Here is a 57671-nt window from a genome sequence, read left to right as displayed (position 1 = left end):
GCTCCACACCGAACTGGGCGGCCGGGTCCGGCGCGGCGAGGTCGTCTGCGACCACACCCTCCATCACGGCTTCGACCGCATCCCGGCCGCGTACGGGAGCCTCTACCACGACCGCGAGGCCAACCTCGGCAAGGTGCTGGTCGAGCTGTGACCGCTGCCACGCCGCGGTCACGGCGTTCCCTGCCTTCCCTGCCCTCCCCGCGCTGGCCGGACTCGCCGCGCTCGCCGCGTTCTCCGCAGGCCGGCCGGCCGTGCCCGGCCCCGAACGATCCGTCACCGACCCGTCCCGGTCGGCACCGCAGGAACAGCCAGGAGGAACCGTGACCGCCCCAGCCGTCGACGGCGCAGCCCCGGAGTCACCGCTGGCCCCGCTGCATCGCATGACGTTCGACACGCCCGGCCCGCCCTGCCCGGTCACCCTGCCCGACGGCTCACCCGCCTGGCTGGTGAGCCGGTACGCCGACGTACGGCAGGTCCTCGGCGACAGCGGGATCGGCCGCGCCGAGCTGTACGCGGCGGACGGACCACCCATGTCGGAGGTGCCCGGACTGGTCAACGACCCCGACCTGATGTTCAACCAGGACGGACCCGCCCATCTGGCCCTGCGCCGCACCATGCGCCGTGCGTTCACCCCGAGGGCCGTGGCCCGCTGGCGGCCGTGGGTGGCGTCCATGGTGACGGAACTGCTGGACGAACTCGCCCGCCGCCGGGGCACGGTGGACATCGTCGCCCACTTCACCCGCCCGCTGCCGGTGAACGTGATCAGCCGGCTGATGGGCCTCGACGACTCCGCGCGCGAGCGGCTGCGCCACTGGAGCACGCACGCCTTCTCGGACGGCTCGGGGCCGGCCGACGAAGTGAAGGCGGCCCTGGCCGAGTTCTCCGCGTTCGGCGCCGAACTGCTGGCGGTACGGCGCCGGGCCCCGGGGGACGACCTGGTCAGCGGCCTGGTCGCCGCCGCCGACGAGGAGGGTGGCATTCCCGAACCCCAACTTGTCAGTCTGGTCTGCGGGTTGGTGGTAGGTGGTCACGACAGCACCATGACGATGCTCGGCAACTCGCTGCTCTACCTGCTCGGCGAGCGACCGGAGTGCTGGCCGGGCCTCGCGGCCGGCGAGGAAGCGGCGGGCGCGCTCGCGGACCGGCTGTTGCACCTGATCCCGCTCGGCGACGACCGGGGGAGCACCCGGCGCGCCTCCCGGGACGTGGAGGTGGGCGGCGTGGTGATTCCGTCGGGCGCGGTGATCGTCGCCGACTGCGGCATGGCCAACCGCGACCCGGCGGTCTTCCGGGCCCACCAGGACGCCGACCTGTTCGCCCCCCTGGAGGCCCCCACCCTGTCGTTCGGCGCCGGTCCCCACTACTGCCTGGGCGCCTGGCTGGCCCGGCTCGAACTGACCCTGGCGCTCCACCATCTGGCGGCCCGGTTCCCCCGCCTCCGCCTGGCGACACCCCCCGAGGAGGTCCCCTGGCGCCTGGGCACCACGTCCCGCAGCCCGGCCCGGCTGCCGGTGACCTGGTAACGGCCCCGGACGCCGCGCGACCCGCCGTACCGGCCCGATCGACGCCTGCCCGATGGATGCCTGCCCGATCGATGCCGTCCGGTGTCTTCGCCCGTCGGCGAAGGCACCGGACGGCGATCCGGAACGGCGCGCGTGGCGCGCCGAACCCGTGGGCAGCCTTCCCCCGACGGGCGCGAAGCCGCGCCGTCCCGGTTTCCGCCACCCGGAGCACTCCCCAGCGGCACGGCGCGTGCACGGGCGCGTGCTCCGGCGCGTGTGCCCCCGGCGTATGCGACGGCGCCGCCGGTGGTCCGTACCTGGCCCTTGCCCGCGCTCCCGACCGCCCTTCAAGCTCGTTTCATGGAGCTGGAGTTGCGGCATCTCAAGACCATTCGTGCCATTGCCGACGCGGGCAGCCTCACCAAGGCCGCGTCGGCTCTCGGCGTCGCCCAGCCGGCCCTCAGCGCACAGCTGAAACGGATCGAGAACGCCCTGGGCGGGAGGCTGTTCGACCGGGGACAGCGGGGCGTCCGTACGACACCGCTCGGCGAACTCGTCCTCGCCCGCGCCCGGAACGTGCTGCCCGCGGTGAGCGAACTCCAGCGGGACGCCGTCCGGTTCGCCCGCACCCTGGAGGAGACCGACCGGCTGAGACTCGGCGGTACCCACGGCCCGCTGCTGGGCGGACTCGTCGAACGGCTCGGCGCCTCCCACCCCGCCATGCCCGTCACCACCTACACCTCCTGGTCCGAGGGGGAGATCGCCGACTCCGTCACCGAGGGCCGGATCGACTACGCCCTGATCGGATGCTGCGGAGCAGCCCGCCCGCCGGCCGGTGAACGGCTGGAGTGGCGCGAGATCGCCAGCGACCCGGTCTTCGTCATGCTCACGGCCGACCACCCCCTGGCCGACCGTACGGAGATCGGCCTCGCCGAGCTCGCCAACGAGTCGTGGACCGACGTACCCGGCGACGGCTGCTTCCACGACTGCTTCACCACCGCCTGCGCCCACGCCGGTTTCACCCCCGCGAGGGTGTACGAGACGGACACCGCCTCCAGCGTCCATCTCGTCCAGGCGGGCCGCGCGGTCGGACTCTGCCGCGCGACCTTCCCCAACACCGCCGGACTGGTGACCCGCCCACTGGCCGGCACCCCGCTCCGCTGGCGGCATCTGCTCGGCTGGCACTCGGCGGCCCGCACCGCCGACGGCGCGCCCGCCTTCTTCGAACTGGCCCGCGCCGCCCACGCCGAGGCGGCGGAGGGCAACGACAGCTACGCCGACTGGCTGCACGGCGGGAGCGGCCCCCTCGCCGCCCTGCCGCCGGGCGACTTCCACCACCACTCCGTACGCGTCTCCTGACCTCCGGCACCCGCCGGGACCGGCCACGACACCGGCACCGGGCACGGACATCCACCTGCCGGCCGGCACTCCGCTGTTTCGGGCCGTGCCGAGCGGCAACACGCATCCCATGAATGAGGAGAGCGAAGCCAACAGGAACGTGAACGGCACGGCGGCGAGCGTCGGCGCGCACATCGAGTCCGCGGCCGCGAAGGGGCGGCAGACCACGGGCGGCGCCGTGACCCGTGTCCGGACGAACTCGGTGCTCGCAGCCTCGAAGGCCAAGGACTCCGCGCGGGCGGCCGAGAAGTCCGCCGAGGCGGGCGTACGGTCGGCCGGCGAGGCGACCAAGCGCGTCGCGACCGCCGGCTGGGCGAACGGCCGTCAGGCCGTCGCCTCGACGGCGGGCAAGGCGGCCACCAAGGCCGGTGTCGTCTGGACCGTCGTCAAGCACCGCAAGGCCGTCGCGGCGGGAGCCGCCGCCGGCGTCGGCGCCCTGACCGGGGGCGCCTTCGCCCTCGGCCGACGGGCGGCCAGGCCGCGCGGCCCCCTGTCCCGCCTGACCAAGGGCCGCATCTGACGGCACCGCACCAACCAGCCCCACCCCTGAGGGCCGACGGACACCCGTCGGCCCTCAGGGCGTTCCGGGCGGGGGAGCCCGGCCGGCCCGTGCCCGCCGCGCGCTGCCGCCCTTGCGGCGCGTCCGGGACCGGTCCGCTCGTGCGGCCCGTCCCGTCGCGTGCGGGGCCGGTCCGCCCGCCGGAGCGCACGTACCGGTCGGTGCGGGTCCCCGCCGGGCACGGGCCGTACGTGACGGCGTCGGCTGTGCGGGGCACACACCCCACCGGCTCCGCCGGACCTGCCCGGAACGCAAACGCACTTGGTGCCACGTATCCTGCCGGGGTGCACCTTCCGCTCGACGCGGACCCCCGGCCTGCGCGCACCGCAGTCGGCGGCGTCGGCGCTGTGCGGGGCACACACTCATGCCCGGCGCCGCGCGACCAGCAGGAGCGCACCTACGTTCGCCGCTGGTCCACACTCGGCGCGCACCGCAGTCGGCGGCGTCGGCCCCGCCGGGCACGCACCGGCACCGCCGGGCGCGCACCGTCTCGGCGCCGAGGCGTTCCGCCGGGGCGCACCATACCGGCTCTGCGGCGCTCGCCGGAGCGCACCTACTGTTCGCCGCAGGTACCCGCCGGGCGCGCACCGTTCGCTGCGAGTCCCACCCGGCGCGCACGGTACTTGGCGACGCCGGCCCCGCCGGGCACGCACCGGCACCGCCGGAAGGCACACCCGCACCCGCACTCGCCCCCGGCGTCCCGCGTCCCGCCCGGACGCCCCTCGGGGCCGTAGCATCGGGACCGCTCTGCGGTGATCACGTACTCACCGTCCCTCCCGGTCCCAGGATGACGCGATGTGCTGGAGCGCGACCGCCGACCTTGCCGCGGGTGTCTGTGTCGGCGCGATCGGGGTGGTGTGTGTCGCCCGCGTGGGCCGTACCGGGGCCGCCCGGGATCTGCCGCTCGCCGCTCTGCCCCTGCTCCTCGGCGCCCACCAGATCGTCGAGTCCGTCGTCTGGGACGCGGGTGGTGGCGCGGGGCCCGCCACCATCGTGTGGGCCGTCATCGCGTTGCCGCTGCTGGCTCTCTGGGTGCCCCTGGCCGTGCTGTCGGCCGCGCCGGCCGGCCCGCGCCGAAGGGTGCTCGTCCTGCCCGTCGCCCTCGGTGTCGCGGTCGCCGCCGTGCTCGCCCACTCCCTCGCCACCCGGACCGTGACGGCCGACATCCGGGGGCACACCATCGGCTACGCCGTCCACCTGCCGTCGCCCGCCCTCGTCGTGGCCGGGTACCTGCTGGCGACCGTCGGGGCGCTGCTGCTCTCCGGCGACCGTACGGTGCGGCTGCTGGGCGTCCTGGTCGCGGTCGGGGCGGTCGTCTGCGCGGTGATCTGGCGGCTGGCGTTCGTCTCGACCTGGTGCGCCTTCGCCGCGCTCGCCTCGGTCGTCGTCCTCGGCTGGGCCTGGCGGCGTACCCCGGCGCCCCGGCCGGCCGCCTGACGACCCGGCGGCCACGGCTCACGGCCTGCGCGCGACCACCATGCGGCAGCGCGGCCCGCCGTCCGGCAGCCGCCCCAGGCCGTCGAGCGCGACGAGCTCCACCTCGAAGCCCGCACGCGTCAGGTCGTCCACCACGTCGCCGAGCCGGAACGTGCGGTAGTACATGACGAAGGGCGGGCGCCGCACGGCGTTGCGCGCCCGCATCACCGCGTCGAAGCCCCAGAGCGTCCAGTAGAGCCGCGATCCGACGCGCGGCGGCGCGGGCACCGGGAAGGCGAAGACACCGCCGGGCCGCAGGACTTGACGCACCTGGGTGAAGAGTCCCGGCCGTTCCGACGGCAGGAAGTGCCCGAACGCCCCGAAGCTCACGGCCACGTCGAAGGCGGCCCGGAACGGCAGGGCGCGGGCGTCGGCCCGCACGAGATCGACCGCCGGTCCTCCCGTAGGGCCCTCGCCGGGACCGCGACCGGTCCAACCGTCCCCGCCCGCCGACTCCTTCGGCAGCACGGCGGACCTGGCGGTGGCGAGCATGCCCGCGCTGAAGTCGACACCGGTGACCCGCTCGGCACACACCTCGCGCAGCACGTCCAGACCGGCGCCGGTGCCGCAGCAGATGTCCAGCCCCGCGCGGAACGGGCCGAGCGGACCGAGGGCGTCCGTCACCGCGTCCAGCACCGGGTCCGGGGTACGGAACGGGGTCAGGTCGAACTTGGGGGCGAGCAGATCGTAGCCGCGCTCGGTCGACGAGAGCGCCTGGGCGGTCAGTTCGCGAAAGGTGGGGCCCTGTGGGGTGAACATCACCGTCAGCCTACCGACCGTTCCGACACCTGCGGCGGGGAGGGGACATTCGCGGACGCTTCCCTCTCACGGGGGACATAACGCGGCGCGCGAGGCCGTGTCACTGCACTGTGCGGGTGTTGTCGTGCGTCACGCGTGATCGTTTCTGTGGTCTGGAGGCGAGGAGACGTGTAGCGTCAGCCGCAGCTGTCGTGGTTCCGAAGTACTCAGTCGCCCGTGATCACAGTCGCGGGCGATTCGGCTGTTCAACGTCTCTGAGGGCCAGGGCGATCACCTCCGGTTTCCCGCACGGTGCGGGGACCGTAATGAGTCCTTTGGAGGACACATGGCCAGCGGTACCGTCAAGTGGTTCAACTCGGAAAAAGGCTTCGGATTCATCGAGCAGGACGGCGGCGGCCCCGACGTCTTCGCCCACTACTCCAACATCGCCACCCAGGGCTTCCGTGAGCTCACGGAGGGCCAGAAGGTGACCTTCGAGGTCACCCAGGGTCAGAAGGGCCCCCAGGCGGAGAACATCGTCCCCGCCTGAGGACGCCCCACCCGGCGGCACCACGTGTCGACCGCACCCGCGCCCCGGCAGCGTCCTGCCGGGGCGCCGGTGTGTCCGACGGCGTGTCAGGAAGTCGTGACCAGCGAGGTGTAGTACGTGCTCAGGGCGCCCAGGTAGGCGGGGTCCCGCGTGTCGTGATCACGCTCGAACACCGGAGCGCCCTTGACGGTCGACTTCGTACAGCCGACCTGGATCAGCCGCCCGGCCGGATCGATCGAGGTCACCAGCCCGGCGGGAATGACCAGACTCTTCCCGAAGACCCACATCCCGGTGTCCACCACCAGGTGTTCGAACGGCGAGCCCTCGGACTGTCTGTCCACGCTGCCCACCGTTCCGTCGGTCGCATGCACGCTGTAGCCGGTGAGGTCCATACCCGGTACGTGGCCCGACTCGACCGCGAATACCCACATGTCACCCATCCCGGCCCTCACTCCCGTTCGACTGTCGCGACGAGATCGCCGCTCACCGTGCACTTGCCCCCTGGGCCCACCCAGCAACCACGCCGGGTTCAGCAAGGTGTTACCCGCCGGCCCGGCGACGGGGCTTGCGTCCGGGCGGACGTGACGGCGCGTCGGGCCGGGCGCCGGCCCGGGGAAATGGCCCGGGAATCGGCGTGTTCGGGCGGGGCGATGTTTGGCCGCCGTGTCGAGGGTCACACGCATGGCGTCCACCGAAAGCCGGACCGAAGGATGTGAGCGACATGACCGACAAGAAGAACCCGAAGACCGAGGCGCGGATCGAACACGCCAAGGGCAAGGCCAAGGAGACGGCCGGACGCGCCGTGGGCAACGAGCAGTTGGAGGCCGAGGGCCGCGTCGAGCAGGCCAAGAGCGATGCCCGTATGGCCAAGGAGAAGGCCAAGGACACCTTCAGGCACTGACGTCCGAGGAGCCGACGGCCCGAGGACCTGGTGACCTGGTGACGGCTCCGGGCTCGGGCCGCCCGGCGCGGGCGCCTCGACCATCGGCCGCCCGCAGAGGTCCGCCCACCCACCGGCCGCCCCGGCGGCCCACCCGCCGACCCCTTGGAGGCGATTCGACCGTGAGTCCGCAGACCGAGAAGTCCGCGGCCGAGCTGGTTCAGCAGACCTCGGAGCAACTCTCCGCACTCGTCAGGGAGGAGCTCCGGCTCGCGACCGCCGAGATGAAGGAGAAGGGCAGAAGAGCCGGCCGGGGCGGCGGGCTCTTCGGAGGCGCGGCGCTCGTCGGCGCCCTCGCCCTCCAGGCGCTGGTGGTGACCGTGATCGCGGCCCTCGCCCTGGTCGTGCCGGTCTGGGTCTCGGCGCTGATCGTGACGGCCGTGCTGGCCCTGATCGCCGCCGTACTCGCGGGGCGGGGACGGCGGGAGACCCGGCAGGCCACACCGCTGGCGCCGGAACAGACGGCGGAGAGCGTCAAGGCCGACATCGAGGAAATCAAGGAGAGGGCGCACCGATGAACGAGAAGCCGCACGAACCTGACCGGGCCGAGGCCGACACGGTCGCCGGTGCCAGGCACCGGGTCGAGGAAGCGCGCGAACGGCTCGGCGACACGGTCGGGCAGCTCGCCGAGAAGGCCGACGTCAAGAGCCGTACGCAGGAGAAGGCCGCCGAGGTGCGCGGCCAGGTCGTGGTGGCCGGCCGGCAGATCCGCGACCAGGTCAGGGAGCACACGCCGGACCGGGTGCGGGACGCCGCGGCGAAGGCGGCGGTGGCCGGCAAGGACGTGGCCACGAAGGCGGCCGGGACCGGCCGGAGCCATCCCCGGCCGCTGCTGGTCGCCGGGGGAGTGGCGGGGGCGGCCTTCCTCGTCATGCGGGCCCGCCGGCGCCGGAAGTCCTGACCGCCCCGCGTCGAGGGGCCCCGCGCCCCGTGCCGAAGAGTCCCGCCCGGACACCGTCCGGGCGGGACTCTTCGGTGTGTACGGGTCGGTGCGTACGGGGGTGGGTGCGGCGCTCCGGCGGTGCTGTACGGCTCCGCCCGGCGAGGGCGCGGCGGCGGCCCCGGACCCGTCCGGAGCACGCCGCCCCCGACGGTGTCAGAGAACCGCCGCCTCACGCTCGGCCATCCGCCGGAACTCCTCGAGGTCGTACGTGGCCAGCGCCGAGTCCAGATTGGTCAGCGCGCCCAGACGTTCCACGAACCCCTGCGGGTCGTACTCGATCTGGAGCGTCACCCGGCTCTCCGTCGCGCTGATCCGGTGAAAGGTGACCACCCCCGCGTGGTGGACCCCCTCGGTGGTCCGCCACGCGATGCGGTTCTCGGGCACGACCTCCGTGAGTTCCGCCACAAAGCTCTTGTCGGCGCCCGGCAGCGAGACCTGCCAGGCGAACAGCGCGCTGTCGATGCGCTCCACGTGCTTGACGTGACTGAGGAAGGAAGGCCAGCGCTCGACGTCCTGCCACAGGGCCCAGCTCACCGCCACCGGGGCCTTGATGTCGACGGCTTCGATCAGTGAGGACGTCATGGAATTCTCCTCCTGCGGTGGGGGACGACTGCGTCTGTCCTCCGCTACCCGCCCGGCGGCCTTTCACCGCCCGCGCTCCCGCCGCAGCCCCGGCCCCCCGGTCCCGGCGGCCCCTCCCGCACCGCCGAGCGGCCGGTTCACGGACCGGAGCCGGACGATGGCAGGGTTGTCCCCCGTATGACGCACCATGGGTCGAACGGAACACTCGCGGCACTCGCGACCCACCCGCCACCCGCACGACCGACCGAAGCTCAGCACGAGAGGCACCCGTGATCCCGAACATCCCCGACACCCCCCACCCCCACCTGTCACGGCCCGCCTCCGACTGGTGGCGTGAGGCCGTCGTCTACCAGGTGTACGTCCCGAGCTTCGCCGACGCGGACGGCGACGGCATCGGCGACCTCCGGGGGATCACGGACCGGCTCGACCACCTCGCCGGTCTCGGCGTCGACGCGTTGTGGCTCACCCCCTTCTACCCCTCGCCCTGGACCGACGCCGGCTACGACGTCTCCGACTACCGGGGCGTCGACCCCCGCCACGGCACCCTGGACGACTTCCGCGGTCTCGTGGACCGCGCCCACGGCCTCGGCCTCAAGGTCATCGTGGACGTCGTGCCCAACCACTGCTCCGACCGGCACCCCTGGTTCGTGGAGGCCCTCGCCGCCCCGCCCGGCTCCCCGGCCAGGGACCGCTTCCTCTTCCGCGAGGGGCGGGGCCCGGACGGGGAGCTGCCGCCCGCCGACTGGAAGTCGAAGTTCGGCGGCGGCGCCTGGACCCGGGTGCCGGACGGCCAGTGGTACATGCACATATTCTCGGCCGAGCAGCCCGACCTGAACTGGGAGAACTCGGACGTCCTGGCCGACTTCGAGGGAATCCTGCGCTTCTGGCTCGACCTGGGGGCGGACGGCTTCCGCGTCGACGTCGCCCACGGCCTGCGCAAGGACCTCGTCGAACCGCTGCGGGACACCGGCGGACGCGACTCGGCCTCCCTCAACTCCCCGCCCGAGGGGGAGGACCACCCCTTCTGGGACCGCGACGAGGTCCATGACATCTACCGGGCCTGGCGGAAGATCATCGACTCCTACGCGCCTCCCCGGATCGCCGTTGCCGAGGCGGGCGTCAGCTCGGCCCGGCTGCCCCTCTACACCCGGCCCGACGAACTCCACCAGGCGTTCAACTTCTTCCATCTGCGCTGTCCCTGGGACGCCGAGGAATTCCGCCAGGTCATCGACACCTCCCTCGACGGAGCCCGCGCGGTCGGCACCCTCCCCACCTGGGTGCTCTCCAACCACGACGTCGTACGCCACCGCACCCGCTACGCCCTGCCCCAGGGCATCGACTACCGGGCCTGGCTCTCCGGCGGCGGCACCGACCCCGCGCCGGACGAGGCCCTCGGCCACCGGCGGGCCCGCGCCGCCGCGCTCCTGACGCTCGCCCTGCCCGGCAGCGCCTACCTCTACCAGGGCGAGGAACTCGGGCTCCCCGAGGTCTCCGACCTGCCCGACGACGCGCTGCGCGACCCCATGTGGGAGCGGACCGGACGCACCACCAAGGGCCGCGACGGCTGCCGCGTCCCGCTGCCGTGGACCCGCGCGGGCGCCAGCCACGGCTTCGGACCGGGCGGCAGCTGGCTCCCCCAGCCGGAGGGCTGGGGCGCTCACGCGGTGGAGGTCCAGACCGGCCGGCCGGACTCCTTCCTGGAGCTGTACCGCACCGCCCTGGCCGTGCGCACCCGCTTCCGGGGCGACGAGTCCTTCTCCTGGCTGCCCGCCCGCGAGGGTGAACTGGCCTTCCGCAAGGGCCGGTTCGAATGCCGGCTCAATCTGTCCGGGCGCTCCCTGCCGCTGCCGGACGGTGAGCTGCTGCTCGCCAGCGACAGCCCGGAGGGCGGTCTGATCGCCCCCGACACCGCCGTGTGGACAGCGGTGACCGGCGGCTGACCGGCTCGGCAGCGGGCGCCCCCTTCCGTCGTGGCGGGCCTTCCGCCCTGCGGTCGTACGACCCCGGTGGTACCTTCCGTGTCCACGCCCCTACAACGCGTGACCGTCGGCTGGTGCTCCCGTGGGCGGGTCACCCGAATGGGTGAATCAGCTCGCCGATTCGCGGGAAGCCCAGCAGAGCGCGTGCGGCGCCCCTTTGTCCCCCGGACGGGTCAAAGGGGCGCTTTTCCTGGTTGCCGCCTCCCGTCAGCAGGTGCCGCATGGAATTACGCGAGTCAGACGACGCGCGGGGATACCGGACCCCGCCGGCTCGCCGCCAAGGAGTGATCACTGATGGCAGCCGATGATGTCTTCCACCACGTGGGCGAGCTCACGGGTCTGACCGCCTACGACGCCGCCGGGGAGAAGATAGGCAGTGTCGAGCAGGCGTACCTGGACAACGAGACGGGCCGCGCGGAGTGGGTGACGGTCAAGACCGGCATGTTCGGCATGAAGGAGTCCTTCGTCCCGCTGGACGGGGCCACCAAGGACGACAACGGTGTGCACATCCCGCACACCAAGGAAATGGTCAAGGGCGCCCCCCGCATGGACGCCGACGAGCACCTCGACGTCGGCCAGGAGCAGGAGCTGTACGACCACTACGGCCTCACCCGCCCCAGTGGGCGCAGCGGGTCCCCCGGCATGAGCCCGGCTCCCGGCACACCGGCGGCCAAGGGCTCCACCGACGGCCGTGAGGGCATGACCGGACGGGAAGGCATGAGCGGCGACGGCGCGCGCGGCCGGGCCGACGCCATGGACCCGGCGGCCACCACCGGCCGGGCCGGCATGGCCAAGGACACCCCGGCCACCGGTCGCGCCGACGACGACATGGTGCGTTCCGAGGAGCGGCTGCGGGTCGGGACCGAGGAGCACGAGTCGGGCCGGGCGCGGCTGCGGAAGGTCGTGGTGACGGAGAACGTCACGACCACGGTGCCGATCACCCACGAGGAGGTCCGCATCGTGCGCGAGCCCATCAAGCCGGGGGAGAGCACCACCGGCCGGTCCCCGATGGGCAACGCCGAGACCGAGGTGATCCTGCACGCCGAGGAGGCGGTCATCCGCAAGGAGCCCGTCGCGGTGGAGCGGGTGCGGATGGAGACCGAGAAGGTCACCGAACAGAAGGAGGTCTCGGCCGACGTCCGCAAGGAGCGGGTCGAGTTCGTCGCCCCCGGCCAGGAGGACAAGGGCCGGGGCGACCGGGGACACGGCGGCGGCCGCGGCCCCAGCCACTGAGCGGTCCCCCGGAACGGCGTTCCGGGGCGGTACGGGCACGGCGTGGGCCCACCGGCCGAACCGGTGGGCCCACGCCGTGCCCGGACTCCCTCCCCACGAGCGCGATCACCCCAGCCCCACCCGTTCCGCCGCCGCCGACCACGCGCGGGCGTCGCCCCCCGGCTCGTACCGGCGCAGCGGCTGCGTGGCGGCGATCAGCCGGCGCAGGGCGGCACGGTCGCCCACGAGGCCCTGGGCGCGGGCCTGCACCAGGATGTTGCCGAGCGCCGTGGCCTCCGCCGGGCCCGCCACCACCGGCAGGCCCGTGGCGTCCGCCGTCAGCCGGCAGAGCAGTTCGTTGCGGCTGCCGCCGCCCACCAGGTGCACCACCCGGATGTCGGTGCCGGACAGCTCCGCCGCCGTCCGCAGCGCGGCCCGGTGCGCCAGCGCCAGACTCTCCAGGACACAGCGGACCGTCGCCGCCCGGTCGACGGGCGGTCGCTGGCCGGTGCGCGCGCAGTACGCCGCGATACGGGCCGGCATGTCGCCCGGCGCCAGGAACGACGGGTCGTCCGGGTCGACCAGCGCGGCGAACGGCCGTGATCCGTCCGCCTGTTCCAGCAGCGGCCCCAGCTCGGCGGGCTGCCCCCGGTCCGCCCACGTCCGCAGGCTCTCCGACAGCAGCCAGAGCCCCATCACATTGCGCAGGAAGCGGTAACTGCCGTCCAGCCCCAGCTCGTTGGTGAAGTTCGCGGCCCGTGACGCCTCGGTGATCACCGGCGCGGCCAGCTCCAGCCCGGCCAGCGACCAGGTACCGCACGAGACGTACGCGAAGCCCGGCCCCGTCGCCGGCACGCCCGCCACCGCAGACGCCGTGTCGTGCGAGGCCACGGCGGTGACCGGTGTCGACTCCGGCAGCCCGGTCTCGGCCGCCACGTACGGCAGCAGCGTCCCCGCCGCGTCCCCCGGCCGCCGGAGCGGCGGGAACAGACCCCGGTCGATGCCCAGCCGGTCCATCAGCGCCCCCGACCACTCACCCGCCCGCGCGTCGAAGAGACCCGTGGTGGACGCGTTGGTGGCTTCCGCGCCGACGCTGCCGGTGAGCCAGTGCGTCAGCAGATCCGGGATCATCAACAGCGTTCTCGCCACGCCCAGTTGGGCACTTCCGGCAGCCGCCGTGAGCTGGAGGACCGTGTTGAACGGCAGATGCTGCAACCCGGTGATCCGGTACAGCTCGTCGGCCGGGACCCTCGACCGGACCCGCTCGGCCATCCCCTCGGTCCGGCCGTCCCGGTAGTGGTGCGGATTGCCCAGCAGCTGCCCGTCCGCGTCCAGCAGCCCGTAGTCGACCGCCCAGCTGTCGATCCCGATCGACGCCACGTCGTACGCGCGGGCCGCCCGGCCCAGTCCGTCGAGCACGCCCCGGTGGAGCCCCAGCACGTCCCACCGCAGGCTTCCCGGCAGCCGCACCGGCCGGTTCGCGAAGCGGTGCACCTCGGTCAGCTCCAGCGTCCGGCCACCGTCCCGGCCACGCCGACCGGTCCCGTCCGCCCGTCCCGAACCGCCCACGCGCCCCGCCATCACCCGCCCGCTGGACGCGCCCAGATCCACGGCGAGGAAGACCGCGTCGGCGCCCGCGCGCCGCTCCCCGGAACCGGCTGTTCCGATGCCGTACGACACCACGGACCCCGCCCTCCCGGCTCAGCGCAGGAACGCCGCGGCCACACCCGCGTCGACGGGAACGAGCAGACCGGTCGTGTGCGTGAGGTCCCCGCCGGTCAGGGCGAACACCGCGTTCGCCACATGCTCCGGCAGCACCTCCCGCCCCAGCAGGGTCCGCCGGGCGTAGAACGCGCCCAGCTCCTCCTCCGGCACCCCGTACACCGCCGCCCGCTTCGCCCCCCACCCGGCCGCGAAGATCCCCGAACCGCGCACCACGCCGTCCGGGTTGACACCGTTGACCCGGATCCCGTGCTCGCCCAACTCGGCCGCCAGCAGCCGCACCTGGTGCGCCTGGTCCGCCTTCGTCGCCGCGTAGGCGATGTTGTGGGGACCCGCGACCACCGCGTTCTTCGACGCGATGTACACGATGTCGCCCCCCAGACCCTGAGCCGACATCACCCGCGCCGCCTCCCGCGACACCAGGAACGAGCCGCGCGCCATGATGTCGTGCTGGAGGTCCCAGTCCCGCGCCGTCGTCTCCAGCAGTGGCTTCGAGATCGAGATGCCCGCGTTGTTGACGACCAGGTCCACCCCGCCGAAGGCGAGCACCGCCGCGCGGAAAGCGGCGGTGATCGCCTCCTCGTCCGTCACGTCGACCGTGACCGCCGACGCCCGGTCCGGGCCGCCCAGTTCGTCCGCGACCCGCGCCGCGCTCTCCGCGTCGACATCCGCGACGACCACGCACGCGCCCTCGGCCGCCAGCCGGTGCGCGATCGCCCGCCCGATGCCCGACCCGCCGCCGGTCACCAGTGCCACCCGCGCGGCCAGCGGACGCGGCGCCGGCATCCGCCGGAGCTTCGCCTCCTCCAGCGCCCAGTACTCGATGCGGAACTTCTCCGACTCGCCGATCGGCGCGTACGAGGACACGGCCTCCGCGCCCCGCATCACCTGGATCGCGTTGAGGTAGAACTCGCCCGCCACCCGCGCCGTCTGCTTGTCCGCCCCGTAGGAGAACATGCCCACGCCGGGCACCAGCACGATCGCCGGGTCCGCCCCGCGCATCGCCGGGGAGTCCGCGTCGGCGTGCCGCTCGTAGTACGCGGCGTACTGGGCGCGGTACTCCTCGTGCAGCCGCGCCAGCCGCTCCGTCACCTCGTCGAGCGGCGCGGACGCGGGCAGGTCGAGGACCATCGGCCGTACCTTCGTACGGAGGAAGTGGTCCGGGCACGAGGTGCCGAGGGCCGCGAGGCGCGGGTGTTCGGCGCGGGCCAGGAAGTCCAGCACGGGCGCGCTGTCCGTGAAGTGACCCACCCGCCGCTGGTCCGCGGAGGCCAGCCCGCGCAGGACGGGGCCCAACGCGGCGGCGCGCGCCCGCCGTTCGGCCTCGGGCAGCGGGCCGTACCCGTCCAGGAGCGGGCCGAACGGGTCGGGCCTGCCGCGCTTCGCCAGGAACGCCTCGGCCTCGCGGATGATGCTCAGCGAGTTCTCCTCGCACTCCCGCGAGGTCTCGCCCCAGGCGGTGATGCCGTGGCCGCCCAGCACACAGCCGATCGCCCGCGGGTGGTTCCTGCGCACCGCGGCGATGTCCAGGCCGAGCTGGAAGCCGGGACGGCGCCAGTCCACCCACGCCACGCGCTCGCCGAAGCACTCCGCGGTCAGTGCCTCGCCGTCGGCCGCGCAGGCGAGCGCGATGCCGGAGTCCGGATGCAGATGATCGACGTGTGCGGCGTCCACCAGGCCGTGCATGGCGGTGTCGATGGAGGGCGCCGCGCCGCCCCTGCCGTGCAGACAGTGGTCGAACGCGGCCACCATCTCGTCCTCGCGTTCCACGCCCGGATACACCTCGGCGAGGGCCCGCAGCCGGTCCAGCCGGAGCACGGCCAGACCCGGCTCGGTGAGCGTGCCCAGATCCCCGCCGGACCCCTTCACCCACATCAGTTCGGTGTCCGCGCCGCTCACCGGATCGGGAGCAAGTCCCTTGGCGGAGGTGTTGCCGCCCGCGTAGTTGGTGTTGCGCGGGTCCGCCCCCAACCGGTTTGAGCGCGCGAGGAGTTCGTCGGCCGGCGAGGTCGCGGAGGTGTCGGGGGAGGGCGTCATCAAGCGGCTTCCTTCGCTCCCAGATCGATGAATGAATCGATTCATCGAGACGGTAGGCGGCGCCCCGGACGCGTGTCAAGGCCGGGTGGGCCGCCGGACGGGGGACCCGGCGACGGGCCCCGCGCCGGTCCGCGTACCACCGCGCCGCACCGGGTCAGCGGCTCCGCGCGGTCAGCAACTCGGCGATCTCGTCGTGCAGTCGGTACGGCAGCCGGGTGCCCCAGCGCTCCGCCGCCTCGGCGGCCAGCTCCCGGCTCCACCGCCAGCCCTCCCGCGCCGCCGCGCGAAGCTCCTCCGGCCCCGCCCCGCCGGTCGTCGCCAGATGACGGGCCACATCGGCCGCCGGAAGGTCCCGCTCCAGCGCGCGGCTCGGGGTGAGCCAGTGGGCCGTGGAGCCGCGCAGCAGCCGGCACAGCTTCAGCTGGAGCGGCGACACGACCGCGTGCAGCAGGTTGTGGGCACGCGCGTTCTCACCCCGCGCCCGCACATGCGCCAGCATCAGCGTCCAGTTGGCGAGCTCGTCGCACAACTCCTGTGCCGTGGCGACCGGTTCGGGCGGCCGGAAGGTGGCGAGCCGCCGCGCGACGGCGGTCAGCCGCCCGCTGCGGTCCAGCAGCACGGCGGAGCCGGGGTCGGGCAGATGGACCTTCCCCTGCCAGGACGCGACGAGGTCGATGCCCGTCCCCGCCGGATCGACATGGAACTCCCCGCGCATCAGGTCGTCGAAGACGACGGCGAGGACGCCGTGGGTGTTGAGGTGGGCGAGCCTGAGCGGCGCCAGCCGGGCCACGAACTCCGGCCCGTCGAAGCGGTCGGCGTCCGCGTCCCGTACGAACAGGCAGGCGTCGATGTCGGAGTGCTCGTCCGACTCGCCCAGGGTCCACGACCCGTACAACAGGACGCCCTCCAGCCGTGGTTCGGCCTCGGCGATCTCACGCAGCCGCTCCACGCGGCGGTTCAGGACGGGGGACGGCGATACGTACGACACGGGGCTTGTTCTCCCTGGGAGTTGACGGCACACGAACGCGGCCCGGCGGCTGCCGGGCGGCAGGTGGTGGTCACGGACCACGCTCGTGTGCTCAGCTCATTCCCATGCCGTGGATCCTACGGGAGGGCCCGCCGCGCTACCGGGTCAGCGACTCCAGCGGGTCCAGCGGGACGATGGGGTCCAGCGGGTCGAACGGGCTCGGGTCCAGCGGGCTCGTCTCGACCACGTAACTGCAGTACGTGTACGAGTACCCGGGATCGATCGACATGCCGTCGGCGGTGCTGGTGACCTCGTCGGCCGCCGTCCCGGAGTGCTTGAGGAGGAAGTGGTAGTCGCCCACGGGCAGCCGCAGCGTCTTCTTCGGGAAGTTCTTGCCGGAGCCCTTGCAGGCGCGGTCGGCGGCGTCGTAACTGGTGTAGTTCTCGCAGCCCCCGCACGCCTTGATCTTGACGGTGCCCGTCACGGGCCCGGTGTAGAGGATCTCGACCGCGTCCGACGAGTCATTGCTGATCACCACCTCAAGCCGGGCGCCGCCGGGCGCGCTCGCGGGCGGGAGCCGCTTGCCGGCCGCCGCCCGCTCCGTGGCGATCTCGGCGGCGATCGCGATGTCCCGCGCGCGGTCCTTGCGGGCGCTGTCCTTGTAGGTGGACCCGAACGAGGTCAGGGTCTCCAGGGCCTCGTCGAACTGCTTGTCCTTGAACTGGTCCACCCCGCAGGAGTAGGTCCCCGACTCGACGGCCGACGCCGCGCTCTTCTTCAGCGCCACGGTGTCCGTCTCGAAGGAGTCGACCAGGACGGCGATGCTCCGCAACTGCGCGGTGGTGGCGCAGGGATCGGTTCCGCCCAGTTCACCGGTGCGCTGCTCGATGGCGGCGGAGACGGCCGGCCCGACCTCGGCCGCCTGCGCCGAGTCCGGGAAGGTGGCGAGGAGTTCGGCCAGATCGGTGCCGTTCGTGCCCGCTTGGCCCGGGGCCAGCCCCAGCTTCCCGCACTCCAGGAGGGAGGTGGCCAACGGCGTGTCGGGCCAGGTGGTCAGCTTGCCGAGCAGCTTCCTGTCGACCGTGTCGGGCACGTCACGCAGATAGGCCAGGGCGTCGACGGCGTCGCAGTACTCCTTCTCTGCGTACGGGACGGAGACCGCGTCGTAGAACGCCTCCAGCCGCTCGGGCACGAGCCTGCCCGCCCTCGAATCCCCCTCCTTCTCGCCGAGTTCACGGTAGACGCCGAGGGCGGAGGTGAACCCCACCCTCTTGGCGTTGTTCGTTCCCCCGCTCGCGCGTGTCGCCTCGACCTTCCGGTCGGCCTCGGCGAGCCGGCCGAGCAGCATCCGCTCGACGGCCTCCTGGCGCGCGGCCTCGTAGGCGACGGCCCCGCCCACCGGCAGGGCGAGCAGGACCAGTGCCAGGGCGACGGCCACGGCGGGCGGCAGGGCCGGGAGCAGCAGCGGCGGTCGCGGCGCCGGGACCCGGGCGCGTCGCGCCCCGTCGACGGCGGCGCCGACCAGCACCAGGAGGTACAGCAGGACCAGCGGGCCGGGCGCGCCGTCGGTGTCGGCGGGCAGCAGGAGGAACAGGAACAGCCCGGTCACGGCCAGGGCGAGGACGAGCCGCAGCCGGTCGCGGAGCAGGGCGTAACCGAGCCCGAGACCCGTGAGGTTGAGCAGCGCGACGGCGGCCACCCGGGCGGGCGCGGTCGGCGGCCCGACGGGCGTCGGGGGTGCGGCCGGCCGGGGCGGTTCCCCGGGCGGGGGAGGTCCGAGGGCGAACGGCCCGCCGGGCGGCGGCGGGGCGACCGGCGGCCGGGCCGGCGGTACGACGGGCGGTAAGGCGGGCGACTGCGGGGCCGGGGGTCCGGCCGGCCTCGGCGGCGGTACGGCGTCACGGGGTTCCCCGGGTCCCGTGTCCGCGCTCGTCACGTCCTGCGGGGCGGAGTCGCCCGCTTCCGGCCCCGTCCCCTTCTCGTCACTGTCTCTCCCCATCGCCCTGCTCCCCCTGGTGTCCGATTCCGCAGCGTTTCGCTGCTACTTCACAGAGTGAACGTCAAGGTCGTCGCGGTGCAAGGCGGTCGGTGGACATCCCCCGGGCGGGCCGGGGCCGCGCGGGGGATGTCCCGGGGACCGACATTCTGCCGGGAGAAGGATTAACACCGTGAAAGTCTGGCCAGAATGATGCCGTGACAGTGCGTCGGCGAACCAGATAATAAAACGTCGGGGCGCTCCCGGACGATCATTCATTCCTTGCTCCGGAATCGCCCCGTCCCGCGCACTCGAACACTCGGCATTATGTTCCGGGCCACCCACCCGGTCTCCGCTGAACGGCGCGAGGAGAGCGGCCGTGCACGACGAATTCCTGTGCCATGTCACCGCCTACGGAGTCAGTGGCGGTCAGCGTATAGGCGTCCCCCTGGGAACGTATCGCGCACCCACTCTGTCACTTGCACTGTGGTGGTTACGGGACCGGGCGACCTGGATTGCGGAACGCCTCGATCCGAGCCCCGACAACAGCGCCTTTCCCGCGCGGGCGCTGGCCCCACTGGCCGACAACGTGCCCGATGTTCCCCAGATGCTGCGCGCCTGGCGTGACAATCGGGACCATCAGGACCGGGTCGCGGAACATCTGGCGGCGGGTCATCTCATTCGGGTCGCCACCCACGACGAAACCACGGAATACGAACTTCTCGCGGAATCCGTGGACGCCCTGCGGATGGACCGGGCCAGCCCCTCGCTGCTCGACGAGGTGGATATCAACGACGGATACGCCGACGGCGGCCTGCGTCCGCCGGCCCGTGTCGCGTCCGGGCATGCCTACGAGGACGCATACGGTTCCCCGTACGCATATGTGAAGTCGCCGGAAGTCGTCGGCAAATGGCATACCTGGGACGGCGCCGTCGCCGACACGTTACAACTCGGAAGATTTCCTTATTGACCACGGAATCACCACATCGGAATACCCAATTCCGGGTCCGGCGCCGACTTCTGTCGTACCGGGCGAACCCGCGCCGGTCGCGCGGCGCGCGGCGTCCGCCGTACAACCGCCCCCGGGGCCAAGGACGTTGCTACGGTCGGACGCGCACAGGTCCGGGCGGATCCCCGTGGGGGGACGCGACGGGCGGAGCGTGAACCGGAAAGGGGACGGCACATGCTGTTCGGCAAAGAGCACGTCGAGCGCTACCAGGAGACCGACGGCGAGGTGGGCCACGAGTGGGAGAACGGCACGACCACGCTGATCCTCACCACCACCGGCCGTAAGAGCGGCGAACAGCGCAGCACCCCGCTCATCTACCTGACCCACGGCGACGGCCTGCTCGTCGTGGCCTCCAAGGGCGGCGCGGACGCGCCCCCGCTCTGGTATCTCAACATCCAGGCGGACCCCGAGGTCCATGTCCAGGTGAAGGGCGACCGCTTCACCGCCCGCGCGCGCACCGCGACCCCGGAGGAGAAGCCGGAGATGTGGCGGCGGATGGCCGAGGTCTGGCCCGCGTACGACGAGTACCAGACCAAGACGGACCGGGAGATCCCCGTCGTCGTGCTGGAGCGCGTCTGACCGCTCTCCGCGTACCGCGCGCCGGCCGCCCACGGCAGCCGGCGCGTTCCTCTTCTCACGGAGCGGTACGGGCCCGTTCGCTTACGTGAAGCCGCCCGCACCCGCCATGTCCGTTTGCGGGCGGCGTCGGTGACGGTCCGTCAGCCGCGCGGGGCCAGCTCCAGCGCCGACGCCAGCGTGCGCCACTCGGCGAGCGGCAGACGGTCGCCCCGGTCGCCCGTCAGCACCTGGAGCGCCACATGATCGGCGCCCGCCTCCAGGTACCGGCCGACCCGGTCACGCACCGTCCCGGCGTCCCCCAGCGCGAAGAGCGCGTCCAGCAGCCGGTCACTGCCGCCGTCCGCGAAGTCGCCCTCACGGAAGCCGAGCCGCAGCAGATTGTCGGTGTAGTTGGGCAGCCCGAGGTACATCGCCAGCCCGTCGCGCGCGACGGCGCGCGCCCGGTCGAGGTCCGTGTCGAGCACGACGCCGAGCTCCGGGGCGAGCAGCGCGTCCGGACCGAGTGCCGCGCGGGCCTCGGCGGTGTGCTCCACGGTGACGAGATACGGATGCGCGCCCACCGCGCGCCCGGCGGCGAGCTTCAGCATCCTCGGGCCGAGCGCGGCGAGGACCCGCTGCCCGCCGGGCACCGGGTCGGGCGCGGCGTCCAGGGCGTCGAGGTACTCGACCATGGCGGAGTACGGCCGGGCGTAGCGCGGGGTGAACCCGGCGTGGCTGACGCCCAGCCCGAGGACGAAACGGCCGCCCGTGTCCCGCTGGATCCGCGCCGTCCGCTCGGCGACCTCCGGAGCCGTGTGCTCCCAGATGCTGAGAATGCCGGTCGCGACCGTGAGGCGGCTGCTCGCCGCGAGGACGGGGAGGACCTGGTCGAGCGAGGGGCTGCCGCCGATCCAGACCGTGCCGTAGCCGAGCGCGTCGAGCTCGGCGACCGCCGCCGAGGCCGCCGCGAGACCGGCGGGATCCGAGGGGTGCAGGGCGGAACTCCAGATACCGATCCTGCCGAACCGTGCGTGGGTGTCGTTGGCCATGGGGGGACGCTAACCCGCGCCCCGGGCCGTCACCCCGTCTTTCCGTCGGCGCGCCCGGGGAGCGGCCCGGCCGGGACGGGATGGTTCGCTCCCCGTTCATCACCTCAACACTCCGTGCTCACCCGATGTCGACAGCATCGCCCTACCCCTGGTCGCCCGCACATCCAAGGAGCCCCGTGAAGATCCTCCGCAAGATCTCGTCAAGCGTGAGTCCCGGGAAGGCAGGGCCGGGCCGGCCGGACGCCGCGCGTGCCGGCACCCGGATCCGCGATCTCGACGAGACGAACCGGCGGACGGAGCGGGAGGCGGCGCGGGTCAGGCCCGTCAGCACGTCCGACATCCTCACCAAGCACCGCAAGGGCTTTCCGTACTTCGGCTGGACCGAGATCGAGTCCGAGCACTGCCCGCCGTTCGTCATGTTCTGCGCGAACGACGAGGCCGTCGCGCTCGACACCGTGTGGAACGGCCGCTTCGGTTACGAGTCGGCCAGCCTGGGGCACTGGAGCCGGCTGGCCGCCGGCAGCCGTACGGTCGTCGACGTCGGCGCGCACGTCGGCTACTACGCGATGATCGCGGCCCTCGCGGCGCCCGGGGCGAAGGTGCACGCCTTCGAGCCGGTGCCGCCGATCCACGCCCGGCTGGCCGTCAACCACCGGGCCAACGGTCTGAAGAACCTCGAACTGCACCAGAACGGGGTGTCGGACCACATGGGCATCGCCGACATCAACATCCGCTTCCCGCTGTCGAACCTGCTGTCCACCGGCTCCTCGCTGGAGGAGTTCACCAAGCCGGTGGCGAGCGCGTTCACGACCCGGGTCCGGCTCGTCACCGTCGACGGGGTCATGGGGGACACCCCCGTGGACCTGATCAAGATCGATGTCGAGGGGCATGAGCCGAGCGTCCTGGCCGGGGCCCGGCGCGTCATCGAGCGCGACCGGCCCGTCATCATTCTCGAAGCCCTGCACAAGTCCCTGCTGAGCAAGCTCACCGAACCCTTCGAAGGGCTCGACTACACCTTCCGCTGGATCTCCGAGTCGAACGGCGATCTGGTGCCGATCACGGGCGACCGCCCCCACAAGAGCCGCAACCTGATCTTCACACCGAACGAGCGGGAGTACGCCTGACCCCCGGGCCCGCCCCCGGCACGGTGGTGACATGGCGCCGCCCCGGCACGGGCGTGTCGCTCGTGGCGGGGCGGCTGTCGACGGGGTCCGCACGGCTCGGCCGCGGGGACCCCGCCGGTCCTGGGTCCGGCGGGTCAGCCGGTCAGCTGAAGACGACCGAACGGACCTTCAGCCGCTCGGAGGCGTGGCCCCCGTTGGGCCGGAGGCTGAAGTGCGGGCCCTCGCAGTCGACGCCCGCGAACACGGTCGCCGTGGCGTTCGTGTGGTTGCGGGGGCTGTGTGCCGGTGCCCCGTCCCTGACCTCGGGCAGCGTGATGCACTCGCGGCTCTGCGGGTCCATCAGGCCCGCGATCCGCTCCATGCCGGCCTGGTTGAGGTGCTGGTAGGTGAAGGCACCCTCGGCCGCGCCGGCCGAGGACGGCAGGGTGATGACGAGGGCGAGAGCGCCGACGGTGGCAGCGACACTGGTACGAAGTCGCACAGAACACTCCTATGGTGCGGGTGGGGTGGAACAGGTCGCCGAAAGACTGTCCCGCCCCGCGCGCATGTTCTCCGGGCGGGGCTGTCGATCCCTCGAACAGCGGCTGCTGAATCGCTTCTTCATGGGCCGTGCGGGTGCCGCCCGCATCTGCCGCCCGTGGTTCCCGCCGCCCCCGGCCGTACCGCCCGGCCGGCGGCGCCGTCCCGTCAGAGCCCGTCGGTGAACAGCAGCCGGTTCGGCGAACCCTCGGTGACGGAGGACAGCCGGTCCTCGACGGCCGCGGCGTCGAGCCGGCGGGCCAGCTCCTCGGCGGTGGCGTCCGGGTGCTCGGCCTTGTGGAGCGCGGCCACGCCCGCGACATGGGGAGAGGCCATCGACGTGCCGTCGAGCGGGGTGCTGCCGCCGCCCAGCCTGGCCGACACGATGGCGGCGCCCGGCGCGTACAGCGACAGGCACTCGCCGTGGTTGGAGAAGCTCGTCTGCCTGTCCGTCCGGTCGGTCGCGCCGACCGTCACGACCCCCTTGGCCGAGGCCGGCGAGACCGTACAGGCGTCGACCCCGTCGTTGCCTGCGGCCAGCACCGGCAGCACACCCTTCCTCGCCAGCGCGGTCGCCGCGGTGTTCACGGCGACGGACTTCGGGCCGCCGAGCGAGCCGTTGAGGACCGCGGGCTGCTTCGCGTGGCCGGCGATCCAGTCGAAGCCCGCCAGGATGCCGGACCACGCGCCCCTGCCCTTGCAGTCCAGGACGCGGACGCTCACCAGGTCGGCCTCGGGGGCCACGCCGTACGTTCGGCCGGCCACGGTGCCCGCCACATGGGTGCCGTGCCCCTGGCAGTCCGCGCCGTCACGGCCGTCCCCGACGGCGTCGTAACCCGGCTTCGCCCGCCCGCCGAACTCCTCGTGGCCGTACTCGATGCCCGTGTCGACGATGTACGCGGTGACGCCCTTGCCGGTGCCCTTCGCGGTGTACCGGCCGTCCAGCGGCAGCGCCTCCTGGTCGATCCGGTCCAGACCCCAGGACGAGGCCGGGACGCGGCTGTTCGACGGGGCGCTCTCCAGCGCCTTGATCTCGGAGTCCTCCTCGACGGCGGTCACGCCGGGCGTCGCCCGGACGGTGCGGAGCTGGAGGGCGCTGAGGTCGGCGGCGAAACCGCGCAGCACGCTCGTGTACGTGAACAGGGGCTTCACCCCCGCGCGGTTGAGCAGCGTGTTCGCGTCGAACGCGGCGTCGATGGAGACGATGTAGCGGTCGCCCAGCGGGGCCGCCGAGCGGTGCAGGGGCGCGAGGTGGGGCTGTGCCGAGGCGGGTCCCGCCGTGCTGGGCAGCGGACCGGCCGCCATCACCAACGCGCTCGTCGTGACCAGGAACGTGCTGAGTTTCAGGCGATTTTTCATGAAAGATACTCAAACATGATCGGATTATCTTGATCGGCAGGCTGGGCGGTGGTTCACCCGACCAGATCGCCCGATCGATCGCCCCGGCCCGCCGACCGCCGCCCCCGACCGCCCACCCGTCGCCGGAACGGCCCGCCCGGACGGAACCCGCCCGTCACCCCCGTGCCGACGAGGCCCCGCCCGCCGCCGTACCGCCCCACCCGCTCAGAGCCGCCCCAGCAACTCCTCCACCAGTGCGCCGACCTGCCCCGTCTCGATCAGGAAACCGTCGTGCCCGTACGGCGACCCGACGATCCGCAGCCCGTCGGCCCCGGGTATCGCCGCCGCCAACTCGGCCTGCTGCGACGGCGGATAGAGCCGGTCCGAGTCGACCCCGGCGACGATCGCCGGCATCCGGACCCGGCTCAGCGCCGCGCGCGTCCCGCCGCGCCCCCGCCCCACGTCGTGCCCGTTCATCGCCTCGGTGAGCACCACATAGCTGCCCGCGTCGAACCGGCGCACCAGTTTGTCCGCGTGATGGTCCAGATACGACTGCACCTGATAGCGCCCGCCCCGCCGGGGATCCTCGCCCGACTGCGCCCCGCCGCCGAACCGGGCCGCCAGTTCCGGCTCGCTGCGGTACGTCACATGGGCGATCCGGCGCGCCACCCCGAGCCCGTGGTGCGGACCGCCGCCCGGCCCGGCACGGTGGTAACGACCGCCCCGCCAGTCCGGATCGGAGCGGATCGCCTCGATCTGTACGGTGCCCCAGGCGATCTGCTCCGCCGACGCCGCCGCCGGGCACGCCAGGACCAGCAGCGATCCCGTACGCTCCGGTCTGCCCACCGCCCATTCCAGCGCCCGCATCCCGCCCATGGAGCCGCCGACGACCGCGGCCCAGCGCCCGACGCCGAGCGCGTCGGCCAGCCGGGCCTCGGCGGCGACCTGGTCACGCTGGGTCAGGTACGGGAACGACGGCCCCCACGGCGCCCCGTCCGGCCCGGCGGACGAGGGCCCCGTCGTGCCCTGGCAGCCGCCCAGCACATTGGGCGCGACCACGAACCACCGCCGGGTGTCGAACGGCCTGCCGGGGCCGACCAGCTCGTCCCACCAGCCGGCCGTCGGATGCCCCGGACCGGCGGGACCGGCGACATGGCTGTCCCCGGTCAGCGCGTGCAGCACCAGCACGGCGTTCGACCCGTCGGCCGCGAGCCGCCCCCACGTCTCGTACGCGATCCGTACCCCGGGCAGCGACCCGCCGCCCTCCAGCGGCAGCGGCTCCGCCGACGTCAGCCAGGCGCGGCGACCCGGCGGATCCCCCTCCCGCCAGGCCCCGGTGGCCGGCGGGAGGGGGAGCTCGGTCGCCCTCGTGGTGCTCAGGACGCGGCCTTGGCGGCGCGGAACCCCGTCTCCAGGTCGGCCTTCAGATCGTCCACGTACTCCAGCCCGACCGAGAGCCGCACCAGGCCGGGCGAGGTGCCCGTGGCGGCCAGTTGCTCCTCGTCCAGCTGGCTGTGGGTGGTCGACGCCGGGTGGATGATCAGGCTCCGTACGTCACCGATGTTCGCCAGATGGCTGAACAGCTCCACCGCGTCCACGAACCGCTTGCCCGCCTCGACACCGTCGCGCAGTTCGAAGGAGAGGACCGCGCCGGCGCCGCGCGGCAGATAGCGCCCGGCCGCCGAGTGCCAGCGGCTGGACTCCAGACCCGGGTAGTGCACCGCGGCGACCTCGTCGCGCCGCTCCAGCCAGCGCGCCAGCTCCAGGGCGTTGGAGGTGTGGCGCTCGACCCGCAGGCTCAGCGTCTCGACACCCTGGAGCAGCAGGAAGGCGGAGTGCGGCGAGAGCGCCGGGCCGAGGTCGCGCAGCAGCTGCACCCGCAGCTTGACGGCGAAGGCGCCCGGCCCGAGGTCCGGCCAGTAACGCAGCCCGTGGTAGCTCGGGTCCGGGGTGTGGAAGTCCGCGAACCGCTCGCTGTGCGCGCCGAAGTCGAAGGTCCCGGCGTCGACCACCACACCCCCGATGGTGGTGCCGTGGCCGCCGAGGAACTTGGTCGCCGAGTGCACGACGATGTCCGCGCCGTGCTCGATCGGGCGCAGAAGATACGGCGTGGGCACCGTGTTGTCCACGATGAGCGGCACCCCGGCCCCGTGGGCCGCGTCGGCGACCGCCCGGACGTCGAGGACGTTGCCGCGCGGGTTGCCGAGGGTCTCGGCGAACAGCGCCTTGGTGTTCGGGCGTACGGCGGCGCTCCAGGCGTCGATGTCGTCCGGGTCGTCGACGAAGGACACCTCGATCCCGAAGCGGGGGAGGGTGTGGCGCAGCAGGTTGTAGGTCCCGCCGTACAGAGAGGTGCTGGAGACGATGTGGTCGCCGGCGCGGGCCAGGTTGAGGATCGCGAGGGTCTCGGCGGCCTGGCCGGAGGCCAGTGCCACGGCGGCGACGCCGCCCTCCAGCGCGGCGATCCGCTGCTCGAAGACGTCCTGCGTGGGGTTGTGGATACGGGTGTAGATGTTGCCGGGCTCGGCCAGCGAGAAGAGGTCCGCGGCGTGCTGGGTGTCCCGGAAGACGAAGGACGTCGTCTGGTAGATCGGCACGGCGCGGGCGCCGGTCGCCGGATCGGGCCCGGCACCCGCGTGGATCTGCTTGGTCTCGAAGGACCAGGCGGCGCCGGGGTCCTGTCGGGAGACGTCGTCGGGCGTGTGTCCGGCGGTGACGGAGTCGACGGGCTGGCTCATGGGTGACGGCCTCGCACGGAAGAGGGGGCTGATGGGGCGCCGCGGCGGGCGGACCGACGCGTTCTCCTGGACGGTAAAGGCGTTCCGGCGGGACGGGAAGCGCGCCGCGTGAATGGCCACGAAGCTGAAATGCTCCGGCAACACACGCCCTTTGTTGCCGGAGTATTGCGAAACGGTGGAGAGCCGGTCCGACGCTTCCCATGTTCGAATTTCAGCCCTTTACCGTCATTCCGTCATCGACTGTGAAAGTGGGTTTGTCATGTCCGTAACCGACGAGATTCTCGCCGGCAACGCGCGCTACGCCGAGGCGTTCACGGGACCGCTCCCGGCGGCTCCGTCCCGTGGTCTGGCCGTGGTGGCCTGCATGGACGCGCGGCTGGACGTCTACCGCATTCTCGGGCTCAGGAAGGGTGAGGCGCATGTCATCAGGAACGCCGGGGGAGCGGTCACCGACGACACGATCCGCTCCCTGGCGGTCAGCCAGCGGGAGCTGATGACGCGGAGAATCATCCTGATCCATCACACCGAGTGCGGAATGATGACGATCACCGACGATCATTTCAAACGTGAGATCGAAAATGAGACGGGAATCCGTCCCGAATGGGCGGTGGAGGCCTTCACGGATCTGGAGCAGGAGGTGCGCCAGTCCATTCGTCGGATCACCGCCAATCCTTTCATTCCGCACACCGACGCGATTCGCGGATTTGTTTTCGACGTGCGGACGGGTTGTCTCAACGAAGTGAAGTAGTCCGAACCCCGTCCGCGTGAAGGAGGCCCGGGATCACGTCCGGGTGAAGTGATCCGGGGTCATGTCCGGTCGGTGTGCGCGAGGATCGCGGGGATCGCGGTGTCCCACACCCGGGCCGGCGGGGGCTCGTGACCGGCCCCGTCCAGCACGACCAGCCGGGCACCGGGAATCCCCTCGGCCAGCGCCCGCCCGTGGCCGAGGGGGAAGAACGGATCGTCGGTGCCGTGCAGCACCAGCGTCGGCGCGGCCACGTCGGCCAGCCGGACCGTGACCGGGTCCTCGGCCTCCGGGAGGATCCAGTGGTTCTTCATCGCCGCCTCGATGTCCGTGCTGCGGTCGACGATCCGGCCCGCCCGCTCCCGCGCCGCCTCCTCGTCGAGCGGCGCCGCCCCGCCGAGCAGCCGCTCCCCCTCGACCAGGTACGCGATCACGGCCGCGCGGTCCGACCAGTCCGGATCGGGCGCCGGATCGGTGAACACCGCGCGCACGCGCTCGGCCGGGGGCGGCAGTTCGGCCTCGGTGGGACCCGCCGGGCTGGTGGCCACGAGGGTGAGCGACGCGACGCGCTCGGGACGCGCCACGGCCAGACACTGCGCGAGACCCCCGCCCATGGAGACGCCCACCAGATGGGCCCGGCCCACCTCCAGCGCGTCGAGCAGACCGGTCACGTCCGCCATCAGGTCGGCGAAGGTGTAGTCGGGGGCGCCCGCCGGGCAGGTGACCGAGCGGCCGGTGTCGCGCTGGTCGTAGCGGACGACATACCGGCCGCCCGCCGCGATCCGGGCACAGAACTCCTCGTCCCAGCCGTCCATCGAACTCGTCGCGCCGCCGATCAGCAGGACGGCCGGGTCGGCGGGGTCGCCGAAGGTCTGGACGCACAGCTGTACGCCGTTGGCCTCGACCGGACGGGGCGCGGTACGGGGCACGTCGGCCGGGGGGACGGTGGCGTCGGGGGTCATCGGTGGCTCCTGTGGGTGCGGAGATCGGTCGCTGCGGTACGCCTGTACGACCGCCCGGCGCCCCGTAACTCATCGGTCGCACGCCGGCGCGCCCGTTGTCCCTGTTCGCGGCAGGTCGTGCGCCGGTCGCCGGTCAGTGCTCGAAGGACTCCGCGAGGTCCGCCGGGGCCGCCTGCTTCCACGAGTCGACCAGGATGTCGTACAGCTCGCTCTCGTCCTCCAGCGCGCCCAGCCGGGCCCGTACCCAGGAGGAGCCCGCCTCGTGCGGCGGCACCCAGAACTTGTGGGGCTCCGCCGCGATCAGTTCCGTACGCTCCAGCCTCGGGCAGCGGACCGCGAACGACGTCCCCTCGTCGGGCACCGTGACGAACATCCTTCCCGCCACGTGGAACGTCGGTATGGACCACAGTTCCCGCTCCACCGTTCGCGGCAGGGACAGGGCGATACGGCGGACGTCGCCGGCGTCGAGACCCGGGCCGGCCGCCGGGTCGGGTGGGGCGTCAAGCATGGTCGTTGCCTTCGGATCGGTGAACGCGACGGCTCCCATGATCCGGCATCGCACGCCCCGGCGTACCCCCTTCCACCTGGCGAAGTGTCCGGCCGGTCCGTACCGAGCGGGCCCGGCGCGGGTCGGGGGTGGCGCGTGCGCCGCGCGTACTGCCCGTCCCGGTCCGCTTCACCAGCAGCCACGCCTCCTCGGACGACCCGTCCCCGCCGCCGCGGAACCGGGTGAGCGCGAACGCGCCGCGCAGCTTGTGCCCGTCCAGCCGGAACGAGGCGTGCCCCCGGGCCAGGGCGGCGGCGAAGGCAGCGGGGCCCTCGGCCCCGAGCGGCCGGTAGGTCCCCTCGTCCCAGACGATGACCGGGCCCGCCCCGTACTCCCCGGCGGCGATGACGCCCTCGTACTCCCGGTACTCCAGCGGGTGGTCCTCGGTGGGCACCGCCAGCCGCTTGTCACCGGGGTCGGTCGACGGGCCCCTCGGCACGGCCCAGGACTTGAGAACGCCGTCGACCTCCAGCCGGAAGTCGAAGTGCGTCCGGCGGGCGTCATGGATCTGGACCACGAACGACAGCGCGTCCGAGGGACCGCTCCGCCCGCCGCGCGGCTCGTCGGTGGTGTCGAACCGGCGCCGCCCGTGATACCGCTCCAGCCGGTCCCGCTCCGTCACGGGGACGTGTCCTCGTCCGGGGAGAGGTGCACGGCGGCCTCCTCGGCCGACGCGGCGCCGCCGTCGATCCCCACGTCGCGGGCGCTCACGTCCGAGTGCCGCCGGGGCGCGATGTCGATCACCGGCTCCAGCCGTCCGGCCCGCTCCCCGCCGGTCTGCGCGTCCCTCGGCTCGCCCTCTCCGCCGGGTACGTCCCCGACACCGTCGCCCGTCTCCGGGGCCACGTCGGGGACCTCCTGGTCGAGCCGCTGGTCCAGCGACTCGCCCGCGCGCTGCTCCGCGCCGGTGGTGCCGTACTTGGTCACGCCGAGCGGACGTTCCGGCGGGGAGTACCCCTCCGTCATCATCTCGTCCAGTCCGCGCTCGTCCATCACGTTCTCCAGGTCGAGATCGTCGGAGGGGCCGTTGTCCACGTCCGAGTTCTCGGGCTGGTACACGTCGTCGCCCCGTGCCTCGTCGGCCATGACTCGATCCTTTCCCAGGGAGGGCTCCCGCCCGCGTCCTGGCGGCGCGCCATGGGGAACACGACCGGAGACCTTCAGAATACGCCCGATATGTCCCCCGGGTCGGTCCGGCGGTCGGTCCGGCGACCGGACCGACCCGGGCCGGTCCCGATCGCAGCGGGTGACGGAAACGGTGCGGGACGGCGGATCGCGGGCACACGAGCGGGACAACGGCCGCGACGAGCACCACGAGGATCTCGGCGACGGCCGGGCCGACGGGCCGAGAAACCGATCGAAGGAGCCCCATGAGCACCGAGCACGACGTCGTAGAGCTGATCCTCCGGGACCACCGCACCATGGAGGACCTGTTCCGCAGGATGCGGAGCGTGGAGGCGGACCGCGCGGCGGCGCTGCGCGAGTTCTCGGCGCTGCTGATCGCCCACGCCCGCGCCGAGGAGACGGAGGTCTACCCGGCGCTGCGCCGCTTCAAGAACATCGACAACGACGAGGTCGAGCACGGTGAGGAGGAGCACGACGAGGGCAACGAGGCGCTGCTCGACCTGCTGGAGACCGACGAGGTCGGCTCGGCCGAGTGGGACGAGAAGCTGGAGAGCCTCGTCCAGGCGGTCAACCACCATCTCGACGAGGAGGAGCGGACGATTCTCAACGGCGCGCGCGAGAACGTGAGCGCCGAGCCTAGGGCGGAACTCGGCGCCGTCTTCCGGGAGGAGCGCGCCCGGCAGCTGGCGGCGGACTGCGGCAGCGTCGACAGCGTGCGCGAGCAGGTCCGCAAGTGACGGACCGTCGTCGCGGAAAGTAGCTGTCACACCCATTGACACCGCGAGAGATCAAGTGATCTATTCACTTTATGAGTCGCAGTGAGCTGTCGTTGTCCGAGCGTCTGGCGGACAACATCGTCGAGATCATCCGTTCGGAACGCCTCGGTCACGGGGACGCCCTGGCGTCCTCCCGTGACCTCGCGCGCCGCTTCGGCGTCACCACACCCACGGTGCGCGAGGCGCTGCGCAGGCTGGAGGCCACCGGAGTGGTGGAGTTCCGGCACGGATCCGGCACCTATGTGGGCCCCGGCATCGACCGCAGGCTGATGGCCAACCCGCATCTGCCGCGCAGCACCCGCGCCTCGGTGCTGGAACTGGTCGAGGCCCGGCTCGTGCTGGAGCCCGCCGTCGCCGCCGCGGCGGCGCGGGTACGGATGCCCGACGCCGTACGGGAGTTGGAGTCGGCCGCCTCCAACGCGCTGCACCCGCCGGAGGAGTCCCTGCGCCGGTCGGTCCACTTCCATGTGGCGCTGGCCGCGGTGAGCGGCAACACCCTGCTCCGCGAGGCCGTCGAGGCCCTGCTCCAGGTCCGCGCCCACGACCAGGTGGAGATCCGGCACCGGTACAACGACCGGGCGCGGGACCACGCCGAGCACCTGGAGATCCTCCAGGCGGTACGGGACGGGGACGCGGAGACGGCCGAGCGGCTCACCCGTACGCATCTGGCGGCGATCCGCGAGGCGGTCCTCGTCGCGGACTTCCCGGCGGACCCCCCGCTCGGCTCTCCCGCCGACGGACCCGGCGCACCACCCGCCCAAGGGACGGGCACCGGCCGCGCGGCATCGGAAGGGGCGGAGAAGTGAGCACCCGACCCACCGCACCCGACGAGAGCACCGGACCCGCCGGAAGCAGCGGAATCAGCGGGAGTACCGACGCGGCCCCCGCCCGGATCCCGTGGCGGCTCGCCGACATGACGACCGTCGAGGCGGCCGAGGCCGTGACGACCGGCCCGGTGGTGATCCTGCCGGCCGGCGCCTTCGAACAGCACGGTCCCGGCATGGCCATGGCCACCGACACCGTCCGCGCCGAGGCCGTCGCCGACCTGGTCGCCGCCGAACTGGGCGGACGCGCGGTGATCGGCCCGTCCCTGCCGGTCGGCGTCTCCCCGCACCATCTGGCCTTCGCCGGCACGATGACGCTCACCACCACGACGTTCGCCGCCGTCGTACGGGAGTACGTCGACAGCCTGTACCGGCACGGCTGGCGGAAGATCCTCGTGGTCACCGGACACGGCGGCAACAACGCCACCCTCGGCACCGTCGCGCAGGACCTGCTCGTCACCCGCCCCGACCTCCAGTTCGCCTGGACCCCGCTCACCGCGCTCGCGCCCGACGCCGTGGCCGGCCTGCGCGTCGGCGAGGTCCACGGACACAGCGGCGAGGCCGAGACGGCGCAGATGCTGCACCTCGCGCCCCACCTCGTCCACACCGACCGCCTCACCCCCGGACCGACGGCCACCGCCGACCTCGATCCGCTCTCCCGCCTCGCCCGGCGCGGCCACCCCGCGCTCACGGTGAGTTACGACCGGCTCAGCGCCAACGGTGTGCTCGGCGATCCCCGCCGCGCCACCGCCGCCGCCGGGCAGGCCATCGTGGACACGGCCGTGTCCCGTATCACCGCTTTCGTCAAGGAGTGGCTGGACACCTGACGGGCCCCTGAGGCCCGCCCGGCACCACCACTTCCCGCGCGCTCCCCCCGCCGCGCACGCCCCTGATCCGCCCCCCCGCACCCCGCGCGCGCTTCCGCGCGCCCCCGTACCCCGGACCGGCACCGCCCCGGACCGGACACCCCCACGACGTCATCACCCACACCCGCACCCCCGTCCCCAGCCGGCCGTGCGGCCCCTCCCCGGGCCGTACGGCAGAAGGAGCCTGTCATGAAGCAGTCCCCGTCCCGCGGCCGACGCCCCAGCCCCGGACGTACCCGCGCCCTGCTGCGCACCACCGTGGCAGCGGCCGGACTCGCCCTCGTCGGCACCGCCCTCGCCCCCGTCACGGCGACGGCCGCCGCACCCAAGGCCGCTCCGGCCACCTCGGCCAAGGCCGACGGCTGCCGCAAGCCCGCACCGCAGCAGCCGGGCACCAGCGCCCTGCGCACCGTCGCGAGCGGCGGGCTCTCCCGTACGTACCAGCTCCACCTTCCGGCCAACTACACCCCGCGCCACGACTGGCCCGTCGTGCTCGCCTTCCACGGCCGGGGCAACACCGGCGTCGGCACGGAGGAGTTCTCCGGACTGTCCAACCTGCCCGCGATCGTCGCCTACCCCAACGGTGTCATCGGCACGGGCGACGGCGACCGGCAGGCCTGGCAGGGCGCGCCCTACGCCGCCCCCGGCGTGGACGACGTCGCCTTCACCGGCGACCTCATCGACGAACTGAGCCGCACCCTCTGCGTCGACGAGCGGCGCGTGTACGCCACCGGCAAGTCCAACGGCGCCGGCTTCACCAACCTCCTGGCCTGCCGGATGGCCGACCGGATCGCCGCCGTCGCCCCCGTCGCCGGCGCCTTCTACCCCGACACCGGCGAGAACTGCCGGCCCTCGCGCCCCGTCCCCGTCATCGACTTCCACGGCACGGGCGACGCCACCATCCCCTACGCGGGCGACGCCGAGCGCGGACTGCCCGCCCTCCCCGACTGGACGGCCGGCTGGGCCGACCGCAACGACTGCCGGTCCCGCCCACGCACCCGCGTGATCGAGCCGGACATCACGATCACCAGCTACTCCCGCTGCGACCACGGGGCCGACGTCACCCATGTCGCCGTCAAGGACGGCGGCCACACCTGGCCCGGTGAGGACAGCTACAGCGGCGGCGGATACGCCACCCACACCATCGAGGCGCACGAGGTGATGTGGCCGTTCCTGCGCCAGCACCGGACCCCGAGATCCACCGTCCGCTGACGCGGGAACCCAGTAAGGAGAGCCGCTCATGAGCACCCCGACCCCCGCACCACCAGGCATACCGGGCACCCCCGGCGCGACGGGCCAGAGCCCCGGCGAGCCCCGGCTGCCACTGATCATCCGCGCCATGGGCGTCATCGAACGCGCCGGCAACGCCCTGCCCCACCCCTTCTGGCTGTTCTGGATCCTCTCCGGGATCCTGGCGGTCGTCAGCGCCCTCCTCGCGGCGGGAGGCGTCTCGGTCGTCTCCCCGGCCGACGACAAGACCGTCACCGTGCAGAACCTGCTCAGCGGCGACGGCCTCGCCATGGCGGTCTCGACGATGATCGAGAACTTCGCCACATTCCCGCCGATGGCGACCATCGTCGTCGTCATCATGGGTGTCGCCGTCGCCGAACGCAGCGGATTCCTCGCCGCGTTGATGAAGGTCGGGGTCTCGCGCGTCCCCGCCTCGTGGGTGGTGTTCGCCGTCGCCTTCGCGGGCACGGTCGCCCACGTCGCGTCGGCCGCCGCCTACATCATCCTCGTACCCCTCGGCGGGCTCGCCTTCCGCGCGGTCGGCAAGTCCCCGATCCTCGGCATCGTCGTCGCGTACACCGCGATCGCCTCCGGGTACGACGCCAGTCCGCTGCCCACCCCCAACGACGCCATCTTCGCGGGCATCACCACCGCCGCCGCGCAGATCGTCGGCGGGGACGACGCGTACGTGTCACCGCTGAGCAACTGGTTCTTCAACATCGCCTCCTCGTTCCTGCTCGCCGTCGTGATCACGCTGGTGACCAAGTACGTGCTCAGCAAGCGGCCCGACCTCGACGCCGACCCCGACGCCGAGCTGGACGACCTCGGACAGCTCACGCTCAGCGACCGGGAACGCTCCGCGCTGCGCCGCGCGGTGGGCACGCTGCTGGCGGCCGTCGTCGTCATGACCGCCGTGCTCCTGCCGACCGGCTCGCCGCTGCGAGGTGAGGGCGGAAGCATCGTGGAGTCGCCGTTCCTCGACGGCATCGCCGCGGTCGTCGCCTTCCTCTTCGGACTGGTGGGCATCGTCTACGGCGTGCGCTCCGGGTCGATCAAGAGGGCCGCCGACGTACCGAAGCTGATGGCCGAGGGCATCAAGCAGATGGCGCCCGTGCTGGTGCTGTTCTTCGCGATCGCCCAGTTCCTGGCGTACTTCGAGTGGACCCACATCGGCGACGTGCTCGCGGTCCGGGCGGCGGAGGCGCTCCAGTCCAGCGGACTGCCGATCGTCGTGGTCTTCCTGCTGATCCTGCTGCTGCTGACACTGGTGAACGTGATGGTGACCAGCGGCTCCGCGATGTGGGCGCTGGCCGCGCCGGTACTCGTCCCGATGCTGATGCTGGTGAGCGTGCCCGCGGAGACCACCCAGGCGCTGTTCCGCATCGCGGACTCCGGCTCCACCGCCATCACCCCGATGAGCCCCTACTTCATCATGGCGCTGGGCTTCCTCCAGCGGTACCGCAAGAGCGCGGGCATCGGCACGCTCGCCTCGTACACGCTGCCGCTCGCCGTCACGATGACCCTCGCCTGGACGCTGCTGTTCCTGGCGTGGTGGGCGCTCGGCATCCCCCTCGGTCCGGGGGCGCCGGTGCGCTGACCCGTACGGAAGCGGGACGGCCCCGCCCGGACACAGGTCCGGGCGGGGCCTCCCCCCGTCCTCGACGGCCGTCCCCCCGCTACGGGCCGTCGGCCGCCGCGCCCGGCGCCGGGGCGTAACCGGTGGGCCGGGCCGTGAAGGTGCCCCTGCCCTGCGTCCGGCTGCGCAACCGCGTCGCGTAGCCGAACAGTTCGGCCAGCGGCACCGTCGCGGTGACCACGGCCGTACCCCCGCGCGCCGTCGAGCCGCAGACCCGGCCGCGCCGGGCCGCCAGATCGCCGAGCACCCCGCCGACGGCGTCGTCGGGGACGGTCACGGTGACCTCGACCACCGGTTCCAGCAGCGTCATCGCACAGGCCCGCAACGCCTCGCGGAGCGCGTTGCGTCCGGCCGTACGGAACGCCATCTCCGACGAGTCCTTCACATGCGTCGCGCCGTCGGTCAGCGTGACCCGTACGCCGGTCACCGGATGCCCGCCGAGCGGCCCGTGGGCGAGCGCGTCCCGGCAGCCCGCCTCGAACGCCCGGACGTACTCCCGGGGCACCCGCCCGCCGGCCACGGTCGACCGGAACTCGAACTCCGCCGTCCCGCCGGAGCCGTCCGTGCCCGGGGCCGACGGCCCCAACGGCTCGGCGTCGAGGACGACATGCGCGAACTGCCCGGCCCCGCCGTCCTGCTTCACATGCCGGTGGACCAGCCCGGACACGCCCCGCGTGACCGTCTCCCGGTGGGCCACCTCGGGCCTGCCGATCCCGATGTCCAGCCCGTGGGCGCGCCGCACCGTCTCCACCGCGACCTCCAGATGCAGCTCACCCATGCCCGAAAGCACCGTCTGACCGGTCTCGGAGTCGGTCCGTACCGCCAGCGAGGGATCCTCCTCGACCAGCCGCGCCAGCGCCGTCGCCAGCCGGTCGACGTCGGTGCGCCGGAGCGCCTCGACCGCCACGGAGACCACCGGCTCGGCCACGGACGGCGGTTCCAGGACCAGCGGGTCCGACGGCGCACAGAGGGTGGCACCCGCGCGGGCGGCCTTGACCCCGGCCACCGCGACGATGTCCCCGGCGACCGCCCGGTCCACCTCGGCGTGGCGGTCGGCCCGGACCCGCAGGATCCGGCTGATCCGCTCGGTACGCCGCGCGCCCGCGTCCAGCACCACGTCTCCCTTCTCCACCGTGCCCGAGTACACCCGAAGGAACGTCAGCCGGCCGGTGGCGGTCGAGTGGACCTTGAACACCAGCGCGGCGAACGGCGCCCCGGGATCGGCGGCCCGCTCCCGCGTGCCGGCGGGACCGCCCTCCGGAGCGCCGTCGGCGGTGCCGCGCACCGCCGGGACGTCCAGCGGTGACGGCAGATACGCGACGACCGCGTCCAGCAGCGGCTCGATCCCCCGGTTGCGGTACGCCGAACCGCACAGCACCACGACCCCCTCGCCGGTACGGGTCAGGTCACGCAGCGCCGTCGCCAACGTCCGTGCGGAGAGCGTCGATTCGGCGCAGAACTCCTCCAGCGCGAGCGGGTGCAGCTCCGCGACCGCCTCCTCCAGCACCCGGCGGCGCCGCAGCGCCTCCGCCGTCAGGGACTCGTGCACCGGACCCTCCGTGTACGTGTCCGTGTCGCCGCCGGACCAGAGAAGCGCGCGCATCCGGAGCAGATCCACCACACCGGTGAAACCGTCCTCCGTACCGATGGGCATCTGCGCCACCAGCGGCGCCGGATGCAGCCTCCGGCGGATCGACTCCACGGCCGCGTCGAGATCCGCCCCGGCCCGGTCCAGCTTGTTGACGAACGCGATCCGGGGCACCCCGTGCCGGTCCGCCTGCCGCCACACCGACTCGCTCTGCGGTTCGACGCCCGCGACCGCGTCGAACACGGCGACGGCGCCGTCGAGCACCCGCAGCGAACGCTCCACCTCGTCGGCGAAGTCGACATGGCCGGGCGTGTCGATGAGGTTGATCCGGTGACCGTCCCAGGTACAGCTCACGGCCGCGGCGAAGATGGTGATCCCCCGGTCGCGTTCCTGCGGGTCGAAGTCCGTGACGGTGGTGCCGTCGTGGACCTCACCACGCTTGTGGGTGGTGCCGGTGAGATAGAGGATCCGCTCGGTGACGGTGGTCTTGCCCGCGTCGACATGGGCGAGGATGCCCAGGTTGCGCACGGTGCCGAGCGGGCTGGTGGTCGCGGACACGGGTTGACGGTGCAGGTCGGTACGCACGGCCGGTGGCCTTTCGGGATGATCCACGGAAGAGGGCGACGCGATTGCCGGACGGAACACCCCGACACGGCGTGGCGGCCTTCCGGGCCGAGGGACCGAGAGGCGCGCGCACGACGGGACGTGACGGGCGGTCAGAATCTGACGGAGAGTCAGGTGTTCGTCACGGACATCCGGTACCGGCCGCGCAGCCGGCGCCGGGCGCCGGGAGACACCAGGATCACCTCGTACCGTGCCGGGGGGACGACGGCGGCGGTGCGCTCACGCACGGCGGTCTCCCCTCACTGGCCACGGACACGCCCCACTCACCGGTGCGGCGCGCGATGTCATGACGACCGTACGGCGCGCGGCCCGCCACGGTCACCCGGTTTTCCTGGCGGGTACCGGCGGTTCGGCGAAGAGTTCGCGCAGCCAGTACGCGCTCTCGGCCGCGCCCTCGGACGGTCCCGCGAAGAGCCGCCCCCACGAGAGGGCCCGGCCGATCGCAGCGAGCCGGCAGGCGAGATCCACCGCACGCCGCAGCTCCACCGGGGTCCGGCGCCCGGCGTCGGTCCACGGCTCCAGATACGCGTCACGCAGCCGGGGCAGCACCTCGGCGCCGTACCGCTCACGGGCCGTGCGCAGGGGAACCAGCAGACTGCTGAACGGGTGGCCGACGAGCGCGTCACCCCAGTCGAAGAAGGTGTACCGCCCCTCCTTCGGTGCGAAGAACTGCCCGTCGTGCAGGTCGGAATGGTCCAGCGAGTCCCCGATACCGGTCTCGGAGAGCTCGGCGCACCACTCCACGAGCCGGGGCCGCGCGGCGCGCAGCCGCTCCTTCTCCGCCCCGTCGAGCGCCCCGTTCGCCTCGACGAGCCGGTCGAACAGGCCCGGCAGCGCGCCCGCGCGTCCGTCCGGTACGCCGAGTTCCCCGATCCTCGCGGCGTACGGGACGAGGGCGCGCTGCGTCTCGGCGTACTGGCGCAACGGCTCCTCCCAGGCACGCGGGCCGGGCGGACCGTCGTCCCGTACGTCCCGGAACAGCGCGCCGCCGTCGGGCAGCAGGGACCAGCCGCGCCGGGTGTCGACGGCCAGTGGTGCCAGTACTTGGTCCGGGACCCAGCCGGCCAGGGCCGCCGTCAGCCCCGCCTCGAAGGCCCCGGCGGGCGGAGCGGCCTTGAACCACACGGGGCCCCGACCGTCGACGGTCGTCCGCACCAGCACGGACCACGGTCGCAGCCGTACACGGCGCGGTCCCGTCGGCCGGGACCCCCGTGCGGCCAGCCGGCTCTCGATCCAGGACAGGGCGGCGCTCCGCCAGCGCGGGTCGTCCCACGGATTCGCCGGCGTGCCGTACCGCCCCCGGTCCACGACGTCCGGTTCCTGAGGTGCCATGCCCGTATCCCATCACCGGGACGGGCGGGGCGCGGCCCACTTTCGACGGGCACGCCTCTCGCACACGTGTGGTGGGCGGCGCGGCGGGGTAGGGGCGGCGTTCGGGGGTAGGCGCAGCACATGGCTACCACCCTCCCGAAGTCCGGGACGAGCCGATATCCGCTGACCCGGGAACAGGCCGGGATGCTGGCCTGGGTGCGCTGGGCGTACGCGGGCATGGCCGTGCTGGCCGCCGCGTATCTGACCTCCGCGCTCTGGCTGGGGCAGTCCGGCGAGAGCACGCTGTGGACCAGCGTCACCGGCGTCGTCGCGTTCCCCGTGCTCACCCTGCTGTCGGCCCGTCAACTCCGCCGCCACCGCGCCGCGTTGGAAGAAATGCGGCTGCGCCACGCCGGTACGTTCGCCGTACGTCCGCACCGGCCCGCCTGACCCCCGCCCACGGAACTCACCGGACTCCCCGAACTGTCCGTTCGGACCCGGTTCTGGGTCAGAATTTCGCTCCGATCGTCGGATCATGACGCGGATCGGTCAATAATTTCCAGTCGCCTGTCTTGCCGGTGGACTGTCATGTCCCTACGTTGTGGGGGGCCGCACCGTGCGCCGGGACGCGCACACCGCCGCCACGCACCACGTACTCCGCATGCCGCCGCATGCCGCTCTTCCCCGCACCTCCACACGCAGAGCCGATTGCGAGGAACCCCGTGGCACTTTCCAGACGCACCGTCATCGCGTCCGCGATAGCCGGCGCCGGAGCGGCGGCAGGCATGGCCGCCCAGACCAGGACCGCGTACGCGGCGGCCTCCCCACCCGGAGACGTCGTCGGCAAGATCACCGTCGGCTACCAGGGCTGGTTCGCCTGTTCCGGCGACGGAGCGCCCATCAACGGCTGGTGGCACTGGTCGCAGAACTGGGGCCAGTCACCGTCCCCGAGCAACACCGCGATCGTCAGCTGGCCCGACGTAAGCGACTACACGCACACCTACCGGACGGCCTACCCCGCGCTCGGCAACGGGCAGCCCGCCACCCTCTTCTCCTCGTACGACCAGCAGACCGTCGACACGCACTTCTCGTGGATGCGGCAGAACAGCCTGGACACCGCCGCCCTCCAGCGCTTCAACCCCAACGGCAACGAGGGCCCGACCCGTGACGACATGGCGGTGAAGGTGCGCTCCGCCGCCGAGAGGTACGGGCGCAAGTTCTACATCATGTACGACGCCACGGCCTGGACGAACATGCAGCCGGAGATGAAGGCGGACTGGCTCGCCAAGATGAAGGCGCACACCGCCTCCCCGGCCTACGCCCGGCAGAACGGCAAGCCCGTGGTGGGCATCTGGGGCTTCGGCTTCAACGAGCCCAACAAGACCTGGTCGGCCGCCGTCTGCCTGGACGTCGTCAACTGGTTCAAGGAGCAGGGCTGTTACGTGATGGGCGGGGTGCCCACGCACTGGCGGCGCGGCATCGAGGACTCGCGGCCCGGGTACATGGACGTGTACCTCGCCTTCGACATGCTCTCGCCGTGGATGGTCGGCCGGATCGGGGACGTCGCGGGCGCCGACAACTTCTACGCCAACGTCAACACCCCCGACCAGGCGCACTGCGACGCCAACGGCATCGACTACCAGCCCTGTGTCCTGCCGGGCGACCTCCAGTCGGGCCACCGCGCGCACGGCGACTTCATGTGGCGGCAGTTCTACAACATGTGCCGGATCGGCGTGCAGGGCATCTACATCTCGATGTTCGACGAGTACAACGAGGGCAACCAGATCGCCAAGACGGCCGAGACCGCCGCGCACGTGCCGGTGGGCTCCGGCATCCGGGCGCTGGACGAGGACGGCACGGCCTGCTCGGCGGACTACTATCTGCGGCTCACCGGCGACGGCGGGCGGATGCTGAAGGGCCAGCTCGCCCTGACCCCGACCCGCCCCACACCACCCGTCGTGGGTGGCGGCGGCCCCAACCCGCCGGCCGGCGACCTCGCGCTCGGCAGGGCGGCCACCGCGAGCAGCCAGACCCAGAACTACGGGCCCGGCAACGCCGTCGACACCGACACCGGCAGCTACTGGGAGAGCGCCAACAACGCCTTCCCGCAGTGGATCCAGGTCGACCTCGGCTCCGCCCTGCCCGTACGGCGGATCGTGCTGTCCCTGCCGCCGAACCCGGCCTGGGGCGCCCGTACCCAGACGCTCGAAGTCCTCGGTTCCACCAACGGGACGAGCTTCACGACGCTCAGCGCCCCCGCCGCCCGGGTCTTCGACCCGGCGAGCGGCAACAAGGTGACGGTCACCCTCGCCTCGGCGGCGGCCGTCCGCCACGTACGGGTGCGGATCACCGCCAACAGCGGCTGGCCGGCCGGGCAGTTGTCCGGGCTGAGCGTCTACGCGGAGTAGCGCGGCGGCGCCGGCGGATCTCCCGCCCGGTCCCGGCGGATCTCCCGCGCGGTCCGCGGGACGGGCCCCGCCCCCGGCCGTGAGGACGGCCGGGGGCGGGGAGAGCCACTGCCTACGCCGTGGGCTCGATCCAGATGTTGCGGTAACGCACCTTGTTCCCGTGGTCCTGGAGCCGGATCGCCCCGGTGGCCGTGGTCTCGGGCGCCCCCGCCCCGGTCGGGCCGTCGATCGCGACGTCGTTGTGCACGGTCCTACCGTTCCAGACGACCGTGACGCGCGCGTCCTCGGTCTTCTTCCCGTCCGCGCCGAAGCGGGCGGCACGGAAGGTGATGTCGTACGTCTGCCATGTCTCGGGCGCGGTCGAGGCGTTGAGGTCCGCCGCCTTCTTGGTGTAGATCGCCGCCGCCTCGTTGTCCGCGAGTTTCTCCACCCCGAACGAGTCCAGGATCTGGACCTCGTAGCGCTCCTGGAGATAGACACCGCTGTTCCCGCGGTCCTGGCCGGTCACCTCCGGCGGCAGCTTCGGCACCCGGAACTCGACGTGGAGCTTGAAGTCGCCGAACGCCTGCTTGGTACGGATGTCACCGCAGCAGACCTCCATCGACCCCTCGTCGGCCGACGGCCAGCGGACGGCGGAGCCGTCGTTGTGCTGCCACGCCGACCGGTCCTTCCCGTCGAACAGGGTGATGCGGCTGTCGTCGGGATGGACGGTGATCAGGTCGAGATTGACATGGCCGGTGTCGCCCGCGTCGTACCGGTAGGCGACGGTGTTGGCCCCCCGGCTCAGCGGCAGCGACTCGGTCACCGTCGCCCAGCTGTTCCACTGGCCGGTGCTCGGCAGCACCGTCTGTTTCATCTTGCGGCCGTTGACGTAGACGCTGACCGTCTTGTTCCCGGTGAACGGGTTCGGGCCGTTGGCGTAGCGCAGCCCGACGTCGTACTTGCCCGCCTGCGTCGTCAGCACGTCGAACGTGGTGGTGGCGCCCTGCGTCCCGTAGTTGTCGACGAACCCGCCGCCCGAGTAGCCCGCGTGCTCGGTGTCGACACCGGCGCCGCCCGTCAGCGCGGCCTCCTCCGCCTCGTACAGCGTCTTCGGCCGCTCGTCACCGACAAGCGAGTTGAGCGTGTACCACGCCTCGGTGCTCCACAGCGTCTCGCCGTCCGTGGAGCTGAACGGCCGGGGGGAGCGGATGTGCACCACGCGGTTGGACTCCAGGCCGTCGATCGCCAGGGTGACCTTCTTGCCGTCCGCGGACACGGTCGCCGACGTCACCTCCAGCGTCTTCTCGCCGACCTTCGGCCCGCCGTAGTCGGGCGTCGGCGCGTAGGACCACTGCTTCACCTCGTAGCGGTCGGCCAGTTCGGCCACGGTCCCGGCGGAGAGCGGCTTGGTGTACTCGAGTTCGAAGCCGCCGTCCTTCGCGCGCATCGCGAGGATGTCGAAGGCGTTCTTCCCGTTCGGCGTCAACTTCTGGAGACCGTAGGAGAGTTTGCCCTCCTGGCCCCAGTTGCCGCCGGCGCCGAGCCCGCCCGCGTAGATCGCGCCGTCCGGGCCCCTGCTGATGCGGTTGACCCCCGCCTCCAGGCCCTGGGTCATCCGGAAGACGGCGCCCTGGTACTCGCCCTTGACCTTCTCCAGGTACGCGCGCTGGATGCCGCCGTAGGTGACATCACCGAAGATCATCTGCCCGGCGAACGGCCCGTCGTCCAACAGCAGCGGTGTGCTGGGGGAGTTGGCGATCTCGTTCTGCGGCAGCCACAGCACCGGCTTGGTGACCGGCTCGGCGTCGAAGGGTCCCGCCGGGTTGGTGTAGTGGTTGAAGAAGCGGTCCTGCTTGATGTGCACGAGCTTCGAGGAGGGCAGCCAGCCGCCCTGGTTGTCGGTCACGAAGGCGTCGCCCTCGGGGCCCCAGCCGATGCCGTTGGGGGTACGCAGACCACCGGCCACGTAACTGATCGCGCCGGTGGCCTTGTTGACCTTGATGGAGGAGCCGCGGTTCGGCGCGGGCTGGGGATTGGTCGTGGCGCCGCCCTGGTTGATGGCGACGGACAGGTTCAGATAGAAGTAGCCGTCCCGGTAGAGCAGCCCGAACGCGAACTCGTGGAAGTTCCCGCCGTGCGGCCAGGTCGCGACCTTCCGGTAGGTGTCGGTGACGTCGTCCCCGTCGGTGTCCTGAAGCTCCGTCAGCTCGTGCTTCTGCGACACGTACAGCGAACCGTCGACGTACGCGATGCCCTGCGGCTCCTTCAGGCCCTGAGCCACCTTCTCGGCCGTGACCTTGCCGGGTCCGGTGCTGCCCGTGACCCCGCTGAGGAGGTAGACCTCGCCGGTCACGTTGTCCGTGCCGCCCCAGGTGGTGACGGCCAGCCGACCGTCCGGCAGCCAGTCCATCGCGGTGACCTGCGGCTGGAAACCGGCCGGCCGCAGATCGGTGAGGGTGTAGCCGGGGTGCACGCCGTTCAGCGGCAGACCGTCGCCGGGGGAGTCCCGGACGCCCTCGCACTCCTTGCGGCCCGGCGCGGTCACCCGGACGACACCGGCGTCCGTGCTGAGCACGGAGTTCGGGACGACGGTGAAGCCGGAGGCACCCGGCGGCCGCCAGGCCAGGGTGATGTTCTGCCCGCCCGTACGGTCGAAGTGGTCGATGCGCAGGGCGTGCTGACCGGCCGTCAGGGTGACCGTGCCGTCCTTCGGGTCCGCGCCGTGCAGACCGTCGTGGTCGATGACGACCCGGTCGTCGATGAGCAGGCGCGACCCGTCGTCGCTGGTCAGCCGGAAGGCGTAGGAACCGTCCTGCGGGACGTCGATGTTGCCGATGACCTGCGAGACGAAGTGGTCGCCGATCCCGCCGAAGTCCGCGGTCGAGGACCAGTCGATGGTCGGCATCAGCCGGTCGACGTTCGGGGTCTGCCCCGGCTTCAGGGCGCAGATCTTCTCCAGCGGCACCTGCACGTCGAAGACCCGCAGGGTGACTCCCGGTTCCTGGGGCGGCAGTTCACGGACGGCGGGTCCGGTGGCCGAGCCGCCGACGGGGGGCTCGGCGGCGACGGCCGGGCCCGACAGGAGACCGGTGGCGAGGAGCGGGACGGTGAGCAGACTCAGGAGACATCTGCGCAGGCGATGGCTCGGTCGATGATCCATTCTTCCTCCTGGCACTTCGCGCACCGGGAAGAACACCCTTGTCCCTGGCCGGGGTCGACCGCCGGGACGAGCCCTTCGATCCGGATACGGAGGCTGGCGACGGACACGGACGTGGCGTTCTGTCAGTTCGTGGCGCGACAGGGCGTGCTGGGGAGCGGTGGGGCGTGTTGGTGCGTGTGTCATGTACGCAATAAGTCGACGCCGAGCGAAAGACTAGAGACTTCTGTCGAGACCGTAAATACTTTGTCACGCACGAGTGAAAAGTCCGTCCGTCCCGAGATCAGTCCGTCTCCCGGCGGGCCCGCTTGATCGCGCGGCTGACCGCCCAGGCGTCGGCCACCGGTCCGAGATGGCCGAGCTTGTCGGGGTTGATCACCGTGCGGATGGTCTGGATCCGTCCGTCGAGCACGTCGAGGACCAGGGTCTGGAGCACCCTGCCGTCCCGGTCGCGGAAGATCGCGCCGGGCTGGCCGTTGACGTCGTGCGGTTCGAACGACACGTCGACCCGGATCAGCAGGGGACAGAACGCGCTGAGCAGCCGGGCCACGTTGTCCGCGCCCACGACGGTCCTGGCCAGCTGCGGCGCCTTCCCGCCGCTGTCCCCGACCAGCCGCACATCGGCGGCCAGCAGCGACCGCAGCCCGTCGAGGTCACCGCCCGTCAGCGCGTCGAAGAACCGGGCCGCCAGCTCCCGCCGCTCCTCGCGGTCCGCCGTGAACCGCCGCCGCCCCGCCCCCATGTGCCGCCGCCCCCGGACCAGCAACTGGCGGCACGCCGCCTCCGAGCGCCCCACCGCCGCCGCGATCTCGGCGAACTCGAAGCCGAACACCTCCCGCATCAGGAAGACCGCCCGCTCCGCCGGGCCGAGCCGCTCCAGCAACAGCAGCGCCGCCATCGACACCGAGTCGGCCAGCTCCACCGCCCGCTCCGGGTCCTGGTACGGGTCCTCCAGCAGCGGCTCGGGGAACCACGGGCCCACGTACCGCTCCCGCCGTACCCGCGCGGAACGCAGCACGTCGATCGAGATCCGGGTCACCACGGCCGACAGGAAGGACTTGGCCGACGTGGGCCGGGTCGTCGTGCCGTCGAAGCGCAGCCAGGTCTCCTGCACCGCGTCCTCGGCCTCGCTCACACTGCCCAGGATCCGGTAGGCGACGGAGAACAGCAGCGGTCGCAGCTCCTCGAACTCCCCGGCCTTGTCCCAGGCCCTGTCCCCGGCCCTGTCCCCGGTCCTGTCCCCGGCGTTGTCCCCGGTCCTGTCCATGTCGGCGTCCTCCCCGGGTGCCGCCCGCCGCCGCGTCAACGGACCGTACCGGGCACGTCCGCCCCGGCCGGCCGGCGAGTGATGACGTTCACGCGATTCACCGCGTTCATGAACGAGACCAGCAGCACCAGCGTGCTCAGCTGCTCCTCGTCGTACTGCGCGGCAGCCGCCGCCCACACCTCGTCGTCCACCCCGGAGGCGGCGTCCGCGACCCGGGTGCCCTGCTCGGCCAGCTCCAGCGCGGCGCGCTCGGCCGCGCCGAAGACCGTGGCCTCGCGCCACACCGCGACCAGGTTCAGCCGCGCCGGGGTCTCGCCGGCCGCGGCCAGCTCCTTCGTGTGGATGTCCACACAGGGGGCGCATCCGTTGATCTGGCTGACACGCAGGGCCACCAGCTCCCGGGTGACCGCCGGGAGCGACGACTCCTTGAAGGACGCGCCGACCGTCATGAAGCGCTTGAGAGCCAGGCCGGCCGCCGGGACGGCGTAGAAGTCGAGTCGCGGTTCCATGGTGTGCTCCTCCGGGGTTGTCCGTCGGTTACACCCCCTGGGACGAGACACCCCGGGCCCCTGTGACACACCCGCCGCCGCGGCGGAGAGTGACGTGCGTCTCCCACGGGCCCGCCCGGTACGCCGCCCCCCGCGCCGGCCGGCCCCCCGTCACTCGAACCGTGCCGGGTCGCCCGCCCCGCGCCGTACGATCTCCGGCTCGCCGCCCGAGAAGTCGATGACCGTCGTCGGCTCCGTGCCGCAGTCGCCCGAGTCGACCACGACGTCCAGCACATGGTCGAGCCGTTCCTTGATCTCCCACCCCTGGGTCATCGGCTCCGGCTCGTCGGGCAGCAGCAGCGTGCTGGAGAGCAGCGGCTCGCCCAGCTCCGCGAGCAGCGCCTGGGCGACGACATGGTCCGGGATCCGGACCCCGACGGTCTTCTTCTTCGGGTGCAGCAACTGACGCGGCACCTCCCGGGTCGCGGGGAGGATGAACGTGTAACTGCCGGGTGTCGCCGCCTTGATCGCGCGGAACACGTCGTTGTCGATCTGCACCAGCTGGCCGAGCTGCGCGAAGTTCTGGCAGACCAGTGTGAAGTGGTGCCGGTCGTCCAGCTCCCGCACGGAACGGATCCGCGCGATACCGTCCCGGCTGCCCAGCTGGCAGCCCAGCGCGTAACAGGAGTCCGTGGGATACGCGATGAGCGCGCCGGACCGGATGCTCTCGGCCACGCTCGCGATGGTGCGGCGCTGCGGGTTCTCGGGGTGTACGTCGAAATACTTTGCCATTGGCCGAGCTTAGGCCCTGTCCGCGAGGTGAGCGCCCCGCTCGGACCCGCGGCGAATCCTGCCGCGGGCCCCGCCCCCGACCTGCGGCGGGTTCCTTCCCCGGGCCCTGTCCGAGAGGACTACGCGCCCGGCGAACGGCCCCACCGACGGCCCGCCCGCGGCCCACAGTGGTGACCATGCCGAACCGAGTAGCGGTCCTGTCCGACATCCACGGAGTCCTGCCCGCCCTGGAGGCGGTCCTCGCCGAACCCGACGTGGCCGATGCCGAGCGCATCGTCCTCACGGGTGACATCGCCGCCGGACCCCAGCCGGGCGAGGTGCTCGACCTGCTGTCCGGGCTCGGTGACCGCGTCGGCTGGATCGGTGGGAACGCCGACCGCGAACTCGTCGAGTACCGCCGGGGCCAACGCGACGAGATCCCCGATCCGATCGCTCCCTGGGCGGCCGGGCAGCTCCGCGAGGACCATCTCGACCTGCTCGGCTCGTTGCCGCGCACGCTCACGCTGCCCGTGAGCGGCCTGGGCAGGGTGCTGTTCTGCCACGCCACCCCGCGCGACGACGAGGAGGTCGTCCTGGTCGACTCCCGCCTCGACCGCTGGAAGGACGTCCTCGGCGGACTCGACACCGGTATCCGCACCGTGGTCTGCGGCCACACCCACATGCCGTTCGTCCGCCTCGCCCACGGCCGGCTCGTGGTCAACCCCGGCAGCGTCGGCATGCCCTACGGACGGAGCGGAGCGCACTGGGCCCTGCTGGGCCCGGGTGTCGAACTGCGCACCACCCACTTCGACCTCGACGCCGCGGCGGCCCGACTCGGCCGGGACTCGTCCTGCCCCGGCATCACCGAGTGGGCCGACTACTTCCTCCACGCGCGCGCGACCGACGCCGACGCCCTCGCGACCTTCGCCCCACGGGACGGACGCGAGGGCGCTCCGTGACGCCGGGGCACGGTCCGCCGTCCGATCCGGCCCCCGGTCCCCGGGGCCCAGGTCTCCGTTGTCCCAAGAATTGGTATGGACCTATCCGGGGAGGGGGTGGCGCCCGTAGCCTCTGCGCGGTGGTGTCCGCGCCTCAACCCGGCTTCTCCGGAAGGGAGTTGAGGGTGGGCGCCGGTACCCGTGAACGCCTGTCCCCACACATCGTTCAGGAGTGAAGCAACCGTGTTGAGAAGAGGCACCACGGCCGTCATGGCCGCCCTGCTGATGGTCTGCGGACTGCTCGTCGGGGCGCTGCCCGCGACGGCCATGAGCGCGCCGGACGGGGGTGGTCACGGCGCGGCGGACAGGAACCGGTTCGTCGTCGCTGAGGCACAGTTCGAGCGGATGTTCCCGGACCGGGACCCGTTCTTCACGTACGACGGGCTCGTCGAGGCGACCGCCGCGTACCCCGCGTTCGCCAGGACCGGGAGCCGTACGACCCGCAAGCAGGAGGCCGCGGCCTTCCTCGCCAACATCAGCCACGAGACCGGCGGGCTGTTCTACGTGGTGAACCAGAACCCGGACATGTATCCGATCTTCTGCGACGACACCCAGCCCTACGGCTGCCCGGCCGGGCGGGACGCGTACTACGGACGCGGCGCGATCATGCTGAGCTGGAACTTCAACTACAAGGCCGCGGGTGACGCGCTCGGCCTCGATCTGCTGAACAACCCGTGGCTGGTCGAGACCGATCCGGCCGTCGCCTGGATGACCGCCCTCTGGTACTGGAACACCCAGTCCGGGCCGGGCACCATGACCGGCCACGACGCCATGGTGAACAAGAAGGGCTTCGGGCAGACGATCTGGAGCCTCAACGGCTCCGCCGAGTGCGAGGGCGGCAATCCCGCGCAGATGGAACACCGGGTCGAGCTGTACCAGCAGTTCACCCGCGTGCTGCGCACCCCGCCGGGACGGCATCTGACCTGCTGAGAGTCCGCCTCACAGGTGCCCGGTCCGGCGGCCCGCCGGACCGGGCACCGGCCGTCGCTGTGAGAAGAGGCACGTTGCCCGCCGCACCACATCTTGCCTAATGTCCGTTTTGTGTTCCCTCATCGCAGGCTGCCCCGTATCGCCGTCCCGGCCCTGGCGCTCGTCGTCGCCGTGACGGTGCCGGGGCTTGCCACCGGCCACGCGCCCGACGCCGCCCCGGCCCGCGCCGGCACCGCGCCGACCGGTCCCGGCACGGCGGTGCGCGAGGCGCTGGACAAGCTTCCCCACAGCGACGGCCGCTACACGGTCGCCGTCCGCGACCTCGACGGCCGGCACACGGCGGCGTACGGCACGGGCAGCGCCGCCTACGACACGGCCAGCATCGTCAAGGTCGACATCCTCGCGTCCCTGCTGCTGAAGGCGCAGGACCACGGGACCTCCCTCACGGCGGCGCAGAAGAAGCAGGCCGCCCAGATGATCCGCCGCAGCGACAACGCCGCCACGGACGCCCTCTGGAAGGCCCTCGGCGGCACCCGGGGCCTCGACGCCGCCAACAAGCGCCTCGGCCTGAAGGACACCCACGGCGACCCGGACGGCCACTGGGGACTGACCCGTACGACGGCGGCCGACCAGGCCACGCTCCTGGAGGCCGTTCTCGGCGACGCCCACTCCCCGCTCACCGCGTCCTCCCGCGCCCATGTGCGATCCCTGATGAGCACGGTCGTGCCCGAGCAGCGGTGGGGGATATCCGCCGCCGACGACCGTCCGGGGTCCGCCGCCGCGCCCGTGCTGAAGAACGGCTGGCTGCCGCGCAGCGCCACGGGCAAGTGGGACGTCAACAGCATCGGGCGGGTCGAGCGCGGCGGCCACACCCTGCTCGTCGTGGTCCTGTCCGACGGGCAGCGCACCTACCGCGAGGGCGTCGACCTGGTGGAGCGGGCCGCCACGACGGCCGTGAAGGCGTTCGTGACGGCCGAGAAGGCGCAGCAGCCCTAGCGAAGGCGCGGGGCCCGGCGGCAATGGCGGCCGGGGCGTCAGCGGCGGGCCAGCTGGCGTTCGCCGCTCGGGCCCGGCTGGTACGGCAGGTCGTAGTGGGCGAAGACGCTCTTCTCGTCCTCGGCGGGCAGCACGTCGTCCGTTCCCATCGACGGCGCGTCCTTCACCGCGGCCTTCGGGTAGGCCACCCGCACGTAGTCCGGGCCCACGACCGCGCCCGCGAGCGGGACGAAGACCAGACGGTGCCGGGTCGGCATGCCCATCAGTACGGTCGCCATGGCGGGCTCGTCGGTACGGGTGTCGACGTACACCGCCTCCAGCGAGCCGATCTTGCGCCCCTCGGAGTCGATGACCGTGTGGGTGCGCCATTCGCGGATGTCCGCGGATTCGATCATGTCGGCTCTCCTCCTCCGGTGGCCCTCTCGCGTACGGGCTCACCGTGCGTGTACCCCGCCCCGCTCCGGTCATGGTCACCGGCGGGGCGCGCCTCCGCCATCCGGGAGCCACCGTCCGGGAGCCACCGGGCGGACGGCACACCGGCGGACCGGGGCCGGGGAGCGGCCGGGAAAGGGGGGTGCGCGGCGGTACGGTCAGGTCTCCTCGCCGTACGCGAGTTCGCTCGCCAGCAGGGCCGCGCCCACCACACCGGCGCGCGGGCCCAGCTCGGACATGACGATCGGCAGATTGCCGGTGGCCAGCGGCAGCGACCGTTTGTACACGACGCTGCGGATCTCGGCGAGCAGCGGATAACCGAGGCCGGTCAGTCCGCCGCCGATCACGATCATCGACGGATTCATGAAGCTCACCAGCGTCGCCAGCACCTGCCCCACCCGGTGACCGCCGGCCCGGATCAGGTTGACGCTCGCGTTGTCGCCGCCGTCCGCGCACTCCGCGACGTCCTGGGCGGTCAGCACCCCGCGCTCGGCGAGCCGCCCGGCGAGGGGCGGCGACTGGCCCGACGCCGCCGCCTCGGTGGCGTCCCTGGCCAGCGCCACCCCGCCGAAGTACGCCTCCAGACAGCCGGTGTTCCCGCAGGAGCAGACCGGCCCGTCCGACTCGGCCTCCACCTGGACGTGACCGATGTCCCCCGCGCAGCCCTCCGCGCCCCGGTAGATCCGCCCGTGGTGCTGCATCCCGGAACCGATCCCGCTGCCGATCTTCACGAACAGCAGATGGTCCACCGTCCTGGCGACCCCGCTGTGCTGCTCCCCGAGCGACATCACGTTGACGTCGTTGTCGACCACCACCGGGCAGCCGTGCTCGCGGGCCAGGGTGTCCCGTACCGGAAAACGGTTCCAGCCCACCATGATCGGCGGCGAGACCGGGACGCCCTCCCGGAAACTCACCGGCCCCGGCAGACCGATCCCGATGGCGTCGAGCCGGGTGAAGTGCCCCTGCTCTGCCATCTCCCGCAGCAGTTCGCTGACCCGCCCGAGGACGGCGACCGGACCGGAGCGGATGTCGGCGGGCTCGGAGCAGGCGGCCACCGGGGCGAGCGCGCCGTCGGTGATCTCGATGTCGATGGAGCTGGCGCCCAGGTCGACGGCGCCGAACCGCAGTCCGGGGTCGAGCCGGACCAGGGTGGAGCGCCGGCCGCCGCGTGACGCGGCGGGGCCCGCCTCGACGACGCGCCCGGCGGCGACCATGCGGTCGAGCTCGCCGAGCAGCCGCGGGCGGGGAACCTCCAGCCGGGCCGCGAGCTCGGCGCGGGACAGCGGCCCGTTGTCACGCAGCAGACTCAACACGCGGTACTGGATGTTCACGGACTCACTTCCTCTGGACGCCTTCGGTCGGCTTGCGGGAGTACGGGAGTGCGGGAGGCGCACCGGGCGGTGCGGACACCGGGCGGCCCGGCGGGGCCCGTACGCCGTGGGACGGCGCGAGCGCGGCTGCTCCGTGCCGGGTCCGGCGCGAGGCCCCTCCGCGCCCTCCCCGGGCCCCTGGAGGTGCTGTCGGAGCCGGCCGGGTCCACCCGGTACGAGGCCGGTCCCGCGCCGCCTACGCACCCGGCACCGGCCGGGTGCGTACGGCCCCGTCCCGGCGGCGGACGACGCTCCGTGCCAGCCACTGTCCGGGGGCGTGCGGCAACTTTTCCACAGAACGCAAAAAGTTGCCGCCCTCTTGACGGAACCCGTTCGCCGGGCCCGTCCCGTACGAAGAGACCCGGACGCAGAACTGCCCCGCCGGTGAGAGCGGGGCAGCCCTGTCAGGTCCCGGCGTCAGCCGGTGGTGGCGCCTCCCTTCAGCGCCCGCGCGTCCCGTGCCAGGGCCGCGCCCGCCGCGCCGTCCGGCACCAGGGCGGTGTCGGTGGTGTAGCCGGCGAAGGACTCCAGTACCGCCGCCGCCTGCGCGGTGCGGCCCGCCTCGGCGTGCGCCTCGGCCTGGCCGAGCCGTACGGTCAGCCGCTGCTGTCCCTGTGCCGTGATCAGGCCGTCGGCCCGCAGCTGGGTGACCAGCGCGCGGATGTCCGCGTAGGAGGTACGGGTGGTGAAGGCCACCGTCTTCGTGGTGACGTTGCCGGCCCGGTCACGTGCCCGGACCGTCAGGTCGTGGGCGCCCAGCGGCAGCCGCCACAGCTCCAGCGTCTGGCCGGAGGTGATCGCCTTGCCGTCGACCGTCGCGGTCGCGGTCGCCCCGCCGGAGACGGTGTCCGCCGCCGAGAAGACCGGCTTCGGCCGCTGGGAGTCCCCGTGGACACTGCCGTCGTCCAGACCGGAGGTGGTCACCGTGGGGCCGGTGCGGTCGATCCGTACGGTGAGCGAGCCCACCTCGGAGACGTTGCCGCCGTTGTCGGTCGCCCGGTAGCGGACGGTCGTGGCGCCCTCGCGGGACAGGGTGACCGCGTTGGTGGCCGACAGCCAGGTCGCGCCGTCGTCGATCGAGTACTGACGGCTGGACACCGTTCCGTTGTCGGTGGCCGCGACCGTCAGCGACACGTTGCCCGTGTACCAGCCCTCGTCACCGTTGGGGCGGGGCGGGTTCAGCGTGGCGGTGGCCCTGGGCGCGGTCTTGTCCGCGATACCCGCCCCCTGGAAGGTCAGCGAGTCCAGCTCGACACCCCCGGAGGAGGTGACGAAGACCTCGCCGGTGCCCGAAGGGGCGTTCCCCAGCGCGGTGGTGACGGTCCGCCAGCCCTCGCCCGCCGGGATCTCGACCGTGGCGAACGGCTCCGCGTCGGCCGCGCCCCAGCGCAGCGCCAGCGTGCCCGCACCGGCGGCCTGGGTCTTGACCCCGGTGATGCCCGCGAAGGACACCGGGTCGTACGCGATCCAGTCGCCCGCGTCGAACGAGGTCAGCTTGCGCTGGCCGGACGCCGTGGCGTCGTCGGTGACCGTGACACCTTCCGCGGAGTCGTAGTGCTCGGCCTGCATCAGCGCCGGGTTGAGCACCACCTGGGCGTCACCGGTCGCCGGCGGCACGCCGCCCGCGCCCTTGTCGGTGTAGGTGATGCCGAGGACGCCGAAGACGTTCTCGGTGTCGCCGTGGCCCGCGTCGGCCGGGGTCAGGACGCCGCCCGTGCAGCCGGTGCCGCTGTTGACCGGGTGGCCGTGCTGGTTGTGCCCGAGCCCGAAGGTCCAGGCGGCCTTGGCGCAGTCCGGGGTGGTGCCGTCCTCCGGGTCCTCGACCGCGATGCCGTACGGTACGGCGTCGCCCCAGTTGAAGAACCCGCCGTTGGGCGGCGAGGTGATCCGGATCGTCGGCGCCGTGTTGCCCACGGTGATCTGACGGCTCGTCAGACCTGACTTGCCCTGCGGGTCGGTGACCTTGAGCCGGGCCTGGAACTGCCCGTTGTCCGGATACGTACGCGTGGCCGTGGCGCCCGTGGCGTCGAACGTGCCGTCGCCGTCGAGGTCCCACTGGTAGGTCAGCTCGCCGTTCTCCGGGTCGCTGGAGCCGGTCGCGCTGAACGAGACCGCCAACGGGGCCTGGCCGGACGTCTTGTCGGCCTTGATCACGGCGGTGGGCGCCTTGTTGCCCTCGGCGTAGTCGATCCGGTAGAGACCCGCGTCGGGGTTCTGCCGGAAGAAGCCGTCGCCGTAGTCGAGGACGTAGAGCGCGCCGTCCGGACCGAACTCCAGGTCCATCGGGTTGTCCCACTGCGGGATGCCGTTCTGGTCGCGCTCGCTGTTCGGCAGCAGGTTCTCCAGCTTGCTCACCGGGCCGTCGGGGCCGTCGAGGGTGAGCGCGGCGACGTAGTCCTGCGAGAACTCCGCCATGAACGCCTTGCCGTCCCAGTACTCCGGGAACTTGCCCGGCGACGGGTTGTCCGCGTCGTAGTGGTAGACCGGGCCGCCCATCGGGGCCTGACCGCCGGGGCCGCCGGGACCCCGGAAGGCCGTCAGCTCGGGCCACGGCTGGTCGGTGTCCCGGTCGCCGTACCAGAGCGTGGCGGGCGTGGACGCGGGCAGCTCGGTCAGACCGGTGTTCCAGCGGGAGTCGTTGACCGGCTTGGCGCAGTCGAAGGCGGGGCCGGGGGTGAGGGTCGCGAAGTCGAAGTCGCGGTAGGGCTTGGTGTTGTCACCCGTGCAGTACGGCCAGCCGCTGTTCAGCGGCTTGGTCGTGGTCTGCCACTCGACGTACCCCATCGGGCCCCGGTTGGGGTCGGCCGTACCGGCGTCGGGGCCGTAGTCGCCCCACATCACGGCGTCCGTCGCCGGGTCCACCGCCAGCCGGAACGGGTTGCGCAGACCCATCACGAAGATCTCGGGACGCGTCTTGGCCGTGCCCGGCGCGAAGAGGTTCCCCTCCGGGACGGTGTAGGTGCCGTCCTCCTGGACCTTGATCCGCAGGATCTTGCCCCGCAGGTCGTTGGTGCTGCCCGAGCCGCGGCGCTCGTCGAGGCCGGGGTTGTAGCCGGGCGCGTCGTTGATCGGGGTGTAGCCGCTGACGTTCGGGCCCGAGGCCGGGGTGTTGCCACCGGTCGCGAGGTAGAGGTTGCCCTTGCTGTCGAAGTCCACGTCACCCGCGACATGGCAGCACTGGCCGCGGTTGACGTCGATGCGGAGGATCTCCTGGGCGGTGGAGAGGTCGAGCTTGTCGCCGGTCCACTTGAAGCGGGTCAGGGTGTCGTAGCCCTCCCACTGCTTCCAGTACGCGTCGGTCTGCCCGGCGGGCAGCGTCTGCGGCGCGGAGCCCGCCGGGGTGTTCAGCGGCGGCGAGTAGTAGAGGTACACCCACTTGTTGGTGGCGAAGTCCGGGTCCAGCGTGACCGTCTGCAACCCCATCTCGGAGTTCTGGTACACGTCGACGTGGTTGACGACCTTCGTGACACCCGTACCGGGGTCGGTGAGCCGTACGTCGCCGTTGCGGGCGGTGTGCAGGACCCGGCTGTCGGGCAGGACGGCGAGGTCGATCGGCTCGCCGGTGTCCTTGGTGAGGGTGACCTTCTCGTAGTTCGACCAGTCCAGAGCGTGTTCGTGGTCCGGGTGCGCCTGGGCGGCGGGCGCGACGGCCACACTGCCCAGGGCTGGCAGTGCCACGAGCAGGACCCCGGTGATCAGGCGTCTCAGGGTGCGGTGCACGGTGATGCGTCTCCTCGATCGCGGGCGGAAGGGAGCGGGGGAACGGAGGCCGTCCGGCGGAACACGCAGGCGCCCCCGCGCGCGGAGGCGCCTGCGTGTGCGTCACGTCGTCCGGCGGGGCGGCCGGATCAGCCGAGCAGTCCCTTGAGCGCGGTGAAGCTGCGCTCGGCCGCGCCGAGCGAACCCGGCGGATTGGGCTGGGTGTTGGGCGCGGTGTCCTGCTCCCAGATACCGATGTGCGAGGCACGCGGGCCGATGTCACGGATGAACTTCTCGTACGGCAGGTCGCCGGCCCCGAACTCGACGATGTCGAAGCCGTTGGCGTTGGCCGAGTTGGCGTCGCCGTCCTTCATGTGGAACAGCGGGTAGCGGTAGGGCTGGTTGCGCACGTACGCGGCCGGGTCGAATCCGGGCCAGCGGTACTGGCCCACGTAAGCCCAGTAGATGTCCAGTTCGAGATAGACGTGGCGCGGGTCGGTGTTCTTGAGGAACACGTCGTACAGCCGGACCGACGGCTGGTCGGTGGCGAAGGCGAACTCGCCCGCGTGGTTGTGCTGGTAGAGCTTCAGACCGCGCGCGGTGGCGGCGGCGCCCCAGACGTTGAACTCGTCGGCGGCGGCGCGGTAGCCCGCGACGGTGTTGAGGTTCGACGGCGCGTTGGCCGTGCCCACGTGCGGCATGCCGAGGATCTGGGCGTTGTCCAGCTCGCCCTGGAGGTTGCTGCGGAAGTTGCCGAGACCGACATGGCTGCCGACGGCGGTCAGACCGTTGTCGTCGAGGAGGGTGCGGATCTCCGGCACGGTGATCTGGCGGCCCAGGATCGAGGTGCTCTGGGTGTACCCCGCGAACTCGATCTCCTTGTAGCCGATCCGGGCCAACTCGGGCAGCACGACGCCGAATCCGAGCGAGCTGACCTTGTCACGGATGCTGTAGAGCTGGATGCCGATGCGGTCCTTGGGGATGGACAGACCGCCCGGCGCGGCAGCGGCGGCGGAGGTCGCGGCGGCCCCGGTGACGGAGGCGGCGGCGAGGGCCACGGTGGTGCCGGCGGTGGCGCGCAGGAAGTCTCGGCGGTCGAAGGACTTGTGGATATGGCTCACGGTCACTCCTGAGGAATGAGGAGAAGAGGGTAGGACCGGGGCGCGCACGCCTGTTGCTTCGGCGGTGCGCGTCGCGACGGGCGGGGCTCCACGGGCTCCGGAACGCGGCGGAACGGGCGTGGGCGGGTGGCCGGACGGCCGACGGGGGTGCGGGCCGGCGGAGGGACCGCCGGGCGGGGCGGCTGATGCCGCCGTGCGGGTGCTGCGTCGGTGGTACGCGGGTGCCGCGGCGGGTCGCCGGGTGGGGCGGGCCGTACCGGTGGCACGTGTCATACGCGGGTGTCGCGGCGGGCCCGGCAGGTACGGCGACGGGGGCGGTCGCCGTCACCTGCCGGTGCCGCGGGGGGTTGCCGCAGGGCGGGCCGGGTGCTGTCAGAGGGCGGACTTGCCCGCGCCGTGGGCCTCGGCCCGCGCGGCGTCGGCGCGCTCGGCCGCCTTCTCGGCGAGGTCGGCGCCGCGGTCCTGCGGAGCGGCCTTGCGGGCGGAACGGGCGGCCGAGGCGGCGGCGGTCTCACCGGTGACGGCGCCGCGGATCCGGGCCAGTTCGCCGACGACCAGGACCGGGTCGTTGCCGGTCGCGGTGAGCGAGCCGCGCACGATCGCGTTGTCGAGCACGGAGTTGGCGGTGTTGTCGGTGACCGACACGTTGCCGCCGAAGTACGAGGCGCCCGCGCACGAGCCGAGCAGGCCCTCGCCACCGATCTGGAGGGTGTCGGAGTTGCCCGTGTACGTCGCCGCGCCGTACACCTCGCTGGCGCAGAACACGCCGCCCAGCGCGTTGCCGCTGACGGTGAACGCGCCCTTGACGGTGGAGTCGTACACGTCGGTGTACTGGTTGTTCGAGCCGCTCAGCGTGGTGTTCAGGGTGCTGCCGGAGACATACAGCTCGCCGGCCTCGGTGCT

Annotated in this window: 51 protein-coding genes and 1 pseudogene (2 of these 52 running past the window's edge); 25 read left to right on the top strand and 27 right to left on the bottom strand. The window is 72.5% G+C overall.

Going from position 1 to position 57671, the window contains the following annotated elements; translation table 11 throughout:
* The 5 genes from OG875_RS00795 to OG875_RS00775 all read left to right on the top strand — a co-directional run.
* Positions 1–151, top strand: the 3' end of a protein-coding gene (locus tag OG875_RS00795; RefSeq protein ID WP_330172247.1) for an MDR family NADP-dependent oxidoreductase. The gene continues 905 nt to the left of window position 1, outside the view; only the last 151 of its 1056 coding nucleotides appear in the window; its start codon lies off the left edge, out of view; its stop codon occupies positions 149–151.
* Positions 152–380: 229 nt separating this feature from the next.
* The gene (locus tag OG875_RS00790) at positions 381–1523 is read left to right on the top strand and encodes a cytochrome P450 (RefSeq protein ID WP_330177547.1); all 1143 of its coding nucleotides are present in this window, start codon (positions 381–383) and stop codon (positions 1521–1523) included.
* A 339-nt stretch (positions 1524–1862) separates the two neighbouring features.
* Positions 1863–2861 carry a LysR family transcriptional regulator gene (locus OG875_RS00785; protein WP_330172246.1) on the top strand — a complete coding sequence of 333 codons (999 nt, stop codon included), beginning with the start codon at positions 1863–1865 and terminating at the stop codon, positions 2859–2861.
* 109 nt (positions 2862–2970) lie between these two features.
* Positions 2971–3420: a hypothetical protein gene (locus OG875_RS00780; protein WP_330172245.1), complete on the top strand. Its 450-nt coding sequence runs from the start codon at positions 2971–2973 to the stop codon at positions 3418–3420.
* Between the two features lie 834 nt (positions 3421–4254).
* The gene (locus OG875_RS00775; protein WP_330172244.1) at positions 4255–4896 is read left to right on the top strand and encodes a DUF6629 family protein; all 642 of its coding nucleotides are present in this window, start codon (positions 4255–4257) and stop codon (positions 4894–4896) included.
* 18 nt (positions 4897–4914) lie between these two features.
* Here the strand turns inward: OG875_RS00775 and OG875_RS00770 are convergent, their stop codons facing one another.
* Complete coding sequence (locus OG875_RS00770) at positions 4915–5694, bottom strand: class I SAM-dependent methyltransferase (RefSeq protein WP_330172243.1); 780 nt, start codon at positions 5692–5694, stop codon at positions 4915–4917.
* Positions 5695–6019: 325 nt separating this feature from the next.
* Here OG875_RS00770 and OG875_RS00765 point away from each other — a divergent pair, with 325 nt between their 5' ends.
* Positions 6020–6223: a cold-shock protein gene (locus tag OG875_RS00765; protein ID WP_330172242.1), complete on the top strand. Its 204-nt coding sequence runs from the start codon at positions 6020–6022 to the stop codon at positions 6221–6223.
* An 86-nt stretch (positions 6224–6309) separates the two neighbouring features.
* Here the strand turns inward: OG875_RS00765 and OG875_RS00760 are convergent, their stop codons facing one another.
* Entirely contained in the window at positions 6310–6654 is a 345-nt protein-coding gene (locus OG875_RS00760; RefSeq protein ID WP_330172241.1) for a PRC-barrel domain containing protein, read from the bottom strand.
* 290 nt (positions 6655–6944) lie between these two features.
* On the opposite strand from OG875_RS00760, the gene OG875_RS00755 reads away from it, so the two are divergent.
* From OG875_RS00755 to OG875_RS00745, 3 genes are all read left to right on the top strand, one after another.
* Positions 6945–7124: a CsbD family protein gene (locus OG875_RS00755; protein ID WP_330172240.1), complete on the top strand. Its 180-nt coding sequence runs from the start codon at positions 6945–6947 to the stop codon at positions 7122–7124.
* 161 nt (positions 7125–7285) lie between these two features.
* Positions 7286–7681 (top strand): phage holin family protein, encoded by a 396-nt coding sequence (locus OG875_RS00750; RefSeq protein ID WP_330172239.1) that lies wholly within the window; start codon positions 7286–7288, stop codon positions 7679–7681.
* Positions 7678–8064, top strand: coding sequence for a DUF3618 domain-containing protein (locus OG875_RS00745; RefSeq protein ID WP_330172238.1), 387 nt, complete (start codon positions 7678–7680; stop codon positions 8062–8064). Before OG875_RS00750 ends, OG875_RS00745 begins: the two co-directional genes overlap by 4 nt.
* A gap of 195 nt (positions 8065–8259) precedes the next feature.
* On the opposite strand, the gene OG875_RS00740 is transcribed toward OG875_RS00745, so the two are convergent.
* Positions 8260–8688, bottom strand: coding sequence for an SRPBCC family protein (locus tag OG875_RS00740; protein WP_330172237.1), 429 nt, complete (start codon positions 8686–8688; stop codon positions 8260–8262).
* Between the two features lie 272 nt (positions 8689–8960).
* On the opposite strand from OG875_RS00740, the gene OG875_RS00735 reads away from it, so the two are divergent.
* Positions 8961–10628, top strand: coding sequence for a glycoside hydrolase family 13 protein (locus OG875_RS00735; protein WP_443079231.1), 1668 nt, complete (start codon positions 8961–8963; stop codon positions 10626–10628).
* 333 nt (positions 10629–10961) lie between these two features.
* Positions 10962–11900 carry a PRC and DUF2382 domain-containing protein gene (locus OG875_RS00730; RefSeq protein ID WP_330172235.1) on the top strand — a complete coding sequence of 313 codons (939 nt, stop codon included), beginning with the start codon at positions 10962–10964 and terminating at the stop codon, positions 11898–11900.
* A 105-nt stretch (positions 11901–12005) separates the two neighbouring features.
* Here the strand turns inward: OG875_RS00730 and OG875_RS00725 are convergent, their stop codons facing one another.
* From OG875_RS00725 to OG875_RS00710, 4 genes are all read right to left on the bottom strand, one after another.
* On the bottom strand, positions 12006–13460 hold the full coding sequence (locus OG875_RS00725; protein ID WP_330177546.1) for a rhamnulokinase: 1455 nt from the start codon (positions 13458–13460) through the stop codon (positions 12006–12008).
* Between the two features lie 120 nt (positions 13461–13580).
* On the bottom strand, positions 13581–15638 hold the full coding sequence (locus tag OG875_RS00720; protein ID WP_330172234.1) for a bifunctional aldolase/short-chain dehydrogenase: 2058 nt from the start codon (positions 15636–15638) through the stop codon (positions 13581–13583).
* Between the two features lie 154 nt (positions 15639–15792).
* Positions 15793–16626: a nucleotidyltransferase domain-containing protein gene (locus OG875_RS00715; protein WP_330172233.1), complete on the bottom strand. Its 834-nt coding sequence runs from the start codon at positions 16624–16626 to the stop codon at positions 15793–15795.
* Positions 16627–16762: 136 nt separating this feature from the next.
* On the bottom strand, positions 16763–18604 hold the full coding sequence (locus OG875_RS00710) for a hypothetical protein (protein ID WP_330172232.1): 1842 nt from the start codon (positions 18602–18604) through the stop codon (positions 16763–16765).
* 355 nt (positions 18605–18959) lie between these two features.
* Here OG875_RS00710 and OG875_RS00705 point away from each other — a divergent pair.
* Together OG875_RS00705 and OG875_RS00700 are read left to right on the top strand one after the other, a co-directional pair.
* Positions 18960–19355 (top strand): annotated as a pseudogene (locus OG875_RS00705) (hypothetical protein); the annotation flags it as partial.
* Between the two features lie 408 nt (positions 19356–19763).
* Positions 19764–20168 carry a nitroreductase family deazaflavin-dependent oxidoreductase gene (locus tag OG875_RS00700; protein WP_330172231.1) on the top strand — a complete coding sequence of 135 codons (405 nt, stop codon included), beginning with the start codon at positions 19764–19766 and terminating at the stop codon, positions 20166–20168.
* A gap of 140 nt (positions 20169–20308) precedes the next feature.
* Here the strand turns inward: OG875_RS00700 and OG875_RS00695 are convergent, their stop codons facing one another.
* A complete protein-coding gene (locus OG875_RS00695; protein ID WP_330172230.1) occupies positions 20309–21196 on the bottom strand; it encodes an LLM class F420-dependent oxidoreductase in 888 nt (295 codons plus the stop codon).
* Between the two features lie 176 nt (positions 21197–21372).
* Here OG875_RS00695 and OG875_RS00690 point away from each other — a divergent pair, with 176 nt between their 5' ends.
* Entirely contained in the window at positions 21373–22320 is a 948-nt protein-coding gene (locus OG875_RS00690) for an FkbM family methyltransferase (protein ID WP_330172229.1), read from the top strand.
* A 142-nt stretch (positions 22321–22462) separates the two neighbouring features.
* Here the strand turns inward: OG875_RS00690 and OG875_RS00685 are convergent, their stop codons facing one another.
* The 4 genes from OG875_RS00685 to OG875_RS00670 form a co-directional block, all read right to left on the bottom strand.
* Positions 22463–22801: a hypothetical protein gene (locus tag OG875_RS00685; protein WP_330172228.1), complete on the bottom strand. Its 339-nt coding sequence runs from the start codon at positions 22799–22801 to the stop codon at positions 22463–22465.
* 206 nt (positions 22802–23007) lie between these two features.
* Positions 23008–24198 carry a S8 family peptidase gene (locus tag OG875_RS00680; RefSeq protein WP_330172227.1) on the bottom strand — a complete coding sequence of 397 codons (1191 nt, stop codon included), beginning with the start codon at positions 24196–24198 and terminating at the stop codon, positions 23008–23010.
* A 204-nt stretch (positions 24199–24402) separates the two neighbouring features.
* Positions 24403–25557: a homoserine O-acetyltransferase MetX gene (gene metX, locus OG875_RS00675; protein WP_330177545.1), complete on the bottom strand. Its 1155-nt coding sequence runs from the start codon at positions 25555–25557 to the stop codon at positions 24403–24405.
* Entirely contained in the window at positions 25554–26915 is a 1362-nt protein-coding gene (locus OG875_RS00670; RefSeq protein ID WP_330172226.1) for a bifunctional o-acetylhomoserine/o-acetylserine sulfhydrylase, read from the bottom strand. The genes metX and OG875_RS00670 overlap by 4 nt, the downstream gene beginning before the upstream one ends.
* A gap of 259 nt (positions 26916–27174) precedes the next feature.
* On the opposite strand from OG875_RS00670, the gene OG875_RS00665 reads away from it, so the two are divergent.
* Entirely contained in the window at positions 27175–27663 is a 489-nt protein-coding gene (locus OG875_RS00665; protein WP_330177544.1) for a beta-class carbonic anhydrase, read from the top strand.
* Between the two features lie 59 nt (positions 27664–27722).
* Here OG875_RS00665 and OG875_RS00660 read toward each other — a convergent pair whose 3' ends face one another.
* The 4 genes from OG875_RS00660 to OG875_RS00645 form a co-directional block, all read right to left on the bottom strand.
* Positions 27723–28622, bottom strand: coding sequence for an alpha/beta fold hydrolase (locus tag OG875_RS00660; RefSeq protein WP_330172225.1), 900 nt, complete (start codon positions 28620–28622; stop codon positions 27723–27725).
* Positions 28623–28755: 133 nt separating this feature from the next.
* Positions 28756–29130 (bottom strand): MmcQ/YjbR family DNA-binding protein, encoded by a 375-nt coding sequence (locus tag OG875_RS00655; protein WP_330172224.1) that lies wholly within the window; start codon positions 29128–29130, stop codon positions 28756–28758.
* Positions 29123–29791: a DNA polymerase ligase N-terminal domain-containing protein gene (locus tag OG875_RS00650; protein WP_330172223.1), complete on the bottom strand. Its 669-nt coding sequence runs from the start codon at positions 29789–29791 to the stop codon at positions 29123–29125. The genes OG875_RS00655 and OG875_RS00650 overlap by 8 nt, the downstream gene beginning before the upstream one ends.
* Entirely contained in the window at positions 29788–30255 is a 468-nt protein-coding gene (locus OG875_RS00645) for a DUF5709 domain-containing protein (RefSeq protein WP_330172222.1), read from the bottom strand. The genes OG875_RS00650 and OG875_RS00645 overlap by 4 nt, the downstream gene beginning before the upstream one ends.
* Before the next feature lie 284 nt (positions 30256–30539).
* On the opposite strand from OG875_RS00645, the gene OG875_RS00640 reads away from it, so the two are divergent.
* The 5 genes from OG875_RS00640 to OG875_RS00620 all read left to right on the top strand — a co-directional run bounded on the left by OG875_RS00640 (position 30540) and on the right by OG875_RS00620 (position 35587).
* Positions 30540–31031, top strand: a complete 492-nt coding sequence (locus OG875_RS00640) for a hemerythrin domain-containing protein (protein ID WP_330172221.1) — start codon at positions 30540–30542, stop codon at positions 31029–31031.
* A 71-nt stretch (positions 31032–31102) separates the two neighbouring features.
* Positions 31103–31876, top strand: a complete 774-nt coding sequence (locus OG875_RS00635; RefSeq protein ID WP_330172220.1) for a FadR/GntR family transcriptional regulator — start codon at positions 31103–31105, stop codon at positions 31874–31876.
* A complete protein-coding gene (locus tag OG875_RS00630; RefSeq protein ID WP_330172219.1) occupies positions 31873–32721 on the top strand; it encodes a creatininase family protein in 849 nt (282 codons plus the stop codon). The genes OG875_RS00635 and OG875_RS00630 overlap by 4 nt, the downstream gene beginning before the upstream one ends.
* Before the next feature lie 228 nt (positions 32722–32949).
* Positions 32950–33972, top strand: coding sequence for an alpha/beta hydrolase family esterase (locus OG875_RS00625; RefSeq protein ID WP_330172218.1), 1023 nt, complete (start codon positions 32950–32952; stop codon positions 33970–33972).
* A gap of 28 nt (positions 33973–34000) precedes the next feature.
* A complete protein-coding gene (locus OG875_RS00620; RefSeq protein ID WP_330172217.1) occupies positions 34001–35587 on the top strand; it encodes an AbgT family transporter in 1587 nt (528 codons plus the stop codon).
* A 79-nt stretch (positions 35588–35666) separates the two neighbouring features.
* Here the strand turns inward: OG875_RS00620 and fusA are convergent, their stop codons facing one another.
* Both fusA and OG875_RS00610 read right to left on the bottom strand, forming a co-directional pair.
* Positions 35667–37772 carry an elongation factor G gene (gene fusA, locus OG875_RS00615; protein ID WP_443079032.1) on the bottom strand — a complete coding sequence of 702 codons (2106 nt, stop codon included), beginning with the start codon at positions 37770–37772 and terminating at the stop codon, positions 35667–35669.
* Between the two features lie 384 nt (positions 37773–38156).
* On the bottom strand, positions 38157–39170 hold the full coding sequence (locus tag OG875_RS00610) for an aminoglycoside phosphotransferase family protein (RefSeq protein ID WP_330172215.1): 1014 nt from the start codon (positions 39168–39170) through the stop codon (positions 38157–38159).
* A 120-nt stretch (positions 39171–39290) separates the two neighbouring features.
* On the opposite strand from OG875_RS00610, the gene OG875_RS00605 reads away from it, so the two are divergent.
* A complete protein-coding gene (locus OG875_RS00605) occupies positions 39291–39599 on the top strand; it encodes a hypothetical protein (RefSeq protein WP_330172214.1) in 309 nt (102 codons plus the stop codon).
* A gap of 272 nt (positions 39600–39871) precedes the next feature.
* A complete protein-coding gene (locus OG875_RS00600) occupies positions 39872–41557 on the top strand; it encodes a discoidin domain-containing protein (protein WP_443079031.1) in 1686 nt (561 codons plus the stop codon).
* A gap of 112 nt (positions 41558–41669) precedes the next feature.
* Here the strand turns inward: OG875_RS00600 and OG875_RS00595 are convergent, their stop codons facing one another.
* From OG875_RS00595 to OG875_RS00580, 4 genes are all read right to left on the bottom strand, one after another.
* Entirely contained in the window at positions 41670–44699 is a 3030-nt protein-coding gene (locus tag OG875_RS00595; RefSeq protein WP_330172213.1) for a family 16 glycoside hydrolase, read from the bottom strand.
* 280 nt (positions 44700–44979) lie between these two features.
* Positions 44980–45963 carry an RNA polymerase sigma-70 factor gene (locus OG875_RS00590; protein WP_330172212.1) on the bottom strand — a complete coding sequence of 328 codons (984 nt, stop codon included), beginning with the start codon at positions 45961–45963 and terminating at the stop codon, positions 44980–44982.
* A gap of 35 nt (positions 45964–45998) precedes the next feature.
* Positions 45999–46472, bottom strand: a complete 474-nt coding sequence (locus tag OG875_RS00585) for a carboxymuconolactone decarboxylase family protein (protein WP_330172211.1) — start codon at positions 46470–46472, stop codon at positions 45999–46001.
* A 150-nt stretch (positions 46473–46622) separates the two neighbouring features.
* A complete protein-coding gene (locus OG875_RS00580) occupies positions 46623–47243 on the bottom strand; it encodes an L-threonylcarbamoyladenylate synthase (protein ID WP_330172210.1) in 621 nt (206 codons plus the stop codon).
* A 176-nt stretch (positions 47244–47419) separates the two neighbouring features.
* On the opposite strand from OG875_RS00580, the gene OG875_RS00575 reads away from it, so the two are divergent.
* From OG875_RS00575 to OG875_RS00565, 3 genes are all read left to right on the top strand, one after another.
* Positions 47420–48181 (top strand): metallophosphoesterase family protein, encoded by a 762-nt coding sequence (locus OG875_RS00575; protein ID WP_330172209.1) that lies wholly within the window; start codon positions 47420–47422, stop codon positions 48179–48181.
* Between the two features lie 306 nt (positions 48182–48487).
* Positions 48488–49150 carry a chitinase gene (locus tag OG875_RS00570; RefSeq protein WP_330177542.1) on the top strand — a complete coding sequence of 221 codons (663 nt, stop codon included), beginning with the start codon at positions 48488–48490 and terminating at the stop codon, positions 49148–49150.
* A gap of 111 nt (positions 49151–49261) precedes the next feature.
* Complete coding sequence (locus OG875_RS00565) at positions 49262–50146, top strand: serine hydrolase (protein ID WP_330172208.1); 885 nt, start codon at positions 49262–49264, stop codon at positions 50144–50146.
* Between the two features lie 38 nt (positions 50147–50184).
* On the opposite strand, the gene OG875_RS00560 is transcribed toward OG875_RS00565, so the two are convergent.
* From OG875_RS00560 to OG875_RS00540, 5 genes are all read right to left on the bottom strand, one after another.
* On the bottom strand, positions 50185–50541 hold the full coding sequence (locus OG875_RS00560) for a PRC-barrel domain-containing protein (protein ID WP_330172207.1): 357 nt from the start codon (positions 50539–50541) through the stop codon (positions 50185–50187).
* Between the two features lie 195 nt (positions 50542–50736).
* Positions 50737–51909: an ROK family transcriptional regulator gene (locus tag OG875_RS00555; protein ID WP_330172206.1), complete on the bottom strand. Its 1173-nt coding sequence runs from the start codon at positions 51907–51909 to the stop codon at positions 50737–50739.
* A 456-nt stretch (positions 51910–52365) separates the two neighbouring features.
* Positions 52366–55668, bottom strand: a complete 3303-nt coding sequence (locus OG875_RS00550) for a PQQ-dependent sugar dehydrogenase (RefSeq protein ID WP_330172205.1) — start codon at positions 55666–55668, stop codon at positions 52366–52368.
* Positions 55669–55796: 128 nt separating this feature from the next.
* Positions 55797–56768 carry a sugar phosphate isomerase/epimerase family protein gene (locus tag OG875_RS00545; RefSeq protein ID WP_330172204.1) on the bottom strand — a complete coding sequence of 324 codons (972 nt, stop codon included), beginning with the start codon at positions 56766–56768 and terminating at the stop codon, positions 55797–55799.
* A 372-nt stretch (positions 56769–57140) separates the two neighbouring features.
* Positions 57141–57671, bottom strand: the 3' portion of a protein-coding gene (locus tag OG875_RS00540; RefSeq protein ID WP_330172203.1) for a hypothetical protein. 417 nt of this gene lie beyond the right edge of the window; 531 of the gene's 948 nt are visible here — the last part of the coding sequence; the start codon falls outside the window, past its right edge; it ends in the stop codon at positions 57141–57143.

Source organism: Streptomyces sp. NBC_01498 (genome assembly GCF_036327775.1).
Classification (GTDB): domain Bacteria; phylum Actinomycetota; class Actinomycetes; order Streptomycetales; family Streptomycetaceae; genus Streptomyces.
Note: the sequence above shows the minus strand (reverse complement) of the source record. Positions and strands in the feature narration are given on the sequence as shown.

Coding starts and splice junctions, on each gene's coding strand:
- OG875_RS00640 (WP_330172221.1), top strand. CDS start 30,540: ATGAGCACCGAGCACGACGTCGTAGAGCTGATCCTCCGGGACCACCGC.
- OG875_RS00745 (WP_330172238.1), top strand. CDS start 7,678: ATGAACGAGAAGCCGCACGAACCTGACCGGGCCGAGGCCGACACGGTC.
- OG875_RS00625 (WP_330172218.1), top strand. CDS start 32,950: ATGAAGCAGTCCCCGTCCCGCGGCCGACGCCCCAGCCCCGGACGTACC.
- OG875_RS00760 (WP_330172241.1), bottom strand. CDS start 6,654: ATGTGGGTATTCGCGGTCGAGTCGGGCCACGTACCGGGTATGGACCTC.
- OG875_RS00585 (WP_330172211.1), bottom strand. CDS start 46,472: ATGGAACCGCGACTCGACTTCTACGCCGTCCCGGCGGCCGGCCTGGCT.
- OG875_RS00780 (WP_330172245.1), top strand. CDS start 2,971: ATGAATGAGGAGAGCGAAGCCAACAGGAACGTGAACGGCACGGCGGCG.
- OG875_RS00755 (WP_330172240.1), top strand. CDS start 6,945: ATGACCGACAAGAAGAACCCGAAGACCGAGGCGCGGATCGAACACGCC.
- OG875_RS00720 (WP_330172234.1), bottom strand. CDS start 15,638: ATGACGCCCTCCCCCGACACCTCCGCGACCTCGCCGGCCGACGAACTC.
- OG875_RS00670 (WP_330172226.1), bottom strand. CDS start 26,915: ATGAGCCAGCCCGTCGACTCCGTCACCGCCGGACACACGCCCGACGAC.
- OG875_RS00775 (WP_330172244.1), top strand. CDS start 4,255: ATGTGCTGGAGCGCGACCGCCGACCTTGCCGCGGGTGTCTGTGTCGGC.
- OG875_RS00570 (WP_330177542.1), top strand. CDS start 48,488: ATGAGCGCGCCGGACGGGGGTGGTCACGGCGCGGCGGACAGGAACCGG.
- OG875_RS00730 (WP_330172235.1), top strand. CDS start 10,962: ATGGCAGCCGATGATGTCTTCCACCACGTGGGCGAGCTCACGGGTCTG.
- OG875_RS00590 (WP_330172212.1), bottom strand. CDS start 45,963: ATGGACAGGACCGGGGACAACGCCGGGGACAGGACCGGGGACAGGGCC.
- OG875_RS00575 (WP_330172209.1), top strand. CDS start 47,420: ATGCCGAACCGAGTAGCGGTCCTGTCCGACATCCACGGAGTCCTGCCC.
- OG875_RS00695 (WP_330172230.1), bottom strand. CDS start 21,196: ATGGCCAACGACACCCACGCACGGTTCGGCAGGATCGGTATCTGGAGT.
- OG875_RS00790 (WP_330177547.1), top strand. CDS start 381: ATGACGTTCGACACGCCCGGCCCGCCCTGCCCGGTCACCCTGCCCGAC.
- OG875_RS00770 (WP_330172243.1), bottom strand. CDS start 5,694: ATGTTCACCCCACAGGGCCCCACCTTTCGCGAACTGACCGCCCAGGCG.
- OG875_RS00665 (WP_330177544.1), top strand. CDS start 27,175: ATGTCCGTAACCGACGAGATTCTCGCCGGCAACGCGCGCTACGCCGAG.
- OG875_RS00725 (WP_330177546.1), bottom strand. CDS start 13,460: ATGGCGGGGCGCGTGGGCGGTTCGGGACGGGCGGACGGGACCGGTCGG.
- OG875_RS00645 (WP_330172222.1), bottom strand. CDS start 30,255: ATGGCCGACGAGGCACGGGGCGACGACGTGTACCAGCCCGAGAACTCG.
- OG875_RS00580 (WP_330172210.1), bottom strand. CDS start 47,243: ATGGCAAAGTATTTCGACGTACACCCCGAGAACCCGCAGCGCCGCACC.
- OG875_RS00605 (WP_330172214.1), top strand. CDS start 39,291: ATGGCTACCACCCTCCCGAAGTCCGGGACGAGCCGATATCCGCTGACC.
- OG875_RS00765 (WP_330172242.1), top strand. CDS start 6,020: ATGGCCAGCGGTACCGTCAAGTGGTTCAACTCGGAAAAAGGCTTCGGA.
- OG875_RS00620 (WP_330172217.1), top strand. CDS start 34,001: ATGAGCACCCCGACCCCCGCACCACCAGGCATACCGGGCACCCCCGGC.
- OG875_RS00785 (WP_330172246.1), top strand. CDS start 1,863: ATGGAGCTGGAGTTGCGGCATCTCAAGACCATTCGTGCCATTGCCGAC.
- OG875_RS00635 (WP_330172220.1), top strand. CDS start 31,103: ATGAGTCGCAGTGAGCTGTCGTTGTCCGAGCGTCTGGCGGACAACATC.
- OG875_RS00560 (WP_330172207.1), bottom strand. CDS start 50,541: ATGATCGAATCCGCGGACATCCGCGAATGGCGCACCCACACGGTCATC.
- OG875_RS00610 (WP_330172215.1), bottom strand. CDS start 39,170: ATGGCACCTCAGGAACCGGACGTCGTGGACCGGGGGCGGTACGGCACG.
- OG875_RS00700 (WP_330172231.1), top strand. CDS start 19,764: ATGCTGTTCGGCAAAGAGCACGTCGAGCGCTACCAGGAGACCGACGGC.
- OG875_RS00660 (WP_330172225.1), bottom strand. CDS start 28,622: ATGACCCCCGACGCCACCGTCCCCCCGGCCGACGTGCCCCGTACCGCG.
- OG875_RS00740 (WP_330172237.1), bottom strand. CDS start 8,688: ATGACGTCCTCACTGATCGAAGCCGTCGACATCAAGGCCCCGGTGGCG.
- OG875_RS00710 (WP_330172232.1), bottom strand. CDS start 18,604: ATGGGGAGAGACAGTGACGAGAAGGGGACGGGGCCGGAAGCGGGCGAC.
- OG875_RS00680 (WP_330172227.1), bottom strand. CDS start 24,198: ATGAAAAATCGCCTGAAACTCAGCACGTTCCTGGTCACGACGAGCGCG.
- OG875_RS00655 (WP_330172224.1), bottom strand. CDS start 29,130: ATGCTTGACGCCCCACCCGACCCGGCGGCCGGCCCGGGTCTCGACGCC.
- OG875_RS00595 (WP_330172213.1), bottom strand. CDS start 44,699: ATGGATCATCGACCGAGCCATCGCCTGCGCAGATGTCTCCTGAGTCTG.